The 55,746-nt window shown below is 69.1% G+C and carries 53 protein-coding genes and 4 pseudogenes (1 of these 57 running past the window's edge); 26 read left to right on the top strand and 31 right to left on the bottom strand.

Features of this window, described 5'->3' with window-relative positions; all coding sequences use genetic code 11:
• Positions 1 to 577, bottom strand: partial view of a helix-turn-helix domain-containing protein gene (locus EF387_RS12280; RefSeq protein ID WP_162467123.1) — the 5' portion only. 362 nt of this gene lie to the left of the window's left edge; only the first 577 of its 939 coding nucleotides appear in the window; the start codon lies at positions 575 to 577; the stop codon falls past the left edge of the window.
• 216 nt (positions 578 to 793) lie between these two features.
• Between EF387_RS12280 and EF387_RS12275 the strand changes: the two genes are divergently transcribed.
• The 4 genes from EF387_RS12275 to EF387_RS12260 all read left to right on the top strand — a co-directional run bounded on the left by EF387_RS12275 (position 794) and on the right by EF387_RS12260 (position 5,307).
• Positions 794 to 1,753 (top strand): cyclase family protein, encoded by a 960-nt coding sequence (locus tag EF387_RS12275; protein ID WP_128376523.1) that lies wholly within the window; start codon positions 794 to 796, stop codon positions 1,751 to 1,753.
• An 8-nt stretch (positions 1,754 to 1,761) separates the two neighbouring features.
• Positions 1,762 to 3,408, top strand: a complete 1,647-nt coding sequence (locus tag EF387_RS12270; protein WP_128376522.1) for an AMP-binding protein — start codon at positions 1,762 to 1,764, stop codon at positions 3,406 to 3,408.
• Between the two features lie 653 nt (positions 3,409 to 4,061).
• The gene (locus tag EF387_RS12265) at positions 4,062 to 4,712 is read left to right on the top strand and encodes a serine/threonine-protein kinase (protein ID WP_420802560.1); all 651 of its coding nucleotides are present in this window, start codon (positions 4,062 to 4,064) and stop codon (positions 4,710 to 4,712) included.
• The gene (locus EF387_RS12260; protein WP_128376521.1) at positions 4,597 to 5,307 is read left to right on the top strand and encodes a GntR family transcriptional regulator; all 711 of its coding nucleotides are present in this window, start codon (positions 4,597 to 4,599) and stop codon (positions 5,305 to 5,307) included. The genes EF387_RS12265 and EF387_RS12260 overlap by 116 nt, the downstream gene beginning before the upstream one ends.
• Before the next feature lie 393 nt (positions 5,308 to 5,700).
• Here EF387_RS12260 and EF387_RS12255 read toward each other — a convergent pair whose 3' ends face one another.
• From EF387_RS12255 to EF387_RS12245, 4 genes are all read right to left on the bottom strand, one after another.
• Entirely contained in the window at positions 5,701 to 6,120 is a 420-nt protein-coding gene (locus EF387_RS12255; RefSeq protein ID WP_128376520.1) for a hypothetical protein, read from the bottom strand.
• A 70-nt stretch (positions 6,121 to 6,190) separates the two neighbouring features.
• Complete coding sequence (locus EF387_RS48245; RefSeq protein WP_238431468.1) at positions 6,191 to 6,415, bottom strand: hypothetical protein; 225 nt, start codon at positions 6,413 to 6,415, stop codon at positions 6,191 to 6,193.
• Complete coding sequence (locus tag EF387_RS48240) at positions 6,415 to 6,672, bottom strand: acyl-CoA dehydrogenase family protein (protein WP_238431467.1); 258 nt, start codon at positions 6,670 to 6,672, stop codon at positions 6,415 to 6,417. Before EF387_RS48240 ends, EF387_RS48245 begins: the two co-directional genes overlap by 1 nt.
• A gap of 209 nt (positions 6,673 to 6,881) precedes the next feature.
• Positions 6,882 to 7,547: a TetR/AcrR family transcriptional regulator gene (locus tag EF387_RS12245; protein WP_128376519.1), complete on the bottom strand. Its 666-nt coding sequence runs from the start codon at positions 7,545 to 7,547 to the stop codon at positions 6,882 to 6,884.
• Here EF387_RS12245 and EF387_RS49970 point away from each other — a divergent pair.
• Both EF387_RS49970 and EF387_RS47420 read left to right on the top strand, forming a co-directional pair.
• Positions 7,431 to 7,874 (top strand): annotated as a pseudogene (locus EF387_RS49970) (hypothetical protein); the annotation flags it as partial. The gene EF387_RS12245 and the pseudogene EF387_RS49970 overlap by 117 nt on opposite strands.
• An 11-nt stretch (positions 7,875 to 7,885) precedes the next feature.
• Entirely contained in the window at positions 7,886 to 8,272 is a 387-nt protein-coding gene (locus tag EF387_RS47420; RefSeq protein ID WP_274388934.1) for a CoA transferase, read from the top strand.
• Between the two features lie 25 nt (positions 8,273 to 8,297).
• Here the strand turns inward: EF387_RS47420 and EF387_RS12235 are convergent, their stop codons facing one another.
• The gene (locus tag EF387_RS12235; RefSeq protein ID WP_128376619.1) at positions 8,298 to 9,338 is read right to left on the bottom strand and encodes an LLM class F420-dependent oxidoreductase; all 1,041 of its coding nucleotides are present in this window, start codon (positions 9,336 to 9,338) and stop codon (positions 8,298 to 8,300) included.
• A 130-nt stretch (positions 9,339 to 9,468) separates the two neighbouring features.
• On the opposite strand from EF387_RS12235, the gene EF387_RS12230 reads away from it, so the two are divergent.
• From EF387_RS12230 to EF387_RS12215, 4 genes and pseudogenes are all read left to right on the top strand, one after another.
• Positions 9,469 to 9,831: a P-loop NTPase family protein gene (locus tag EF387_RS12230; RefSeq protein WP_128376518.1), complete on the top strand. Its 363-nt coding sequence runs from the start codon at positions 9,469 to 9,471 to the stop codon at positions 9,829 to 9,831.
• A gap of 413 nt (positions 9,832 to 10,244) precedes the next feature.
• On the top strand, positions 10,245 to 10,526 hold the full coding sequence (locus tag EF387_RS12225) for an alpha/beta fold hydrolase (protein WP_128376517.1): 282 nt from the start codon (positions 10,245 to 10,247) through the stop codon (positions 10,524 to 10,526).
• Between the two features lie 17 nt (positions 10,527 to 10,543).
• Positions 10,544 to 10,663, top strand: a pseudogene (locus tag EF387_RS49965) (alpha/beta fold hydrolase); the annotation flags it as partial.
• A 13-nt stretch (positions 10,664 to 10,676) separates the two neighbouring features.
• A complete protein-coding gene (locus tag EF387_RS12215; protein WP_128376515.1) occupies positions 10,677 to 10,910 on the top strand; it encodes a hypothetical protein in 234 nt (77 codons plus the stop codon).
• Here EF387_RS12215 and EF387_RS12210 read toward each other — a convergent pair.
• Together EF387_RS12210 and EF387_RS12200 are read right to left on the bottom strand one after the other, a co-directional pair.
• On the bottom strand, positions 10,904 to 11,752 hold the full coding sequence (locus EF387_RS12210) for a pentapeptide repeat-containing protein (protein ID WP_128376514.1): 849 nt from the start codon (positions 11,750 to 11,752) through the stop codon (positions 10,904 to 10,906). The genes EF387_RS12215 and EF387_RS12210 overlap by 7 nt on opposite strands.
• An 856-nt stretch (positions 11,753 to 12,608) precedes the next feature.
• The gene (locus EF387_RS12200) at positions 12,609 to 12,851 is read right to left on the bottom strand and encodes a DUF5302 domain-containing protein (protein ID WP_128376512.1); all 243 of its coding nucleotides are present in this window, start codon (positions 12,849 to 12,851) and stop codon (positions 12,609 to 12,611) included.
• Between the two features lie 116 nt (positions 12,852 to 12,967).
• Here EF387_RS12200 and EF387_RS48235 point away from each other — a divergent pair, with 116 nt between their 5' ends.
• Entirely contained in the window at positions 12,968 to 13,612 is a 645-nt protein-coding gene (locus EF387_RS48235) for an aldehyde dehydrogenase family protein (RefSeq protein ID WP_338058106.1), read from the top strand.
• A gap of 146 nt (positions 13,613 to 13,758) precedes the next feature.
• On the opposite strand, the gene EF387_RS12185 is transcribed toward EF387_RS48235, so the two are convergent.
• Together EF387_RS12185 and mhpA are read right to left on the bottom strand one after the other, a co-directional pair.
• Positions 13,759 to 14,853, bottom strand: coding sequence for an alpha/beta hydrolase family protein (locus EF387_RS12185; protein ID WP_128376511.1), 1,095 nt, complete (start codon positions 14,851 to 14,853; stop codon positions 13,759 to 13,761).
• Positions 14,850 to 16,406, bottom strand: coding sequence for a bifunctional 3-(3-hydroxy-phenyl)propionate/3-hydroxycinnamic acid hydroxylase MhpA (gene mhpA, locus EF387_RS12180; RefSeq protein WP_128376510.1), 1,557 nt, complete (start codon positions 16,404 to 16,406; stop codon positions 14,850 to 14,852). The genes EF387_RS12185 and mhpA overlap by 4 nt, the downstream gene beginning before the upstream one ends.
• Positions 16,407 to 16,586: 180 nt before the next feature.
• On the opposite strand from mhpA, the gene EF387_RS12175 reads away from it, so the two are divergent.
• From EF387_RS12175 to EF387_RS12145, 7 genes and pseudogenes are all read left to right on the top strand, one after another.
• Positions 16,587 to 17,234, top strand: coding sequence for a TetR/AcrR family transcriptional regulator (locus EF387_RS12175; RefSeq protein ID WP_128376509.1), 648 nt, complete (start codon positions 16,587 to 16,589; stop codon positions 17,232 to 17,234).
• 204 nt (positions 17,235 to 17,438) lie between these two features.
• On the top strand, positions 17,439 to 17,702 hold the full coding sequence (locus EF387_RS12170; RefSeq protein ID WP_238431466.1) for a hypothetical protein: 264 nt from the start codon (positions 17,439 to 17,441) through the stop codon (positions 17,700 to 17,702).
• Position 17,703: 1 nt separating this feature from the next.
• Positions 17,704 to 17,898 carry a ferredoxin gene (locus EF387_RS12165; RefSeq protein ID WP_128376508.1) on the top strand — a complete coding sequence of 65 codons (195 nt, stop codon included), beginning with the start codon at positions 17,704 to 17,706 and terminating at the stop codon, positions 17,896 to 17,898.
• A complete protein-coding gene (locus tag EF387_RS12160; protein ID WP_128376507.1) occupies positions 17,895 to 19,025 on the top strand; it encodes an NAD(P)/FAD-dependent oxidoreductase in 1,131 nt (376 codons plus the stop codon). The genes EF387_RS12165 and EF387_RS12160 overlap by 4 nt, the downstream gene beginning before the upstream one ends.
• Positions 19,026 to 19,035: 10 nt before the next feature.
• On the top strand, positions 19,036 to 20,226 hold the full coding sequence (locus EF387_RS12155; RefSeq protein WP_238431465.1) for a cytochrome P450: 1,191 nt from the start codon (positions 19,036 to 19,038) through the stop codon (positions 20,224 to 20,226).
• Between the two features lie 311 nt (positions 20,227 to 20,537).
• Positions 20,538 to 20,730 (top strand): annotated as a pseudogene (locus tag EF387_RS12150) (dienelactone hydrolase family protein); the annotation flags it as partial.
• Between the two features lie 178 nt (positions 20,731 to 20,908).
• Positions 20,909 to 21,418 (top strand): NUDIX domain-containing protein, encoded by a 510-nt coding sequence (locus EF387_RS12145; RefSeq protein ID WP_202918224.1) that lies wholly within the window; start codon positions 20,909 to 20,911, stop codon positions 21,416 to 21,418.
• Between the two features lie 336 nt (positions 21,419 to 21,754).
• Here EF387_RS12145 and EF387_RS12135 read toward each other — a convergent pair whose 3' ends face one another.
• Positions 21,755 to 22,063, bottom strand: coding sequence for a hypothetical protein (locus EF387_RS12135; RefSeq protein WP_128376504.1), 309 nt, complete (start codon positions 22,061 to 22,063; stop codon positions 21,755 to 21,757).
• A gap of 271 nt (positions 22,064 to 22,334) precedes the next feature.
• The gene (locus EF387_RS12130) at positions 22,335 to 22,736 is read right to left on the bottom strand and encodes a winged helix-turn-helix transcriptional regulator (protein ID WP_128376617.1); all 402 of its coding nucleotides are present in this window, start codon (positions 22,734 to 22,736) and stop codon (positions 22,335 to 22,337) included.
• Between the two features lie 55 nt (positions 22,737 to 22,791).
• Here EF387_RS12130 and EF387_RS12125 point away from each other — a divergent pair, with 55 nt between their 5' ends.
• Positions 22,792 to 23,727 carry an alpha/beta hydrolase family protein gene (locus EF387_RS12125; RefSeq protein WP_128376503.1) on the top strand — a complete coding sequence of 312 codons (936 nt, stop codon included), beginning with the start codon at positions 22,792 to 22,794 and terminating at the stop codon, positions 23,725 to 23,727.
• A 100-nt stretch (positions 23,728 to 23,827) separates the two neighbouring features.
• Here EF387_RS12125 and EF387_RS12120 read toward each other — a convergent pair whose 3' ends face one another.
• A complete protein-coding gene (locus tag EF387_RS12120) occupies positions 23,828 to 24,265 on the bottom strand; it encodes a glutaredoxin domain-containing protein (protein WP_128376502.1) in 438 nt (145 codons plus the stop codon).
• A gap of 333 nt (positions 24,266 to 24,598) precedes the next feature.
• Between EF387_RS12120 and EF387_RS49720 the strand changes: the two are divergent.
• Positions 24,599 to 24,739, top strand: a pseudogene (locus EF387_RS49720) (NF041680 family putative transposase); the annotation flags it as partial.
• A 43-nt stretch (positions 24,740 to 24,782) separates the two neighbouring features.
• On the opposite strand, the gene EF387_RS12105 reads toward EF387_RS49720, so the two are convergent.
• A complete protein-coding gene (locus tag EF387_RS12105; RefSeq protein WP_238431464.1) occupies positions 24,783 to 25,514 on the bottom strand; it encodes a TetR/AcrR family transcriptional regulator in 732 nt (243 codons plus the stop codon).
• 92 nt (positions 25,515 to 25,606) lie between these two features.
• Here EF387_RS12105 and EF387_RS12100 point away from each other — a divergent pair, with 92 nt between their 5' ends.
• Positions 25,607 to 26,539 (top strand): zinc-binding dehydrogenase, encoded by a 933-nt coding sequence (locus EF387_RS12100; protein WP_128376500.1) that lies wholly within the window; start codon positions 25,607 to 25,609, stop codon positions 26,537 to 26,539.
• A 67-nt stretch (positions 26,540 to 26,606) separates the two neighbouring features.
• Here EF387_RS12100 and EF387_RS12095 read toward each other — a convergent pair whose 3' ends face one another.
• The 4 genes from EF387_RS12095 to EF387_RS12070 form a co-directional block, all read right to left on the bottom strand.
• Positions 26,607 to 27,218 (bottom strand): protein-tyrosine phosphatase family protein, encoded by a 612-nt coding sequence (locus tag EF387_RS12095; protein WP_338058105.1) that lies wholly within the window; start codon positions 27,216 to 27,218, stop codon positions 26,607 to 26,609.
• Between the two features lie 185 nt (positions 27,219 to 27,403).
• Entirely contained in the window at positions 27,404 to 28,657 is a 1,254-nt protein-coding gene (locus tag EF387_RS48230; protein WP_238431463.1) for a hypothetical protein, read from the bottom strand.
• Positions 28,654 to 30,972: a PEP/pyruvate-binding domain-containing protein gene (locus tag EF387_RS12075; RefSeq protein ID WP_238431462.1), complete on the bottom strand. Its 2,319-nt coding sequence runs from the start codon at positions 30,970 to 30,972 to the stop codon at positions 28,654 to 28,656. Before EF387_RS12075 ends, EF387_RS48230 begins: the two co-directional genes overlap by 4 nt.
• A gap of 765 nt (positions 30,973 to 31,737) precedes the next feature.
• The gene (locus tag EF387_RS12070; protein WP_128376498.1) at positions 31,738 to 33,135 is read right to left on the bottom strand and encodes a M1 family metallopeptidase; all 1,398 of its coding nucleotides are present in this window, start codon (positions 33,133 to 33,135) and stop codon (positions 31,738 to 31,740) included.
• 161 nt (positions 33,136 to 33,296) lie between these two features.
• On the opposite strand from EF387_RS12070, the gene EF387_RS12065 reads away from it, so the two are divergent.
• The gene (locus EF387_RS12065) at positions 33,297 to 33,737 is read left to right on the top strand and encodes a GNAT family N-acetyltransferase (RefSeq protein WP_128376497.1); all 441 of its coding nucleotides are present in this window, start codon (positions 33,297 to 33,299) and stop codon (positions 33,735 to 33,737) included.
• 294 nt (positions 33,738 to 34,031) lie between these two features.
• Here the strand turns inward: EF387_RS12065 and EF387_RS12060 are convergent, their stop codons facing one another.
• The gene (locus EF387_RS12060; protein ID WP_128376496.1) at positions 34,032 to 34,325 is read right to left on the bottom strand and encodes a GlsB/YeaQ/YmgE family stress response membrane protein; all 294 of its coding nucleotides are present in this window, start codon (positions 34,323 to 34,325) and stop codon (positions 34,032 to 34,034) included.
• Positions 34,326 to 34,797: 472 nt separating this feature from the next.
• On the opposite strand from EF387_RS12060, the gene EF387_RS12055 reads away from it, so the two are divergent.
• Together EF387_RS12055 and EF387_RS12045 are read left to right on the top strand one after the other, a co-directional pair.
• Positions 34,798 to 35,070 (top strand): hypothetical protein, encoded by a 273-nt coding sequence (locus tag EF387_RS12055; protein ID WP_202918212.1) that lies wholly within the window; start codon positions 34,798 to 34,800, stop codon positions 35,068 to 35,070.
• Between the two features lie 842 nt (positions 35,071 to 35,912).
• Positions 35,913 to 36,953 (top strand): vWA domain-containing protein, encoded by a 1,041-nt coding sequence (locus EF387_RS12045; RefSeq protein ID WP_128376495.1) that lies wholly within the window; start codon positions 35,913 to 35,915, stop codon positions 36,951 to 36,953.
• A 158-nt stretch (positions 36,954 to 37,111) separates the two neighbouring features.
• On the opposite strand, the gene EF387_RS12040 is transcribed toward EF387_RS12045, so the two are convergent.
• Positions 37,112 to 38,071 (bottom strand): CehA/McbA family metallohydrolase, encoded by a 960-nt coding sequence (locus EF387_RS12040; RefSeq protein ID WP_128376613.1) that lies wholly within the window; start codon positions 38,069 to 38,071, stop codon positions 37,112 to 37,114.
• Between the two features lie 415 nt (positions 38,072 to 38,486).
• Between EF387_RS12040 and EF387_RS12035 the strand changes: the two genes are divergently transcribed.
• A complete protein-coding gene (locus tag EF387_RS12035; protein WP_128376494.1) occupies positions 38,487 to 38,888 on the top strand; it encodes a peptidoglycan-binding domain-containing protein in 402 nt (133 codons plus the stop codon).
• A gap of 191 nt (positions 38,889 to 39,079) precedes the next feature.
• Here EF387_RS12035 and EF387_RS12030 read toward each other — a convergent pair whose 3' ends face one another.
• From EF387_RS12030 to EF387_RS11995, 8 genes are all read right to left on the bottom strand, one after another.
• Positions 39,080 to 39,568, bottom strand: a complete 489-nt coding sequence (locus EF387_RS12030) for a hypothetical protein (protein WP_128376493.1) — start codon at positions 39,566 to 39,568, stop codon at positions 39,080 to 39,082.
• A gap of 280 nt (positions 39,569 to 39,848) precedes the next feature.
• The gene (locus EF387_RS12025; RefSeq protein WP_128376492.1) at positions 39,849 to 40,316 is read right to left on the bottom strand and encodes a MarR family winged helix-turn-helix transcriptional regulator; all 468 of its coding nucleotides are present in this window, start codon (positions 40,314 to 40,316) and stop codon (positions 39,849 to 39,851) included.
• 282 nt (positions 40,317 to 40,598) lie between these two features.
• Positions 40,599 to 42,470, bottom strand: coding sequence for an RICIN domain-containing protein (locus EF387_RS12020; RefSeq protein ID WP_128376491.1), 1,872 nt, complete (start codon positions 42,468 to 42,470; stop codon positions 40,599 to 40,601).
• 549 nt (positions 42,471 to 43,019) lie between these two features.
• Positions 43,020 to 44,783 (bottom strand): amylo-alpha-1,6-glucosidase, encoded by a 1,764-nt coding sequence (locus EF387_RS12015; RefSeq protein ID WP_128376490.1) that lies wholly within the window; start codon positions 44,781 to 44,783, stop codon positions 43,020 to 43,022.
• Between the two features lie 82 nt (positions 44,784 to 44,865).
• A complete protein-coding gene (locus EF387_RS12010; RefSeq protein WP_128376489.1) occupies positions 44,866 to 45,687 on the bottom strand; it encodes a carbohydrate ABC transporter permease in 822 nt (273 codons plus the stop codon).
• A gap of 11 nt (positions 45,688 to 45,698) precedes the next feature.
• Positions 45,699 to 46,685 (bottom strand): carbohydrate ABC transporter permease, encoded by a 987-nt coding sequence (locus EF387_RS12005; protein ID WP_128376612.1) that lies wholly within the window; start codon positions 46,683 to 46,685, stop codon positions 45,699 to 45,701.
• A gap of 31 nt (positions 46,686 to 46,716) precedes the next feature.
• A complete protein-coding gene (locus EF387_RS12000; protein ID WP_128376488.1) occupies positions 46,717 to 47,961 on the bottom strand; it encodes a sugar ABC transporter substrate-binding protein in 1,245 nt (414 codons plus the stop codon).
• Between the two features lie 261 nt (positions 47,962 to 48,222).
• Positions 48,223 to 49,260 (bottom strand): LacI family DNA-binding transcriptional regulator, encoded by a 1,038-nt coding sequence (locus tag EF387_RS11995; RefSeq protein ID WP_128376487.1) that lies wholly within the window; start codon positions 49,258 to 49,260, stop codon positions 48,223 to 48,225.
• A 563-nt stretch (positions 49,261 to 49,823) separates the two neighbouring features.
• Between EF387_RS11995 and EF387_RS11990 the strand changes: the two genes are divergently transcribed.
• Complete coding sequence (locus tag EF387_RS11990) at positions 49,824 to 52,460, top strand: carbohydrate-binding protein (protein ID WP_128376486.1); 2,637 nt, start codon at positions 49,824 to 49,826, stop codon at positions 52,458 to 52,460.
• Between the two features lie 216 nt (positions 52,461 to 52,676).
• Here EF387_RS11990 and EF387_RS11985 read toward each other — a convergent pair whose 3' ends face one another.
• From EF387_RS11985 to EF387_RS11970, 3 genes are all read right to left on the bottom strand, one after another.
• Positions 52,677 to 53,075, bottom strand: coding sequence for a hypothetical protein (locus EF387_RS11985; protein WP_128376485.1), 399 nt, complete (start codon positions 53,073 to 53,075; stop codon positions 52,677 to 52,679).
• Positions 53,076 to 53,550: 475 nt separating this feature from the next.
• Positions 53,551 to 53,928 (bottom strand): peptidase inhibitor family I36 protein, encoded by a 378-nt coding sequence (locus EF387_RS11980; protein ID WP_128376484.1) that lies wholly within the window; start codon positions 53,926 to 53,928, stop codon positions 53,551 to 53,553.
• Between the two features lie 643 nt (positions 53,929 to 54,571).
• Positions 54,572 to 55,522, bottom strand: coding sequence for a LysR family transcriptional regulator (locus EF387_RS11970; protein ID WP_128376483.1), 951 nt, complete (start codon positions 55,520 to 55,522; stop codon positions 54,572 to 54,574).
• Between the last annotated feature and the right edge of the window lie 224 nt (positions 55,523 to 55,746).

Below are 55,746 nucleotides of genomic sequence, written 5' to 3'. Positions count from 1 at the left end.
GGCAGAACAGGTCGACGATCCGGTCGCACACCGAGTCGAAGTCGGCGCCGGAGAGATTGTCGCGCTCCCGGATGAGGCTGACCAGCAGATCACGGGTCACCCCCGGCAGGCCCTTGTGCCCGACGATCCGCTGCCCACGCGGCGAGATGAGACCGAGACGCTGATCGACCCGCTCGAACGGGATGAGAAGCGTGAGCGCGGCTGCTCCATCGGCGTGCGCGACATGGAACGGCGCGTCGATCGGCACCAGCGCCATTTCCCCGACCTGGAGTGCTCGGTCCACGGAGTCGCTGCCGACGTGCAACTGGTCTCGCAGCGGGACGAAGAGCTCGTAGTGCCCGCGCGGATCGCGGCGGATCCCGCGCGCCTCGCGACGTACGTACTCGGACTCACCGGTCCACGACACGAGCTGGTACGTCGACGTGCGCTGTCGCATCACGCGACCCCGGTAGGACTCGGCGTAGAAGTCGATGCCGAATTCACCGTGCACGTCGCTGCACCAGTCCCGCCACGCATCCTGCGCGGTGACACCTGCGCTCGCCTGGTCGCCGGTGACCAGGCCATCGATCTGATACATCGAGGCTCGCCCTCTCTCGCGCCCGAGCATAGGGCCGGCAAACGGCAGTCGGCGAGGGGCCGGTTTGTGCGGATTGACGACACAACTGTGCGCCTCGGCGCGCGACCTGGACCAGTTGGGCGGGTTTCACTTCCGATGTGACGCCGTTCACTCGCGCAGGGAAGTGTCGCGGAGGCGTCGCACATCCCGGCAACGCCTGTGTGACCAGGAGGAACCATGTCCCAGAACGCCGTCCCCAGCCTGGACGAGTTGCTGGCCAAAGCGCCCAGCAACTGGGGCAAGTGGGGTCCCGACGACGAGGTGGGTGGCCTGAACTACCTCGGCCCCGAGCAGGTCGTCGCTGCCGCGGCGCTGATCCGCTCGGGCAAGGTCTTCACGATCCAGCGGCTGATCGGTGACCCGAAGGGCGACCCTGTGTGGCCGGGCCGGACCCCCGCGGTCCGCACCCAGATCATGGACGAGGCCACCTGGGACAGAGAGGACGCGCCGCAGTACCCGGGCGGGTTGCACTACGCCGATGACAAGATCGACGCCTTCCTGCAGGGCTCGACGCAGTACGACGCCCTGGGTCACGTCTGGTACGGCGGCAAGATCTGGAACGGGTACGACGCCCGTACCACTGTGGGGGGCATGGACAAGGCCAGCGTCGAGCCGATCGCCCAGCGCGGTGTCGTCGGCCGCGGCGTGCTTCTCGACATGGCGCGGCTTCGTGGCAAGAAGAACCTCGAAACCGCCGAGACCTTCACCCACGAGGACCTGCTCGCCTGCGCGGACCACCAGGGCGTCGAGCTCCGCAAACGCGACATCCTGCTGATCCGCACCAACTACCTTCAGCTGTTCTTCGAGTTGGGCGACAGGTTCTACGACGGCTTCTGCGAGCCCGGCCTCGTCTACAGCCCCGAACTCGTCGAGTGGTTCGCCGAGATGGAGATCCCGAACCTGGTCACCGACACGATCGCCAACGAGGTGACCGCCGACCCGAACAACGGCGTGGTGCTGCCGCTGCACAGCGCCTTGATGCGCAATCTGGGGGTGACCTTCACCGAGATCACCGACCTCGAGGCGCTCGCCGCGGACTGCGCCGAGGACCGCACGTATGAGTTCTTCTACGCCGCGGCTCCGCTGAAGATAGCCAAGGGCAGTGGCGCGCCGGTCAACCCCATCGTCGTGAAGTAGGGCCGACGATGTCTGTCTACGATCAGCGCCCCTGGCTCGCCCTGTACGGGGACCAGCCCGAGGAGTTCTCCCTCGAGCACACCAATGCGTTGGAGATGTTCCGGGCCGGCTTGGCGGCCGACCCGGACGGCGTCGCGATCCGCTACTTCGACGGCGTCGTGACCCGGGCGGAGCTGGATGCCCAGAGCGATGCGCTCGCCGGCGGACTGCGTGAACTCGGGTTCGGCCGCGGTGACCGGCTCGCGGTCTACCTGCAGAACGTGCCCCAGTTCCTGGTCTGCATGCTCGCGGCGTGGAAGGCCGGCGGGATGCTGGTCTCCATCAACCCGATGAGCCGGGCTCGCGAACTCACCTATCTCCTCGAGGACTCCGGGGCCAAGGTCCTGGTGTGTTCGGAGAGCCTGTACGGCGAGGTGGGTCGGGACGTCGTACCGGCCAGTCCGGTCGAGGTCGTGTTGACCACCAGCGAGCTGGAGTATCAAACCCGCGACGACGCCCGGCTGTTCTCCGGCGTGACCCGGCAGCGCCACGAGGGGACCCGGGACCTGATGGAGTTCATCGCCGGGCACCGGGGGAACACCCCGCCTCCGGTGGAGCTCGGGCCGGACGACGTCGCGTTCCTCACCTACACCTCCGGCACAACCGGGGTTCCGAAGGGTGCGGTGAACGTGCACCGGAATGTGGTGTTCACCGCCACGGTGTACCGGGACTTCATCCGCTTCCGACCGGGTGGTGAGGTGTTCGGGATCGCGCCGCTGTTCCACATCACCGGGTTGATCGGGCACGTCGCGATCAGCTTCCTGGCTCCGATGCCACTCGTGCTCGCCTACCGCTTCGAACCTGGCGTGGTGCTCGATGCGTTCGTCGAGCACCGGCCGACTTACACGATCGGGGCGATCGCGGCGCTGAACGCGCTGCTCAGTCACCCGGACTTCGCCCGGGAGAAGTTCAGCTCGTTCACCTCGGTCTACTCCGGCGGAGCCGCGATCTCACCCAGCGCGGAGAAGGCGTTCCGGGCCGCGACCGGGCTCCAGGTGCACAACGCCTACGGCCTCACCGAGACGACCAGCCCGATGACCGCGACCCCTTTCGGCGCCGGTCCCCCGGTCGACCCGAGCTCGGGCGCGCTCTCGGTAGGCGTCCCCGTGCCATCGACGATCGTGCGGATCCAGGACGACGAGGGCAACGACCTCCCGCTCGGCGAGATCGGCGAGATCGTTGCCGAAGGGCCGCAGGTCGTCGCCGGCTACTGGGGCAAGCCCGAGGAGACCGCGGCAGGTCTGCCCGGTGGCACGCTCAAGAGCGGCGATGTCGGCTTCATGAACGAGCAGGGCTGGATCTTCATCGTCGACCGCAAGAAGGACATGATCAACGCCTCGGGCTACAAGGTATGGCCTCGTGAGGTCGAGGACGTGCTTGCCGAGCACCCCGCGGTGCGGGAGGCGGCCGTCGTCGGCGTCCCTGACGACAAGCGCGGCGAGACGGTAAAGGCGTACGTCAGCCTCAAGGCCGGCCACTCCTGCACGTCGGACGAACTCATCCGGCACTGCAAGGAGCGGATGGCGGCGTACAAGTACCCGCGCCAGGTCGAGTTCCTCGACGACCTGCCGAAAACGGTGACCGGCAAGATCCTGCGTCGCGAGTTGCGGGGCTGACATGCCCTTGGTTCCGGCCGGGCGCGCCACCGGACGCCCGACCGGTACCGGGCATTCAAGCAACGCATGCCACGGATCCCGGAGTTACAGCCTCACGCAAGCACCGCGGCGAGCACCGCAGAGACGCAGACCGGGAGCGACACGCACGGTTCTTCTCACGCACTGGTTCAGACGGCACCGCGATCGCCCATTTGGACACCACCCGAACCCGGCTGCTCGCCGCCGAGGCCGCAGACAGCAGACAACGCGTGACATCACGGTGACCTGCTGCTGAACCACTTGGCGGGGACGGGGCAGAAAGCATGCGTCGTGGGCACGTTCGGCGACTCCGTGCAGAAGACCACGCGTTCAACTGCTCATTGAGCCGAGGACGGCCTGGCCATGGTCTTCCTCGATGATCTGTCTGTAGAGGCGGGGACCACTGCACACGGCTGGTTCACTTCCGATGCCATCCATCCGTAGAGACGACGGGCAGGCCCCTACTGATAGAGACGCAGGACAGATGCCAACCTTCCTCACACGCCTCCCCGCACTGATCGACCGGACAATCTGTGAGCACTGCTGGTTCCGGCGGGGGGATCCATCCCGCTCACCCCGGTGACCCTTCCCGCATCGGCCCCTACCGCGGGGTGGGCCGGCTCGGTGCCGGCGGCATGGGAATCGTGTACGCCGCGCTCACCGACAGCGGGCAACGGGTAGCGGTGACGGTGATCCATCCCATTCAGGCCGGCGACCCGGAATTCCGGGCCCGCTTTCGCCGCGAGGTTCGTCTCTCAGCCCGAGTACGGGGACCGTTCCTGCTGCTGCTCCTGGCGGCGGACGCCGATGCCGACGCCCCCTGGCTGGCGACCGAGTACGCCCTGGGCCTCACCCTGGCCGAGCATCTGGCAGCCTGTGGCCCATTGACCGGCGGCACCCTGTACGCCTTCGCCACCGGCACTGCGCAAGCCCTTGCGGCAATCCGTCCCGCCGGCGTGGTGCACCGGGACGTCAAACCGCAGAACGTGCTGCTGACTCCTGCCGGCCCCCGGGTGCTGGACTTCGGCATCGCGCACGCCGCCGACGGCACCAGCATCACACGCACCGGCGTTCTGACCGGCACCCCTGGCTGGATCGGCCCCGAGCACTACCACAGCGGCATCGCCGCAGCAGAGGGCGATCTCTTCGCCTGGGGCGCGCTCGTGGCCTATGCGGCGACCGGCCGCCTGCCCTTCGGCAGCGGTGCTCCCGAATCAGTGGCTCTCCGAGCAGGTGTACGCGCACCTGCGGGACGCAATCATGCGCGGGAAGCACGCCCCCAGTGACCCCCTCAAACCGCAGGACCTCGCCAAGGAACAGGGCGTCAGCCTGGCCGTCGTACGTGAGGCGCTCGTGCGGCTGGTCGGCGAGGGCCTCGCCGACCGGCTGCCCAACCGCGGCTTCGCCGTCCCGGCCTTCTCCGACCGCCGCTGGCAGGACATCGCGGAGGCCCGCAGGACCATCGAACCGGTCGTGCTGCGCCTTTCCATCGAGCGCGGCGACGTCGACTGGGAGGCCCGCGTACGAGCCGCCCACCACCGTCTGGCCCGCACCCCGGCGTACGTGCCGGAGGAGGGCGCGTACTACAGCGGCGCATGGTCCGAAGCCCACCGGGGTTTCCACCGCACACTGCTGGAGGGCTGCGGCAACCCCATCCTCCTGGAGACCTTCGACCGGACGTGGACCGCGAGCGAACTGGCTCGCCGCTGGTCGGCGCACCACAACCCTGACCGGGACGCCGTTGGCGAGCACCGCCGGCTGGAGGAGGCGGCGCTGGCCCGTGACGCCGACACCGCGGCCGAGGTACTGACCCAGCACCTCACCCAGACCGCGGCCGACTTGACCGGCTGCACCCACCAGGAACCCGCAAACGACGCCTGATGCGCCTCGCCGACCTGGCTGGACGTCTGCACCTGAGCACCAGCGCAGGGCGGACGACGTGTTGGGGCCCAACGAGTAGAACGACCATCATCAGCCGGTGACCGGTGCCTTCCGTGGCCGGTGCCTTCCGTGGCCACTGGCTCGTCCGGGGGTTCTTGTGGGTCAGGCGCCGGGTCATCATGGTGATAAGTGCCCAGTTCGGGTGTGCTTCGCATTCTCGAACCAGGGAGGTGTTTGAAACCCTTGGCCGTGACGTCCGGCCGGGCGGGTGATCGAGAGTGGGGCGACTGGTGGCATGGGCCGGCGGTACTGCCGGGAGCGGCAGTGATCTGCTGCCGGTGTCGAAGGCAGCGAAGGTGGCGTACTGCTCGAATCCAGTGCCGGGTGCGGCTGTTACGGACCCCAGTCGAGTTGGTGCTCCGGTGTTCCAGCAGTTCGGCCCCATGCGACTGCCTCGGCTCTGCCTGCTTCGTCGCCTATGCCGTAGCGGAAGTAGCGTCCGGCGAACACGATCACGTGGTCAGTGTCGTTGACGGTGAAGTCGGCCCACCAGCCAAGGTTTGTTTCGAGGGCATCCGCGAGGGCCTGAGCAAGGTCGTCGGCGAGGTAGTCCGGGCCTTCGAAGTCGACGAATGTCCAGGTGGGTGGCTGATCGTCGACAGCGCCGTGCTGGTCATTGCGACCGGAGCGTTCGTCTGCCGGCAGAGTCGACGCGGACACGTCGTGGCGGCCGACACGGACAAGTCTGAGCTCCGCCATCTGAATGTCCGCGCCGGCTCGCAGGCTTTCAGCGATGATGCGTCCTCGAATCATGAACTGATCGTCGCAAAGACTTCTGGCTGACGGAATCGGCGACTTGATCGCCTTCGAGTGAGTCCTGGCATCACACGCTCCCCCATCCACTACTTGTGACGGTGCGGCCGGTGACACGGCCGAGGTCGGGCATGCCGAGGGCGACGGTGGTCCGCTTGGTCTTGTCGACGGGATCCGACACCACTTGTCGCTCAGGGCCGGGAACACCTCGTTTGTCGCGATCGTGCACCGCGGTGGTGGCGTTACCCGCGAGGTCCGATCCTGTGCCGGGTTCGGTCATCGCGATCGCGGTCATCAGCTCGCCGGTGGCCACGCCGGCAGCCACCGCCGCCGCGGCGGCTCGTCCGCGTAGCGGATCAGGTATGGCAGGACGACGTCGTCGTGCACGCGCACCGTGCCCAACCCGAGTCCCGCACGCGCCAACTCCTCGTTGAGCACGGCGTTGAACCTGCAGTCGGCCTGCCCACCGCCGCCGTATACCTCGGGCACCTGCAGGCCGAGCATGCCCGCGGACCGGTAGAACTCGCGCGGCGGTGCTCGGCCTTTTCCCACTCGGGAATGACCTGGACGACCGCACGGGCGAGGAAGTCACGGACGGTCGAACGGAACGCGGCGTGACCCTCGTTGAGGACCGTGCGTCGCATGGCGCCCTCATTCGTCGAGGCCGCCAGCGCGGCGGCAACTTGTCGAGCGATCGTTAAGTTCAGGGCGGATGAGTGGCGGCGGTCCAGTGCGTGAATGGCCGCCCCCGCGGGCGCCGTCTACCGGGAGCCGGACCGCCGGGCCCGGGTCGCAGGCGCCGCCGGCTGGTGCCCGACGACGGCGAGCGCGAGCTGGACGTAGCGCTCCACGAGCTCGTCGACGCCCAGCGGCCCGGACGGCTGGTACCACTGCGCGATCGCGTTGCACATCGCCAGGATGGCGCGCTGCGCCTCGTCCGGGTACGGCGTGCCGAAGACGCCTCGGGCCACGCCGTCGTCGATGACCTGCCGCAGCAGCCGCGGTACCGCGTCGCGTTGCTCGACGAACTGCTCCAGCAGCTCCGGGTCGAGGTGTCGGATCTCGCGCAGGGAGAGGTTGCTCTCCACCTGGCGGCGGACCCGGTAGTCCACGGTGGCGCGGACGAAGGCGGACAGCCGCGCCACGGGATCGTCACCGGCCTTCGCCAGCTCCTGCTCGCAGCCGCGCAGGTAGTCCGCCAAGGCGTCCTCGAGCAGCGCGTGGAGCAGTTCCTGCTTGCCCGAGTGGTAGTAGTACAGGACCGACAGGCTCAGCCCGGCACCCTTGGCGATGTCACGGATCGACGCGCCGTGGTAGCCGCGCTCTGCGAAGATGTCCCGGGCCGACTGCATGATCGCTGTCAGCCCGTTGCCGCGGGTGGCGCTGGACCGGTCGGCTGTCGCCTTCGTCGTATTGCGTTTCGCCATTCCATCAGCCTACGCCAGCTCAACGAACGTTCGATAACCGTGCTGGAGCGGGAGCGGACCCACTGCAACCCACTGCCTCTGTCCGCCCTACCGCTCCAGGAGCTCCTACGACCTGCTGGTGCAGTGCGAGACCGGACTGGTGATGTCCACCGGAACCGCGGAGGCCCCCGCGAAGGCCGGGTTCTCCAGACCGGAGCGCGGCAGCCCTCGACAGCGCGCTACGGCCCCTACCGGATCGGTGACGGCACCGTCTTTCTCGGCGTGCAGAGCGACCGCGAGTGGAGCGTGCTGTGCTGTGAGGTGCTGCGGCGTCCCGAACTCGTCAACGACCCGCGCTGTTGCGCTCCAACACCGACCGTGTGGACAACAACGACGCGCTCACCCCGATCGTCGAGGACGCCTTCGTCACGCTCACCGCCGAGAAGGTCATGGACCTGCTCGAGCGGGCCGGTATCGCCAACGCCCGGCTGCGCACCCCCGAGGAGTTCACCCGGCTCCCGCGACTGCGTGCGCGGGATCGCTGGCGTGAGGTCGAAACACCCGCGGGCCCCATCCGCGCTGCTCGCACCGGTCGAGGTGGCCGGCCGGGAACCGGTGATGGGACCGGTACCCGCACTCGGCCGGCACAACGCGACGATCAGGGCGGAGTTCACCACCGGCGACGAGGCTCCGGCGTGAACGGCGTGGTCGATTGCACCGAGAGCCCTTTGTCCGGACCGGCTTGAGCGCTGGGGGCGTTGCTCGGACGCGTCACGGCATCAGGTCACGCAGTTGCTCGACAATGGCGACCCGTTCCGCATGGGTGTCCGCCAGCGGCTTGACGCTGACCGTGGTGACCCCGCAGGCGGCCAGCTCTGCCAGCCGCTCGACCACGTAGCCCTTGGGCCCGACCAGCGAGGTGGCGCGCAACAGATCCGCCGGCACAGCGGCTTCCGCCTCCTGCTTCCGTCCGGAGAGGTAGAGATCCTGGATCAGCTCGGCCTCGCGCTCGTAGCCATACCGCCGGGCCAGGTTGTTGTAAAAGTTCTTTCCCCGGGCACCCATCCCGCCGATGTACAGCGCGAGTTGCCGGCGGCCCCGGTCGAGCAGGTGATCCACGTCGTCACCGATGGCCAGGTTCATGGTGACCACGATGTCCAGCGGGCCGAGGCTCGGGGAGCGGCGGGCCTTGCCGGCAGCGAGCGAGGGGCCCCACACCTCGCCCAGCATCGCGGGGTGCACGAAGATCGGCAGCCACCCCTCGGCTACCTCGGCGGCGAGTTCCACGTTCTTGGGGCCTATGGCGGCGAGCATGATCGGGATGCGGTCGCGCACCGGGTGGTTGATGAGCTTCAGTGGCTTGCCGAGCCCGGTGCCCTGCTCGGCGGGCAACGGGAGCCGGTAGTGGCGGCCGGAGTGCACGACCGACTCGCGGCTCCACACCCGGCGGCAGATCTCCACGACCTCGCGGGTGCGGGCGATCGGCGCGTCGTACGGCACGCCGTGGAACCCTTCAACCACCTGCGGCCCGGAGGCGCCAAGTCCGAGGGTGAACCGGCCGCCCGACACGTAGTCCAAACCGGCCGCGGTCATCGCGATCAGCGACGGTGTGCGCGTGTAGATGGGCAGGATGGCCGAGGCGAGGTGCATCCGATCGGTCACCGCGGCCAGATACCCCAGCTGACTCACAGCGTCGAACGAATACGCTTCCGCCACGAACGCGATCTCGACTCCGGCGGCCTCGAGGTCCCTCAGACCGGCCGCCGCCTCCATGAAACTGCCGCTGTAACTCAGCGTCGTGCCGATCCGCATGCCGACCTCCGATGTCTTGACGCTCGTGACGACGGTCACCCAGATAGATTACCGCCACTTAACGAACGATCGATAACGGATTCGGCAACATAGCAGAGACGTTTACCGGACGGCACTGTCGGGAGGCTGGATGTACGGCAACGAAGGGCTCGTCGCCCGGTACGGCACGCGGGAGCCGGCCCTGCGCAGGACGGACCTCTTGGCCACCGAGTCGGGTGCGGTGGCGCTCCTGGGCACCAGCGGTGCGGGCAGGACACCGCAGTGCGCTGTTTCCGGCGGCCATCCACTGCACGGCGTTGCGATCGGCGCAGGGTCGATCAATTTCCTGGGCCGGCGGATCGATGGGGCCGATCCGGCGGCGGCCTTGGCCTGCGGGCCGACACAGGTGCCCAATGGGCGGCACGTGTTCGGCGACCCGACCGTCGATCATCTGCGAAGAGGAGGACTCACCCCCACCGCAAGCGGTCAGTACGAGAGCCATTTACGCCCTTGAACTCGGCCGGGTGGCAATGGGCGGCCCGACGGAGGGGCTGTCGCACAGCTATGGAATCCGCGAGAGCCGCAGGGCCCGCGGGACCGTGCCCGGCTGACACCGTGCCCGGACTGACCCGGGCACGGACGAGCGCGCCCCGCCTCGTTGTCGACGGGGGCACCGTGGCGTTCGGGAGCCTGCGGGCGCGGTAGCTCGATCCTCGTTCACCGTGGCCCCGGCGCGGTGCACTCGGCCTGCCCCTTGGCCGAGGGCCACATCATCGGTCGCGGTCGGGCACCACCGGCACTTCGGCGGCCTGCCCTCGCGGCCCGACACCCCGGCCGGGCCGCTGCCCACGGTGACCTCCAGCGCATCACAAAACGCCGTCGCGAACGGCGCGTTCCGTCAGCACACTATTAGCCACAAGGGCCCCCATGAGTACGTCCACGCCCCTCCTCTTCCTGCATGGTTACTGGCACGGCTCCTGGTGCTGGAGCGAAGTCATCGCCCACATTGCGAGTACCGGCCGCGCCACTGCCGCTGTCGACATGGTCGGGCACGGTCTACGGGCTCAGCGCCCCCAGTCGGTCAACGCACGGCCGTTCGTCCCGCAAGCGATCGCCGCCGAGGCCTCGCCCGTGGCCGGAGTCGACCTCGGCCAAGCTGCTGACCTGCTGGTCTCGCAGATCAAACAGGTCGGTGTGGTGGCCCTGTGACCGTGGTGGCCCACAGCATGGGCGGCACGGTCCTTACCCGAGTCGCCCAACAAGCGCCGCAGTTGGTCGCCCATGCTGTGTACGTGACCGCGTTCATGCCCGCCTCGGGAGTACCTGCGCTCGCTTATGTCCGCGTGCCCGAGGACGCCGGTGACCTCGTCGCACCTCGCTCCGAGCGGACCCGCCGCCATCGGTGCGCTGAGGCTCGACATCGCCTCCGCGGAGCCCGGGTATCGCGAGCAACTCAGGAACGCGTTCTACGGTGACGTCGACCTCGTCGTCGCCGATGCCGCGATCGCACTGCTGACGCCCGACGTGCCGGACGGCGGCGAGGTGCTGTTACTTCGGATATCGCCTCAGCACCTCAAGCCCGACGCCTACTGACAGGAGAACTCGGTCTCGTCGAACTCGATGCCGCTGGAGATCTCCGCTTCGTCGAAGTCGGGGTCGCTCGCGAACTCCGCTTTGCCGAAGTCGGGCTCGCTGGACAACCGCGCTCTACCGAAGATCACCTCGCGGGAGAACCGCACTTCGTCGAACCGGGCGGTACCGCGGAACCAGCTCTCGCCGAACAAAGCGTCGCAGGAGAACCGCGCCCCGCTGAAATCGGCATCGCCGCCGAACCGCGCGCCGCCGAACCAGGCGTCGCAAGTGAACCGCGTCCCGCTGAACTTGGCGGTGCCGAAGATCCGCACATCCTCGAACGAGGCATCACCCGAGAACAGCGCCTCCTCGAACGATGCATCACAGGAGAACCGCGCCCTGTCGAACCACGCGTCGCCGGTGAACGTCGCCCCGTCGAACCAGGCGCCCCCTCCGGTGAACTTGGCGTCGACGAAGGTGGCGTCTTCGGGAAAGCGTGCCCCGTCGAACCGGGCGGGGCCGGAGAACCGTATCTCACCAAAGTCGGCGTCCCCGGAGAACCGCGCCCCATCGAACCGGACGGCACCGAAGTTGACCTCCCCGGCGTCGAAGTCGACCGCGGCGTTGCGGAGGTCGGCGAGGAGTTCTCCCGTCACGGGCGTCCCGCGAAGGTCGATGTCGGCACCGGGGCCCACACTGGCGAGGTAGGCGTCGCGGGCGGTGCCGCTCAGGTGCGCCAGGCACACGGCGTGGCCGGGAACCAGGATGCCGGGGCAGCCCAGGGGGCCCGTCGCGGTATCGGCGCCGTGCCCGCAGCGGGGCCAGGAAGGCACGACTGACGACGAAGGCTGCCAAGTGTTCACCTGTATCTCCTGACTCTGGTCGCGTATCCCTGTGAAGACGACATGCCTCGGTACGGATGCGCGCGGCAGTTCACGGCCCGCGCGGGCAGCCCGTCTCGCGCAGGACCGGGAAGCACGTGTCCGGGTCGTGGTTCACCGATCGCGCAAGCCACCAGCGACATGTCGGCGGCGCCTGCGCCTGCGATGTCACACGCCAATACCTCGGCGGCCCGGGCCACAGAACCTGCTGAACCTCCATGCGGCTCGACGCCCACCGTGAGAGGGGAAGGGCGCAACGAATCAGTCGAGCGTACGCATCACCAGCCGGACAACTCCCGTGACTCCTCGCCTGATCCACCCAAGCAGTCCGTACTCCACAGCCACGTCGGCGGCGGCCACGGCCACGTCGGAGGACGCCCGGCCCGACTCCGAACGGCACCGGGTGCAGGAACGGGACCAACGGCGCTTTCGCACACCGCATTTCTTGCACATGGTCATGACCCCGTCCTCCCTGCCGCCGCACCCCGCGGACCGCCTCGTACACGATACGGGCGGAGCCGACCGTGGAGACGTCCACCCTCCTACGAGCCCGCCGCCCACTCCCCAGCGTCCGGCTGTCCGCCAGGCGAAGCCCCTGGCGGCTTCGCCACCGGCGGGCACCTGGAGCTGAACCGCCCGCCAAGGGCGCGTTCGCGGGCGCTCATCGCCTGTGGTACCCAAACAGCTCGCAGCGGTTGAACAGGCATCCCGGTATGTCCAGCCGCTGGGCACCGCCTGAACGAAACCTTTTCCTCGTCGCCCGGCAGAACCGGCCCAAGTCATTGGCATGGCTGCCGGGCCGTGTCCTGCCGCATCCCATCAAGCGGCCGTCTTGGGCTCAACCGCCGCTCTTACGTCGGAACGACCGCTGGTTCGCAGCCGGACCGTGCGCGCCGCGGACCTTTGACGCATCGGTGCTCGCAGCGATCTCGGCGGCGTCCGCCTGCATACCGCGCTTGCGCGCCAGGGCCTCGCGAAACTTGCGCTTCAGGTCGTACCGGCCGTCATCGTCGGGCGAAATGACAGGGCTCTCGACGTCAGCGGACTCCGAACCTTCCTGTGATGCGGATTCTGCGGCCATGGTGACCTCCTGGGTTCGGCAGTGGAAAGCACAGCTTGTCACGCCGGGGAACCGCATGAGGCCCACGACCGTCGTGCTTACCGCATCGCTCCCGCGGACGATGGCTTAGCCGACGCGTGGCAGCCGAGACGCATGTGGCCGAGAAGTGTGGGAGCGTTCCGTTCCGGGCGATCTGCCATGCGTTGCCCGGTGGTCGCGCGCTGTGGCGACGGGCCCCGGCTTGCGGAGGCCCCTCGGGGACAAGCTCCGGGCGCCGGCCTGCCTCAGCGCCAACCGCGTCACGTAACGTCCTGAAGGGCGGCAGGCGCCACGCACGCGGTGGTCTCTTCTACGAGCCGACCGTCCTGACCGGCGTCACCGCCGAGATGGCCGTCACTCGCGAGGAGACCTGCGGCCCGGTGACCCCACTGGTCCGGTTCACCGACGAGACCGATGCGACCCGCATGGTCAACGACACGGAATGCGGCCTCGCCGCCTACCTGTTCGCCAAGGACGCCGAGCGCGTCTGGCGCGTCGTCGCCGCCCTGGAGGCAGGCATGGTCGGCATCAACACCGGTCTGATCTCCAACGAGACGCCCCCTTCGGAGGCGTCGAGCAGTCGGCATAAGGGGTCCTTGCACTATGAGCGTCCGATGAGGTCGCGTGGTCTGGTGCCGTGCATCGCAAGGCGCCGGAGAGCCCTGGATGGGGGTGCCCCCTGCTCGAGCGCAGCCGAGAGCTTGGGGGAGCGGTGCCAGGCCGCGCGACCCGGGCGGGCATAGTGCAAGGACCCCTGAGCCGCGAAGGCTCCATCCACGGCCTCGACGAATTCCTGGAGCTCAAGTGGCGCGTGTCGTCGCACATGTGGCCGACGGCGGTGAGGAAACCGATCGCGGCCTCCCACTCCTGGATCGTGGGTTCGATGTTCCTAGCCTTTCGCGGTGCCCTGGCCGGTGAGGTGGTCGGTGAACCAGTCGCCGGTGAGCGCGTCGCGTTCGGCCGCGTGGTTGTAGAGGGTGTGCTCGCCGTCGGGCCAGATGCGGACGGTCGCGGCGGCGGGGTCGGCGGCACGCAGGAAGGGCTCCTGGTCCTCGTAGCGGGCCAGGGGGTCCTGGCCGCCGTGCAGCAGGAGCAGCGGGCAGGCGATGCGGTGCTTGTCCGGGTCGAAGCGCAGGACGTCCATGACCTCGGCCACCCGGTCCGGATCGTCGGTGCCGACCACGGCGGCCATCTGCTCGCGGGCGGTGCGGAATTCGGGGACCGTGGGCGCGGCCGGTGCGCCGTTGACCACCACCGCGCCGACGCGCGGATCGGCGGCGGCCAGGTGGGCGGCGAACAGGCCGCCGAAGCTGACGCCCTGCACCCCGATCGCGCCGCCGAGGCGGGGGTCACACTCGACCAGGTCGACGAAGCGGGCGAAGCCCTCGGTGACCCGCTCGTCGACGTACAGTCCGTGACGCAGCCGCGACTCGCCCTGCCCCGGACCTTCCGCGAGCAGGCAGGCCAGACCACGTGCGGTATAGGCGTCGGCGACGGGCAGGTATGCGGCGCCCCAGCCGCTGAGCCCGCCCCAGACGATGACGGTGGCCTGAGCCTCGTCGGTCGGCGGCAGGCACAGCCAGCCGCGGAGCCGCCCGTCGTGATGCGGGATCTCCACGCGCTCCACGGCGGGTGCGAGGGCGGCGGTCGCGGCGGTGTGCCGGGCGTACAAACCCCGCTTCTCCGCGGTGTCGGTCTGGTAAGCCATCTGCGCGAACATCCACGCCGCGGAGGCGTATCGGTACGCCTGCCGGGCGGTCGTGCGGTGCCCCGACTCCTCCGCCACGCGGGCCCGTTCCAGTTGCGTCTGTGCGATGGCCGCGGCGGCGTCCTGCCACGGTGTCCCGGCCGCGGTGTCGGCAAGCAGGCGGCGGGCGTCGGCCGGGTCCATGCCGCAGTCGGTGAGCCGTGTGAAGGGCATGGCCCGGTGCTGGGCCGCCACCAGCGGCGGCATGGAGGCCGTCCCGGGGACCGCGGCCGTCATACGACCGCCTTGGCCGTGCCGGACAGTGCGTCGTCCAGGTCGTCCACGAGCGCGCCGAGGTCCGCGGCGTCGGCCGCCGCGCCGAACAGCACGAAGTCCGGGCGCGCCAGATAGGCGACCGCGCCGAGCCGCTGGAGGTACTCCCGGTGCCGCCCGTCGAGGTCGTCGACGGTGTCGAGGGCGACCACGGTGCAGCCCAGGCGCGTCAGCCTGGCGAGCCGGTCGGGGCCGAGGGCGGCGGTGGGATCTTCGGCGGTGACCAGGGCGAAGCCGTATCCGGTCAGGTCGTCGAAGCGTCCCGTGCGGCCGTCGGCGAGGCGGAGGCGACCCTGGGGGGTGAGGGTGCCGATGGGCGCGTCCGCGTCCGGTCTGAGCACCCCGTCGGCAAGGGGCGGGAACGGTGGCGGCGGGGGCACCTTGCCCGCGAAGAAGGCGGCGTCCCGGGCTGCCGCGGCCTCGACGTCGTGGGTGTTGGCGACCCTGCCGAGGCCGATCGCCATGTGGGTGAGGGCGGTGACGTGCGGTCGGCGCTCGCTCTCGTAGGTGTCCAGCAGAGCCTCGGGCGCCAGGCCACCGAGGACGAGGTGGAGTTTCCAGGCGAGGTTGGTGGCGTCGCGGATGCCGCTGCACGCGCCCTGGCCGAGGTAAGGGGGCATGGTGTGGGCGGCGTCGCCGGCCAGGAAGACCCTGCCGGTGCGCCAGCGGGTGGCGATGCGGGCCTCGAAGACGTAGACGAGCTGACGGGTGATCCGTACGTCGTCCGGGCCCAGGTCGTGGTAGTCGCGCAGCAGCCGCCAGCCCGTCTCCGGCGCGGTCATCTCCTCGCGGGTCTCCCCCGGCAGCACGGCGAACTCGAAGCGCTGGCGGGTTGTGCCGATGTTGATGGTCATGTGCCCGCGCGCGGGATCGCAGTACTGGGTGCCGTAGGCGAACTCCGGTGGCTGGGGGCGCAGCCACTCGGTGTCGATGTTGACCCAACTCTCGTTGAACCCGAAGTCCTCACGCTCAACCCCGAGCAGTTCCCGCACCCAGCTGCGGCTGCCGTCGGCGGCGATCACATAGCGGGCCCGGACCTCGTCGCGCGGACCATCCGCACAGTGTGTCTCGGCGTTCCAGCCGCACAGGCGCAGGGTGACACCGTCGGCGTCCTGGTCGAGGTCGGTGACCGCCCAGCCCTGGCGGACGTCGACCGTGCCGTAACCCCGCAAACGCTTGTCGATCGCGCTCTCCACGTCCGGCTGGTACATGGCCATGTGGTCCGGATATCCCATCGGACCGTCCGGGTTCGCCGGGATGCGCACCAGCGTCTCGCCCTTGCCGTTGACCCACAGGTACTCGCACAGGGACGAGTCCCGCAGCGCCTCCTCGACATCGCCCGCCGCCTGGACGGTACGCGCGGTCTCGTCGTCGATGTGGGTGAGCCTGGGCAGCCCGTAAAGCGCCGCCCAGCGCTCGCAGACCACCACCCGATGACCGAGCCGACCGAGCAGAGAGGCCGCGGCGAGTCCGGTCGGACCGTAGCCGACGACGGCGATGTCGTAGTGCGGAGCCATCAGACACCTCCAGAGGCAGCCCCGCGCCATCGCGAGGGGTGGTGGTGGGAACGGAGAGGGGGCGGCTCGACCGCGCGATGCACGCCACACTTCGTGTGAATTTAGATTCACATTTTGTGTGAAGCGAGATTCACATGCCGGCAACACGGACGTCAAGAGCCTGGTCTGTAAACTGCGCAGATGACCGAGTCCCCCACCCGCAGGCCTGCCGCCCTCCGGGAAGGCAGTCGCCGTTCGCAGCAGGACCTCATGCGGGCCGGGTACGCACTGCTCGAAGAGGGCGGAGCGGACGCGCTGACCGTGGCCGCGGTCGCCGAGCGGGCCGGCATGGCGGTCGGCAGCATCTACCGCCGGTTCGGCGACAAGGAAGGACTCCTGCTGGCCATCCAGCATGCCTTCACCGAGAACCTCCAAGCCGAGATCACGCAGCGCATGTCCCCGGAGCGATTGCGGCTCCTGCGCGATCCGGCCGTGGCGATCGCCGAGGCGGTCGGCGCGATCACCGACGCCTTCCACGCCCACGAGGGCCTGCTCCGTGTCTTCCTGCTGCTCGGCACCCGGCACGAAGCGGTACGGGTCGAGGGCTCGCGCGTCAGCGTCGAGGGCAACCGCAACTTCGCCGAGGCTCTGCGTCACATCCCCGTCGCGCACCGGGATCCCGCGGCCGCGCTGGACTTCGCCTTCCGCCTGGTCTACGCCGCGATTGCGCACCGCGTCACCCAGGGCGAGTTCCTCGAGTCCGACCGCCCGCTGCCCTGGAACGAACTGCGCAGTCACCTCCAGACCGCGGTCATCTCCTACCTCCTCGCCACCCCGGACGGCCGCTGACATCCTGGCTCGCCGTTGCGCGCAAGTGCGCGCGGGGGCTTGACGCGACACGAATGGTTGTGAGCTCATGCTCCCCACAGTGTGAGTGTTGGTTCACACGCCCGTTCGCTCTCTTCTCTTCCCACACCCTCGTGCCGACGGCTCAGGCCCTCTCCCGACTCCGGATCCCCGTCGTGGCCCGAGCAACTCGAAGGAGAGTTGTCGATGCATGCGACCTTGCCTCTGCCCACCTCCGACGTCGACCTGTTCGCCTCCGACGTGAACCTGTTCACCTCCGACGTGCTGCACGACCGCCACCCCGCGCTCCCCCAACTCCGGGAAGCCGACCGCGCGGTACGGCTGACCGCCTACGGCGCCTGGGGCCTTCCCCGATACGACCACGGCCGCGCGGCTCTGGCCGACCGGCTCAACAACGCCGTCCGGGGCATGGCTTCGCTGCCCGTCACGGTACGCACGGAAGGGCAGTGAGATGTCCAGGATCCTGGTGGACTTCGACCGTTGCGAGGGACACGGCCTGTGTGAGCAGACCGCGCCCGAGGTCTTCCGGCTCGACGACGAAGGCGAGCTGCACCTCACCCACGAGGAGGTGACCCCGAAGGACGAGAGGGCCGTCGCCGCCGCCGTGCGGGTGTGCCCCGTCGCGGCGCTGAAGGTTGAGCCGTGAGGCGGATCGTTGTCGTCGGCGGATCCATCGCCGCGCTGACGGCGTCGGAGAGCCTGCGGGCCGGGGGCTTCGACGGACGAGTGACCGTCCTGTCCGAAGAACCTCACCAGCCCTACTCTCGCGTCCCGCTGTCCAAGGGAGTCCTCGCCGGCCGGGAACCCGCGGAATCCGCCCTGCTTCCCGCGCCGGGCGAGGACATCGAGCTCCGTACCGGGACACGGGCCGTACGGCTGGACGCCCGCGGCCGTGCGGTGACGCTGGCCGATGGCACCGAGGTGCCGTACGACGGGCTGGTCGTCGCCAGCGGGGCCCGGGCACGCCGCCTGACCGGCGACGCCGACCTGGTGGTGCGCACTCTGGACGACGCCGAGGCCCTCGCCGACCGGCTGGCCACCGCCCGCAGCGCGATCGTGCTGGGCGGCGGCTTCCTCGGCATGGAGGTCGCCTCGACCTGCCGCGCACTTGGCCTGGAGGTCACCGTGGTCGACGTCGTCCCGCCGCTGCTCAGGCTGCTCGGGCCGTGGCTGGCCGATCTCGCCGTCGCGGCCGCGCGTGACCACGGCATACGGATCCGCGTCGCGCCGGACGGCGTCACCGTGATGGGCGACCACCGCGTGCGCTGCGGCGAGTCGGTCCTGGAGGCCGACGTGATCGTGTGCGCGGTGGGCGATGTACCGAACACCGACTGGCTCAGGGACTCGGGCCTGCCCCTGGACGCCGGTGGCGGCCTGATCGCCGACGCTTGCTGCCGCGTCGCTCCCGGCGTGGTCGCCGCCGGGGACGTCGTGTCACGGCAGGGACGCCGAACCCCTCACTGGACCAACGCTGTCGAGCAGGGCCGGGCGGCCGCGGCCGGCCTGTTGCAGGGCGCGTCGGCGCGGCCCTACCGACCGGACCCGTACTTCTGGACCGAGCAGTGCGGACTCGACATCAAGATCAGCGGCGAACTGCCGCTCACGGGGACCCCCGACATCCTCGCCGGATCGGTGAACGACCGCAGCATGCTCCTTCGATGGCACGACGAAGGGGGCTCAGCCACAGCCGTCGCCGTCAATCACCGCCTCCCCGTCATCAAACTCAAGCGGCTCGGCGCCGGAATACCCGCCCCTGCCCCAGCCCGCACGTAAGGACGTCACCATGGCTCACCCGCACCCTGCCCCCTACGATCCGATCGATCCCGCCCACCACGCCGATCCCGCGGCCCGGCTCGCCGAAGCCCGTGATCACTGCCCGGTGTCCCAACCTCGCCCCGGTGTGCACTTCCTCGCCCGCCACGAGGACGTACGAGGCGTGCTCACCGACCACGAGACGTACTCGTCCGTCGACAACTTCTCCCTGGAAGGCGGCACCAGGACGGCCGACCTCCCCGCCATCCCGATCACCATGGCGGACCCGCCCTACCACACGGCGCTACGCGGGCGCCTCAGGCGCTGGTTCGCTCCGGCCAAGCTCCGCGCGCAGGAACCGCGCGTCCGCGAGATCGTGGCCGGCGTCCTGGATACCTGGCAGCCCGGCCAGAAGGCCGAGATCTACACCGACCTGGCCCGTCAGATCCCGACCCGGGTGGTGTACGCCTTCCTCGGCCTGCCGGAGCAGGACTGGGAGCGTCTGCACCAGTGGGCCGACGCGATCGACGACATCCTCCCCGAACTGCGGACCGACATGCCGGAGTTCGGGGCCCTCACCGGCTACCTCGGAGAGCAGCTCGCCGCCCGCGCCGCCGCCCCGTCCACCGGGGCGGACGTCCTGGACGGTCTCGCGCACCCCGCCGACGGCGAGCCACCGCTCACCCCGGTAGAAGCCGTCATCCACTCCTTCCAGCTGATCCTGGCCGGCACGGACACCACCGCGAGCCTGATCACCAACCTGCTCCACGAACTGCTCGTCGACCACACCCGCTGGGAACGCCTCCTCGCCGACCGGTCGCTCGTCCCCGCCGCGATCGAGGAGTCACTGCGCCACGACGCGCCCCTGCAGTACGTGTTGCGTACGGTCACGCAGGAACGGGAGATCTCCGGCTGTCCCGTCAAGCCCGGCGACCGCCTCGCCGTCAGCCTCCAGTCCGCCAACTGGGACGAACAGGCCTGGGGCACCGACGCCGCGGACTACTCGCTCGACCGGCCCACCGGACAGGCCACCACCATGACCTTCGGCTACGGCATCCACACCTGCCTCGGCGCACCACTGGCCCGACTTCAGGCCCGCGTCGTCCTGGAGCAGTTGCTGGACCGCTTCCCCAACCTGCGTCTCGCTCCCGGCTACCAACGCGAGCCACCTGAGGGCCTCGTCATGATCCGCCGTCCGGCGCGACTCGACGTCGTGCTCTGAGACTCGGCAGGCAAGTGTCCCTCCCGGACGCCGGCCACCACGAAGGCAGGCATCGCCCGCGAACGTCCTCACCAGGGCCGTCAGACGGGCCGAGGCAGCTGCTCAAGGGCGTGTCGTCTGCGAAACCCGGAGAATCGCCCAAGGCCCCATGCCCTTCCTCGGCCGACCGGACGGACGGTGGCCGGACGGTCCACTCCCGGGGCTGGGCACGTTTCCATGTACGCCGACGAGGCGGGGTACGAGATCGCGTGGACGACGGCCGATGGGAGGAGAGACGCCGGCTCCTGGCCGAGCCAGGAATGTCGCGCCGCACTGTGACTGGGCTCGGCGAGCTCAACCGGGCCCTGGACGCCGCGAAGGTCGACCACACCGCCGAGATCTACCCCTGGCACCGTCCACGGATTCACCATGTCCGACACCGATGCCTTCGACCCCGCCGGACTACAGCGCCACTGGGACCGCCTGCTGCCCCTCCTCGACCGCACACTGGCCAGCAGTTACTGACCGAGTAGCGGCCTGACCAGCGTAGAAGGCTGCTGGACAAGTTATTGAGAACCGAGACAGGAGCGTGACCTTTCCTTCGGTGTAGTGGAGGTCGCCCGACGGAGCCAAGGCCTGACCCTCTGGGCATTTCGGTCAGGTGTCAGTGGTGTCTGGGACCGTGTGCGTCGTGCATGAACTCGTGGAGCGTGTCGATGCTCAGGACCGAGTGCTGGGAGTGGTCAGCCGGAGGGAGGCAGTCCGGGAGGGCTGGCTGCACCGGGTTGGCGTGCTCGTGTGCCGCGATGGGCAAGGTCGCTTTCTCGTCCATCGGCGTGCCGAGCAGCTGTCCCGTTTCCCAGGGCACTACGAACTCGGTGTCGGGGGCGCTGCGGGAGTCGGCGAGTCCTATGAGCAGGCGGCTGCCCGCGAGCTCAGTGAGGAGCTGGGGACGCGGGCGGCAGTGTGTTTTCGGTTCAAGTTCCTCAACCGGGGTGGGCTCAGCCCTCACTGGCTTGGGGTGTGCGATGCCGTGCTTGCGGAGACCGTCACCCCCGACCCGGGAGAGGTGGCCTGGCACGGGTGGCTGACCGAGTCCGAGCTGCGGCGGACTCTGCGGCAGTGGACCTTCACTCCTGATAGTCAGGAGATTTTCGATCGGTATCTTGCATGTCGCGCTGACCCGGTGTCTTCGCAGAGAGGGTGTTCGTGAGCTGGGTCAGAGGGATGAAGCCGCTGGTCGTTCCGAGCTCTCTGGGAGTTGGGCCGGCGGGTGTGTGTTGGGGAGCGGCGAGGCGTTCTGCAAGGGCGGTCACATCAGTGCTCTGTGTGAGAGACAAGCGTTGGTCCGGAATCGCACCCCGCCAACGCCACGCCGCTGAATGGCGCCGCAGGGTGCCACAGACGGCCCGCCCGGTTTTGTCACCGCCGGAGACGCGGGTGGTGCCTTGCCGGGCTCGAGCGACCGTGCGCCCCCGCATACCCCTCCCCGGACCACCCGCCCTGACGGACCGTCACAGTCATGGGGAATGGTGGGGGACACGAATGCTCAGGCCTGAACAGCGACCAGTGCCGAGCCGACGGGGAGTACGAAGTGCGGCCCGGGCACTGGTTGTGCGAAAACTGCCACGACCGCTCGGAGCTGGACCACCTGGTCCCGGAACGCCGCCCTCGCGGAGACGACGAGGGCGGACACGGCCATGCGGCGTAAGCACTGAGCGCCGTTCAGGACCTCCAGCGGCAGCTTCCAGGACGGGCCATCGGGATCGCCGACCCACACGCCGACCCACACCCGCTGGGCGTCCGCGGTGACGTCATACCGAATGCTGAAAGGTCGGGGGAGCCGGCTGCCCGCCATCGTGTGAGACGCTTCGCAGGACGCCGTCCGCCCCATTCTTCTTCTCCCAGGCCGCCAGCCGCTTGGCGAAATCGGGCGTCAGGTAGTGCATGCGGGGCTGTGCTGTGGCCCTCGGTGCCGGGCGCCCTCCCGACCCCGTGGCGGGAGGGCGGCCCGGGGCGGCCCTGTCAGTGGAGCTTTGGACATCCGTATGCCCGGCGCGGACGGCCTCCCGCGAACGCCGAACTGTGCGCCGACCCGGCGCAAGGCCAAGCCCGCCGAAAGTTTCCTCTCAGTCGATCGACCTGGCGGCTGCCGACTCCCGGAAGTCGACGACAGCTTCGCCGTTGGTTCGCGCCCACTCGGTCAGCATCGCGATCGGCTCCTGGAGTGTCTGGCCGAGCGTGGTCAGGCTGTACTCGACCCGCGGCGGCGCTTCGGCGTACACCTGCCGGTCGACCAGGCCGTTGCTCTGCAGGCGGCGAAGGGTCTGCGTCAGTACCTTGCGCGAGATCCCGCCGGACAGCGTGACGAGTTCCCTGTGTCTCTTGGGTCCGCCGGTGAGAGCGAACAGGACAACGACGGACCACTTGTTGGCGATGATCTCGATCGCCAGCCGTGCGGGACAGTCGGCGAGGAACACCGTGCCCGCTGCCAGGTCCTTTGCCGCGCTCGCCAGGTCGTCTGCGGTCATGTTCACGAGCCGAAGGTTACCATTTGGTACCTATCGGCTTCCTAACGTCGACGCCATGGAACTTCACTCCGGCCAGAGCCGCCCCACGGCCACGCTCAACCGTCAGGTCATCGCCGTCAAGCCCATCACCGTTCCCACCACCGACCGCGGCATCGACCTGCAGGTCAAGGTCACCGCACCGGTCGACGGGAGCGACCTGCCCGTCATCGTCTTCTCCCACGGCAACGCCTGGTCGATGGACGGCTACGAGCCCCTCGTCGACCGCTGGGCCGCTGCCGGGTTCGTCGTGGTGCAGCCCACCCATCTGGACTCCCGCCGCCACGGCATCGGCTTCGACGATCCCCGTTTCGCCACCATCTGGCGCGTGCGCATAGCCGATCTGCACAGAGTCCTGGACGGCCTCGGGGACATCCTCGACCAGGTCAGCGGTCTGGCCGCGCGCGTCGACCGCGATCTCGTCGCTGTCGTCGGGCACTCCTGGGGAGCACAGACCGCCGGAGCCCTCCTGGGCGCCCGCGTCCTCGACACCGAGGGCAACCCGGGCGAGGACTTCTCCCACCCCGCCGTCAAGGCGGGCGCGCTCATCGCGGCGGCCGGTGCCGGGGACGCCCTGACGCCCTTCGCGCTCAAGTATCTCCCGTTCGCGCGCCCGGACTTCTCCGGCATGACCGCCCCCGCCCTGGTCATCGCCGGCGGAAAGGACCAGTCGGTGATGACTACCCGCGGACCGGAATGGTTCACCGATGCCTACCACCTCAGCCCGGGCCCGAAGCGACTGCTCACCATCGCCGAGGGCGAGCACCTCTTCGGCGGAATCTCCGGCGAGGCCGCCAAGGACACCACCGACGAGGACCCCGCCCGCGTCGTCCTCGTCGCCGACGCCGTCTCCGCCTACCTGCACGACGTCCTCAGCGCCGACGCACGAAGCTGGCAGGCCCTGCAGGACCGAATCAGCCACAGCACCGGCACCTTCAGCACCGAGAGCAAGTAGGTGTTTCGCGGCCTGGCTCGCGATCTGACAGGTCGTTCCCGAGCCCCGGCCTCTGTGTGCTTGTGTCTGCGGGTGTCTCACCGTAGGGCGCGGTTCCTGATCATGCGGAAGGGGAGAGCTGTTCGCGCACCCAATCGGGGTCGGGGTTGGTGTGCGGCTGGCCCGCCACGACGACGGTCGGCACGGTCTCGTTGCCCTCGTTGGCTGCTCTCACCGCTGCGGCTCCTGCCGGGTCGCGCCAGATGTTGACCCAATGCAGCTGGCGGGCGCTGCGGCCCAGCCGGATTCGCAGTCGTATGCAGTACTTGCAGCCCGGCCGCCAGAAGACGACCGGTCGGCCGTCGACCGCGCTGCGGCGTTGTGCCTCCTGCTCACCGATCGACCTCGGGAAGATCAGGGGTGAGCTCACGCCGGCGAGCGCCAGGAACGCCGGCAGGAGTGCTGCGGCTGTGCCGGGGCTCCCCTGGAAGATCTGCCCAGTCGCGACGGCTGAGCCGCTGAGCACAAGCAGCATCGGCAGGATCCAAGCGCGCATCATGGTGATGCAGGCTACCGATGAGTCGAAATGCTCCTCGAACTAGTGCCGCGGCAGGCAACGCTTGCCCGTCAATCAGCGGCGTCCGGGGCGTCCTCTGGGGGTACCCCCTGCTCGAAGAGCTTGGGGGAGGGCCGGCCGGAAGTCCTCGTACTGGACGTACTTGGGCTTTCGGCCGGTGCGGTGAGAGGGCGTCCCCGGCGTCGCGACGGGGCGAACGTTGCCTGTTGCGGCACTAGGCCGCTCACCTGGGCTGTTCGCCGGACGCTGAGGCGGCCTTCGTCTGATCATGTGCTCCGACCAAGGGCGCACGTGACCACGACGAAGGCCGTGAAGGTGAGTCGGCTGCCTGATCATGTTCCGGGGGAAGCGTTCGCGAAAGCGTCACGCTTCCGGGAGGACGTATTCGACTGTCTGACCGCTTGCGGGGACGAACTGTTCGACCCCACGGATGCGTTGCTGTGTGCGGACGGGCCGGGCGGCAACCGCGAGAGTGCGCGCACCATTTGGACCGTCGCGGTCAGCTGTTGGTTCGACGGGGAGCGACGGTCATCGTGAGGGTGGCCGGGAGTGCGACGACAGCTTCACGGAAGCGGGTCGCGAGTTCCTGTTTGGCCGGTGGCCGGGCCGAGGTCGGTTCGCTGGTGCGCGCGGCTTGGACTGCCCAGCCGGTGAGGGCGTAGCGGAACGCTGCGACCAGCATGTCCGCGGCCAGGCGGGGGCGAGGGTCGCCGCGGTTGTCGAGGTTGAATCTGCGGTGCAGGATCTCCAGCGCCGCCTGGGTGGTGCGATCGCAGAAGTGCAGGCTGTGCGCGTGCATCGAGGGGGTCTGCTCGGCCAGCCGGAGGCTGAGCAGGGTCCGGTGTGCCCATTCCTCGTCGGCCACGCGGTCCACTGCGGAGAGGAGGGCGTCCCGCGCCAGCTCCAGCAGCGGACCGCCGTCGGGTCGGCTGATCTGCAGTTCCTCCAGGAAGGCCGTCCAGAAGTCCTGGAGGGGAGCCATCGCGACGTCTTCCTTGCTGGTGAAGTTCCGGAAGAAGGTGCGTTTGGACACCTCCACCTCGTCGCAGAGCTCGTCCAGCGTCACGCCGCCGAATCCGCGCTGGGTGAACTGTTCGAGCGCGGCATCGATCAGTGCCTGCCGAGTGCGGCGCTTCTTGCGTTCCCTCAGCGGCGCGTCGGCGGGCGCCTGTTTCAGGGACCCGTCCCGTCGGCGGTCGGCAGCGGGCGAGGTGGAGGGGCTGGCGGTCACGAGCCGAGTGTAGCGCGGAGGCAAACGCCACTTGCAGGCATGTGCCACTGAGTGGCATAAATGCTCGTGTCACTCCTGGAAAGGCGAACCACATGCGTGCCCTGCTCGTCGACCACTCTGCTGCCTCAGGTCTCCGCCTCGGCGAGACCACCGACCCCGAACCCGCCCCGCACCAGGCCCTGATCCGGGTAACCGCCACCTCGCTCAACTTCGGAGAGGTCACTCACGCCGTCTCCCGAGCGCCAGAGGGCACCGTCCTGGGCTGGGACGCCGCCGGAGTGGTCGAACGTGCGGCCGCCGACGGTTCCGGGCCGGCTGCCGGAACCGCAGTACTCACCCTGGGCGATGGCGGAGGCTGGGCCGAGTTCAGGGCGGTTGACACCGGTCTGCTCGGCGTCGCACCCGCCGACGCCGACCCCGGAGCACTCAGCACCCTGCCGGTCACCGGAACCAGCGCCCTACGCGCACTGCGCCGAATCGGCTCCCTGCCGGGCAAACGCATCCTCATCACCGGCTCCACCGGCGGCGTCGGACAGTACGCAGTACAGCTCGCTCACCGCGGCGGCGCACACGTGATCGCCTCCACCGGCGACCCCGACACCCACGGCGACCACCTGCGCGCCCTGGGCGCCGATGACGTGATCCCGGGCCCGGAACACGCCGACGCCCTCATGGACGCCGTCGTGGACTGCGTCGGAGGCCCTCAGTTGGTGAAGGCGTTCGAGAAACTGGCACCGCACGGCACGCTGGTCGCTGTCGGCGATGTCACACTGCAGCCCGTGCAGTTTCCGCCCGGCGCTTTCCTGGGCAACGACGGACGCCACGGACGCTCCATCGTCACCTTCCACATCCAGGACGGCCCACTCCCCGGCCCGGACCTGACCTGGCTCGCGGACCGCCTCGCCGCCCAGGACCTCACCCCACACATCTCGTGGCGTGGCAGCTGGAACGAAGTCCACGAAGGCATCGCCGCCCTCCTGGGCCGCAGCCTCCACGGCAAGGCAGTCCTGGACCTCACCCTGTAGGCGCCGCCCCACGCCGGGCCTGTATCCATGTCCGGGATCACGCGTCACGGCTCGAGGAATCTCGGGATCACAGCCAGGACCACATCCTGCGTGGGGCGTCCACCAGTCGGCTCACCGCGACCACCGCGAGGGGCGGCTGGTTCGCATGGGTCTTGGTCAGGTTCAGCCCGTAGTAGATCTGCTCGATCGACGGAGGGCCGACCGCGAGGTTGAGCCGCACCGCCGCCGCCGGCGACTCCTGCCCGGTCCGCACCAGGTAGGCCGCCGCTATCGAACCAGTTCGGCCGACTCCCGCACCGCAGTGCACGAAGACCGGTCCGGGCGCGGTGTTCACCACCTGCAGCAGCCGTCGCACCTGGCCGGGTTCCGGCGTCTGGCCGTCCCTGATCGGCAGCCGGACGACCTTCAGCCCCGCCTCGCGCGGCTTGGCGAGCTGGGTCGCGCTCAGGTCCTCGGCGCGCAGGTCCACCACGGTGGTGAACCGCAGTCGGGCCAGTTCCGCATAGCCTCGCTCGGAGGGGGCGGCGCCGCGCCAGAGTTTGCCGTCGACCGGCTGGAAGTGATTGATGCCCTGGACGGTGCGGGTTCCTGCGGGCGGCGGGGTCTCCTCATTGACCCAATGCGACAGGGCGAGGATGCCCAACGCTCCAGTCGCCCAGAGGGCGAGATAGCCGAACACGAGTCCAGCGAGAACGCGGAGTGTGACACGGCGGAAACGCCGGGTGGTAACGGATGGGCGGGGAACGGTTGCTGAGATGACTGCCATAACGGCCCGGATCGGAGGGAGACGGAAGCGTCCCCGGAAGAGTACCCCTCAATACGGACAAAACGCTGTGAGGTATGCCATTCCTCTCGTTTCCGGTCTCAGCCCTCGTGCGTCTCCACGTCGCCTATGCCCAGGACCGTGAGATGGGTGCGCTCCAGGCCGGCGTCCTCCAGACAGCCGCGCAGCCGCACACGGTCGTGATCGGTGAGCGCCGGCCGCACCACGCCGGCGTAGAGACCGTCGTCGAGCCGGCCCAGGGTGGCGTGGCCCAGCGGCACGGACGTGGAGTCACGGCAGCGCTCCCAGGCCTGCCGCGCCGCGAGCGCCTCCCGCTGCGACGACGTGTCGCCGCGCATGTCGACACGGAGCACCACCGAGGTCGCCGCGCTGTCGTTGTCCTCCTCCTGCCGGGTCTGCGTGAGCTCGGCCAGCCCGCCTACCAGTCCGGCGAGCAGTGCGGCCCCGACGGTGCCGACCGCGAGGGTGCGTGCCGTACGGCGGCGGTGCCGCGGAACGCCGAACGGCGGCAGGTCGTCGTCCGCGGCCGGTGCGGCGAGTACGGCGAGACGCCCGGCAAGCTGTCGCTCCGCCCTGGGGCGTGCCGTCGCGGAGGCGATGCGCTGCACCAGCCAGGCCAGCGCCGACAGCAGTACACCCGTGACCATCAGCACCGGTACGAAGACATACGTACGGTTCGGCGGATCGTCGAGCCAGCGGAACCGGTCGCCGGGGGCGCCGTGACCGTCGTGATCGTCGTGGCCGTCGTGATCGTCGTGGCCGTCGTGGCCGTCGTGGCGATCGTGATCGCCGTGATCGCCAGGGCCGGGGGCGCCGCGGAAACTGCGGATGCCGAGGGATTCACGGCTTCCGAAGGACTCATGGCTTCGGAAGGACTCAGCGCTTCTGAGGGATTCAGGGCTTCCGAGGGATTCAGGGCTTCCGAGGGCATCGCGGTGGCCGCGAGGATCACGGCTGTGCACGGCATCGCGGCTGTGCACGGCATCGCGGCTGCCGAAGGAGTCGCGGCGTTCGAGGGCATCGCGGATACCGAAGGCGTCGCGGCGTTCGAGGGCATCCCGGCCGTCGCCCGGCCGCAGCCGGGCGAGTACGTCCTGTACGTCTCGCTGCTGTGCCGGCGGTCCGACTCGGTCGCGGTCGGCGTCCCGGACGCGTTCCTCGAGCCGTGCCACCCGGCCGAGCAGCATCACGCCGAGCAGCAGGATCTCGACGATGATCAGCACCACCCCGCACAGCATGGCGCGCTGCCACTGCCAGCGATACAGGTAAACGACGAAGTAGATCATGGCCCCGGCCGCCGCGGCCCCGCCGAAGAGATAGGTGAGACGCCTCATGGGACGGCCTCCGCTCGTGCGCCGGGAGCGGGATGGCTGTCGTCGGTGACGGGGGGCAGGTCATCCGTGGCCGGACGCACCTCACCGGTGGTGCCGTCGACCGTGAGCAGCGAGCCCGACGGGAAACGGCGCGCCGCGTCGGTGACACCGACCACCGTGGGGAGGCCGAACTCCCTTGCCAGCAGGGCGAGATGGGACAGCGGGCTGCCCGTCTGGGCGACGAGGGCGGTGAGAGCGGGCAGCAGCGGCGCCAACGCGGGGTCGAGGCTCCGCACCACCAGCACGGGGTCGTCCGGACGCGGACCATTGCCGTCCCAGACGGTGCCGGCGGCCCGCCCGCCGGACACTCCCCGTCCGGCGTCGGGCCCCTTGGGCCGCTGGGCCACGACGACACCGTCCTCGGTGACCCGGAAGACGTCCGGCAGCGGTGCCGACGCGGTGTGCGATGCCCGCCGCCCCAGTCCTTCCGGGAGCCCTTCGCCGCCCAGCCCCGCGACCAGCTCCGGCCAGCGCAGCAGTCCGACGTGTTCGGTGTCCGCCAGGGCGCCCCGCGCCGCCAGCCGCCGCCCGGCCTCCCCCACCAACCTCACCTGTAGCTCCTGCACCCAGCGGATGCGCAGTCGCAGCGTCTCGCGGGTGGGCAGGGCGGCGACGGGCGCGGTCAGTTCCGGGGCCCCGGTGTGCGGCCCGCGACCGCGGGGTGTGCCGGGCAGCCCCGCACCACCCCGCAGGTTCGGCGGAACCAGGGCCAGCACCACCGGCTCCGCCACCACCGTGCGATGGTCCGGCATGCCCAGGGCGCGAGCCCGGGCAAGGGTGGTCAGTGCGGTGCCCGCGGCGGTCTTCGTGCCCGTCTCGGGCAGGAGCGCGCCGGCCAGGGCCTCCTGTGCGTGCAGGGACACCAGGACGCCGCGGGTCCAGCGCAGTGTGGAGACGAGAGAGGGGGTGGGAAGGCCGGCCGGGTGCGGCGTCTCGGTGAGGCGGCGGTCGACGTCCGCCACCAGGTCGACCGCAAGCCCGGGCAGGGCTGAGGTCAGCCGCCCCACCCGCCATGCGGCGGCGAGCCGACGGCCGCTCGGCGCCGGGTTGAGCAGCGCCAGCCAACGGTGCCGGGGCGGTAGCGCGCCGATCAGCCGCAGATCGGCCGCCGCACGGCCGTCGACCGACGTCACGACGGGCAACCGGCGCAGCCACCGGCGCGGCGCGCTGCCGGCGATGTCCAGGGCGGCGGCCAGACCGCGGGACATGGGCACCACCCACAGGTCCTCCTCCAGCGGCTGCAACTGATCCGGCAGGGTCTCCATGACCGGCCCCGGCCCCAGCAGCCGTGCCCGCCGCGAGGGCCGCGCCGCCATCGCCGTGATCGGCCTGCACTGGAACAGCCACAGCCGCCCATCGGTGTCGAAGCCGAACTCGATGTCCTGGGCTTCTCCGAACACACGACGGGCCCGCCGCGCCAGCTGCGCCAGGCGTCGTAGCTCGCCGGGAGTGAGTACGGACGCATGCGCGGTCCCGTCCGCTGGACCTGTGCCTTCGTGGAGGGCGCCTCGTCGCGGGACACCGGACTCGCCGATCTCCCCTGTTTCATCTGTCTCGGGCACACCAGGCACCTCGGAACCAGGCACCTCGGTGTGCAACACCCGCCCCCGGCGGCCCAGTCGGTAGGTGGTCCCGGATCGTTCCCCGCCGACCAGGGTGTGCGGGCCACCCGCTACGGCGCTCACCAGCATCCGGTCCGCCCGGCCCGCCAGGGGATCCGCTCCGAAGAGCACGCCCCCGGCCCGGGCCGCCAGCATCGGCTGCACGAGCACCGCCATCGGCGCCGTCGTGGCGTCCGGCCCGCGGGCCGAGTCGAGCACCGCGCGCACGGCCCCGCGGAACTCCGTCCAGTTGCGCACATCGAGTACCGAGGTGAACTGTCCGGCCTGGGACGACTCCCGTGTGTCCTCGTTCGGGGACGAGGAGCGTACGGCCAGTGGCCGTGTGCCACCGTCGGACAGTTCGTTCCAGGCGCGGCGCAGGGCGGGTTCCGGCTCGGGCGGCTCCGGGTCGGGCGAGCCGGCGCCGCACGGTTCCGGGTCGGACGGTTCGGGGTCGGACGATTCCGGCGAGGGCGGTGCGGAACCGGGCACTTCGTAGCGGCCGGAGGGTTCCGGAGCGGTCGGCTCAGGATCGGGGTGCCGCAGCTCTTCGGACGCGTAGGCCATCACAAACCCGGGCAGGACGGGCAGCCCCGCCGCGGCCGCCCGGGCGAGGCGTGCGGCCTTGGAACCCGTCAGTTCCGGGATCACGGCACGGGGATCATCGAGGCGCATGACCTCGAGGCCGCCCGAGCGGGGCGGGCTCGCGCCGCGCCTCGATCCCGTGACGCGGGCCGCGGTCGACGCTCCACTCGGCCGACCAACCGGGCGTTCGCAGTGCCTCTGGCGCACGCCCCGCGCGTCCCCGTCGTCATGACGTTCGTCGATCATTGTCATCCGGCACCCTCCAGACCGACCGCCAACAGGGGGACACGCGGGGTGGCTCTGCGCCTGACGGCGGAACGAAGGATGGGGCGAGCCTCCACAGGGATCCGGGCGCCCCCGGCGCAGGTGCGCCTCCCGATCCATGGTGGCACCGCCGTTATGCGCAAACCACCCTTATATGCAACTTATGCGAGTCTTTGGTGAGGTGTGAAGCCCCATCCGGTTCACCCTGTGTCCATGGACAACTCCCGTGCGTGGACACCCTCCTGCGGTCACCGTGCGTCCCCGGCCAGCTGCCTTGGGTGCGCGCCCGGTCGCCCGCTCAAACCGGTGGCGGCAGCAGCTCGCACACGCGTCACGGCTGCGGTGCAGGCGTGTTCGGCCGGTGTCGCGTATCCCGCGACCAGCCCGTTCCAGCCCTGGCATCGTCGCTGCGGGTGCCGTAACGCGGCGAGTCCGTCCAGCGCGATCCCCCGTCCAGGAGTTCTTCACTGCACGCGAGGCCGACTGGCCCGTCCCACCTCCGCCGCGACCCCCGAGTTCGGTCCCGCGCGGGACCCGCAGGGCCGCGTGCAGCCCGGCCGTGAACGCGGCGCCCCAGAAGACGACGTGCTCTCAGCGGATGTAGTGCTGTTTCCAGAAGGGCCCGAGGTCTTTGCCAGTGGCCGATTGGGCGGCCTTCTTGAACGCGCTGGTGGTGGAGACGCCGTACCAGTGGTCCTGTGCATACCGCTTGAGGAGTCGCGCCATGGCCTCGGCCCCGATGGTGCGTTCCAGGTCCGCGAGCGCGCAGGAACCGGCCGTGTAGACGAGATGGTACTGGTCACGGTGCGCGGACCAGTAGGCCATCGAGTCGGTCAACGCGGTTCGGTCGTTCGGCCAGTCGACGTCGGACCAGCACCCGCGGGTGTCCCACCCGTAGAACCGCGCGTTGGCGTACTGGGCGAAACTTTCGTCCAACCATGGCGCGCCGTACTGGTCGTTGCCCACGATGTTGTACCACCACTGGTGCGCCACCTCGTGGACGACGGCGCTGCCCTCGTCGGTGGTGCCGAGGAGGACCAGGCCGGGGTACTCCATTCCGCCGCCGAACTTCTCGGTCATCACGAGGTCGATCTCGCCATAGGGATAGCGACCGAACTCCTTGCTGAACCGGTCGACGGCGCTGACGCCGTCCTTGCGGGTCAGGCGTACTCCAGCGGCGGGCGTGCTCGGTGCCCAGTACGACTTCACGCGCACGCCCCCGGGGGAGGTCTCACTCACCGTGCGAAACGGGCCGGCCGCCCAGGCGAAGTCCCGTACCCGGTACGCGATGCTGTGTGTGATGGCGCGACCCGGTTCTCCGGACTCGGTCCAACTGCGGCCGGTCGCAGGGACCTTGAGGGTCGACGGGTGGTCGATGCGCACCTTGAAGTCACTGGCCAGGCTGTAGAAGCTCTCGCCGATCCGCACATAAGGATCGAGGTGCCACCCCTTCGCGTCGTGCACAGCGAGTACGGGTAGGGCGTTGCCCAGGAAGCGGAACGCTCCCTCGCGGCCGAAGCGGTCGTTGCGCTCGGGCACAGTGATGGATACGTCGAAGGCGATGCTCGCCCGCTCCCCGCGCGCCAGCGGTTTCCGCAGGGTGATGCGCAGTGCCGTGCACTCCACGGTCAGTCGGCCCGGGTTGCCGCCGCGCACGTTGAACACTCTGACAGGAGACGGTCTTCCCGGCGTACCGCAACCGTCGTCGCCGTTTCCCCACAACCGCAAGTACACCTCGCGCAGGGGCCGTTCGGCGGAGTTCCGGAACGACACCCGCTGCCGGCCACTCCAGTTGGAGCCGTCGGCGTCGCCGCGCACGGTGACGTCGTAACGCAGGCGATCGGGGGTCGCGGCCTCGGAGGGCCGCGCCTCGCCCCGGGGCTCTGTGACGACCCCGGCCGCCGTGGCGCCCGCCGTCACGAGCACTACCAGAAGAACAACCAGCAGACGGCGTACGGCCGTTGAGGACCACACAGGCAAGGACGACATGTGAGCCGATCGTGCCACATCGCATGGACAGCACGCCCCCGTCTGCTGGAACCGAGGGCACACGCTCCGCTTCGGCGGCGTGCACCCTTGGCGGCCATGGCGTCTCGCCGGCGCGGCAAAACGGAGTTGACGTCCAAGGCGTACTCGGGTCTTCTGCTGCGATGTCTGACCTTCGCATCCAACAGCCGGACGATGACGCCACCTTCAGAGACTGGCAGTACGTCCACAACGTGATCATCCCTACGCACCTCCTGTCCATGGAGGAGGTACAGGAGCGCGCACAGCGCCATCACCTGGAAGTCGCGTACAACGGTGACATTCTCGTGGGCTGCAGCACGGTGCGTCCTCCGTCGGACGACACGCTGACGGCCACCGTGATCGCCCGTGTGCTCGCTCCTCACCGTCGGCAGGGGTTCGGCGAGGATCTCTATGCTCGCGGGCTCAACCGCGCACGGGCATTGGGCGCCAAGGTGATCGAAACGGTGGTCCTGTCCTCCAACGAGGACGGCCTGCGGTTCGCATACAAGCACGGATTCGCCGAGATCGAGCGGTACGTGCTGCCAGGGGAAACCATTCCTTGGATCGATCTACGCCTTTCGTGATCCGAGTCGGCCGGGACTTGTTGCATCTCGCGTGTCGCGGTGAATAAGTTCCAGCGCCGCAGGAGATCTCCGTACGGATGCGCGCAGCCAGTTGGCGAGAGCCGAACTGCGGCAGGTCCTCGATGAGGCCTCTCCGCCGGAGCCGGTGCCGTTGGTGACGTAGAAAGGCGTGGTCCGCCGCCACGGGGGTGGCGGACCACGCCTGCCTCCACGGCGCCACACCCGCTCGCGGCGCGCCGGTCTGCGAGAGAGGTCTCCGCACAGAAGGCGGCTTCGTCGAGCGGAGCGGCGTTGTCAGGCGTGGGCGTGCCCGCGGTGTCCGCGCCCATGTCCACGGCCGGTGAACAGGCGGTACAGCGCGAGGAGGATGACGGACCCGACGATGGCTGCGATCCAGGTGGAAATCTCGAAGAACCCGTCGATCGAGTCGACTCCGAAGATCACCTTGCCGAGGAAGCCTCCGAGGAGACCTCCGGCGATTCCGATGAGCATGGTGACTATGATTCCGCCCGGGTCCCTGCCCGGCATGAGTGCCTTGGCAATAGCTCCGGCGAGCAGACCGATGACAATCCACGCGATAATGCCCATGGCTTCTCCTTGCTTTGGGTTCGCCGGACGGGTCTCCAAGGAGCACGCCGCCAAACTCCGTCGCGAGTCCATCGGCGGCCGGGCCACGCTGTCCGATGTCGCCGTCGCAGATCGCCGCGTCGATCATGGCTTCGCCATCCGCTGTCGTCCTCGACGAGTGACTGCCACGGCCGGGTGTTCGTGGGGCAACCAGAGTGACCCGGCGGTACTCAGGGGGAGTTACCCGCCTGTCCCCCGCAGCCGCTCGGCGGTACGGGCCGGAGGAAAGGCTCGATCAACTGCCATTGCACGTCGGTGAGTTACCTGCGCTTCAAGATCGCTTCCCTGCCGGATCCGCCCGCCAGACGGTTCCGGATAGGCAGGATTGATCACGAAACCGCACAAGCCCTGGTCGAATCACCACGAAAGGAACCGATTCAGCCCTCGAGGCGTCTGTACCGGATAAACCGCACGCGTACGGGGGGAACCGAGCATGCGACGGAAAAACATAGTGCAGTGCGCCGCCGTCCTGGCCCTGGTGGCGGGTGGCCTGCTCACCGGGTGTTCTCAGAACTACGCAGATGAGCGAGGCAAGGGCGACGCCCCGGTGAAGGGGAAGAAGGGCGACGACACCGCCGCCGAGGTCTACAACATGCCGGACGACTTCAGCAACCTCGCCACCAAATGCGTCGGGCACGGCTTTCGCGCCTACGTCACCACGCAAGGCTGGGTGGAGATCGTCAAGGACGAGTCATGCGCGAGCTGACGCCGGGCTATCCGTAACACTTCCGGTGCGTACGGCACTGCGGGAGGGCAGTGCTCACCGGGCCGTGGCCGCGGCCCGGTGAGCAGCTCCTGCATCGGCCGCACCTGTGACAGGCCAGGCCGGCCTCCGTGCGGCGCCCGGCCGTGTGCTCTGCAACTTCCAGCTTCCTGCGGTGTTTGCGGCCGCGCCGGAGGCTGCGGTCCGTGACGAACCGGTGTGGTTGCCAGGGAGTCAGCGGTTCCTCGGCGCGCATGGCGTCGGCGATCCATGCACAGGGGACGGAGTCGTGGTCCTCCTCGGTCGCGGTCCGTTGATCAACGCCACCAGGGACACGTACCGGCACGTGGGTGTCGTCGTAGACGGGGCTCTGGAGCCGGCTTCCTCTTCGGGCGATCCGGCGCAGGATGTCGGGCACCTGCCGGTATCCGTCGGCCATCCGGTTTCCGACTTCGGGGGTGAGCGGTGTGGTGTGCCGGACAGCGCGGTGGCCGCTTCCATCAAGCGTGTGACGGCCTGCTGGGACCGGGGGGACCGGGGGGACTCTCCGGCACGGTACGCGGCGGCTCCGATGAGGTACAGCTCGTGGCCGTTCATGGGGGCCACTGTGGTATCTCAGGCCGCTTGAGGCGCAAGTCGATTGCCGCTGAGGCCCGTAGGGGCGTACGCGGTGCGCCCGGAAGGGGCAGAGGCCCCGGGCCGTGACCGTGACCTTGACCGGGGGTCCGTGCGGCGTTTCGGATCCGTCCCTCCGGGTGGGCTCTTCGTCCGGTCCGGGAGCCAAGATCGATTGTCAGTGGTGGGTGAGATGGTGGAAGCATCGAGCCGGAAGAGGGGGAGCTGTCTTGTCCGGAAACCAGAACTACATCAACCACGTTGCTCTCGTGTTGGATGCCAGTTCGTCCATGTCGCACCTGAGCGGCAAGGTCGTCGAAGTCGCCGACCAGCAGATTGCGTACCTTGCCCGCCGGTCGAGGGAACTGGACCAGGAAACCCGCGTCACGGTGTACGTCTTCGCAGACAAGGTGGAGTGCGTCATCTACGACAAGGACGTGCTGCGGATGCCGTCGCTGAAGCAGCTGTACCGGGTCGGTGGCATGACGGCTCTGCTGGCGGCAGCGCTGAAGTCACAGCGGGAGCTGGCGCAGACGGCACAACTGTACGGCGACCACAGCTTCCTGACGTTCGTACTGACCGATGGGCAGGAGAACGCAAGTCATCGCTGCCCGGATGCTCCTGCCCGGGATCCGCGTGCACTCGTCGCTGCCGTGGCCGAGATGATCGAGAGGCAGGAGGACAACTGGACGCTGGCTGTTCTGGTGCCGGACCAGATGGGCAAGCGCGAGGCCATGCAGTGCGGTTTCCCGAAGGACAACATCGCCATCTGGGACGCCACGAGCACACAGGGTCTGGAAGAGGCCGGGCAGGTCATCCGGCAGGCCACCGAGAAATTCATGGTGGGCCGCACCCAGGGCATCCGGGGATCGCGGGCGGTGTTCTCCACCGGTGCGGAGGCGGTCAACAAGGACACCATCAAAGCGGCCGGCCTCACCCCGGTGAATCCGTCGCAGTACCAGCTGATCCCGGTGGCCCGTGACGCGGCGATACGGGACTGGGTGATCGAATGCGGACACACCTACCGTACCGGTGGTGCGTTCTACCAGCTGAGTAAGTCGGAGAAGATTCAGGCGCGGAAACAGATTGCGGTGCTGGAGAAGAAGACGGACCGGGTGTACACGGGTCCCGAGGCCCGCGCCCTGCTCGGCCTGCCGGACGTGGAGGTGCGCGTCAAGCCGGACCACAACGACGACTTCACGATCTTCGTGCAGAGCACCAGCGTGAACCGCAAGCTCGTACCGAACACGCGGTTGCTCCTTATGCTCTGACCCCTCGTAACCCCGTCGGTTGAACCGAAGGCTTCGTCGTCCCGGCACCTCACCAGCCACAGAGCGGCGGCTGCCGGCGCGGCGTGCCGATACTGCTCGAACTGGCCTGCAGCCTTATCTGTCCACGTCGCCTGCGCACCGCACGTGGAAGCGATCAGTCAGAGCAGGATGATGGGATTGGTGAGCGCGGCGACGGTCCCGTCGGGATGGCGCACCTCGATGCGGACGAATACCGAGTCCTCCGCCGTCGTGTGCCACCGCACCGCACCCGCTCCGTCACCGGGAAGGGCCGCGCGGTCGACCTTTCGATCGGTGTGGAAGCTGACGGTTGCCGACGGCACACCCTGTACCGCTGCACGCACTTCAACTTGCCCACCATGAGCTACGAGCCGTTCTCCCACTCCCGCGATGCGACCCTCAACACTGGCCGTCAACGACACCTTCACGGCCGCCGACTCGGCGATCCAGCTCCGGCCCAAGCGGATCCCGGCGAGGATTGCATCGGTACTCAACTCCTCGGCGAAGACCACAGTGTGGGGGATGCCGATCTGCCCCTCCAAGTGCGTGTCGCTGTTGCCCATCGCCGGCCGCCACGAACCCGTCTGGATGTCGGCTGCGAGGCTCCGCCCCCATTCGGCCAGGGCGGCTTCGTTGTCGGCGTTCCAGGGCCGGTCCGAAGTCCATAGCCCGTTCCACACCTCCACCACGTCGAAGCCCTGGAAGGAGTACATGAAGTCGCCCGTCGGATAGGGCGCATGTGGGTGCGCCGCCACACACAGGCCTCCCACTCGATGGACCTGGTCCAGACACTGATCGATCAGTCCGTCTCCGGCCCCGTAGTTCCAGTCGACGACCTGGCCGGGGCTGAGGCCGAGCGCGAGCCAGTGCCCGGCCTTCGTGGTCACTTCCTCACCGAGAACAATCAGGAAGTCATCGGCGGCCAGATGCCCCCATGCACCGGGTTCCGCAGCAGATCTGTGCTCTGTCGTCGCGATGAAGTCGAGACCGGCGGCGCGGGCTCGGAGCGCCAACTCTGCAGGGGTGAGTTCTCCGCCACCCGATCGCACGGAGTGGACATGGCAATCACCGCGGTACCAGGCCGCCCCGCGTCCGACCACCCGCACCGGCGGGAAGCTCAAGCTCGACAATGTTCTCCCCTCACAGGCCTGTCGAGGCAACGCACAAGCAGAGCAACCGGTTCCGTGGCATCACCGAGATCCGTCGCCACACGTGATCAGCCGAGTCAGACGGCTCTGGCTGTGGCTGTGGCTTTGACGGGCGGCGATCGCGCGACGCGTCGGGTTTCGGCTCACCGGGCATTGGCCGTTGGTCGAGTCCGTGGTCGCGGCCAGAAGGACCTGTTTCGCTCGATCGCGGCCACTACGTAGAGCGTCGGCCCCCCGCCGCAAGATTTCCGCAAGGCGTGCCGCGGAACATCGGGTCACTCGCCGCAACCGGGCGGAGCGGGCACCCCGCCGCCCGGCCACCAAGGCCGCACACCCGTGAGGCCCGTCCTCGTCGAAGGGAAGACATATGAAATCGGTCCGCCTGTTGCAGAGCCTGGGTTGTACCGTCGCGCTCGCCGCCGGCTTGGTGGTCGTACCCGCGACCACCGCGAGCGCCGTCCCGCACTGTTCCAAGGAGGTGTACCGGTCCGGCATCTTCCTCCCTGCGGCGTCGAACAACGCGCTGGACTGCAACATGGGGCGCGGCTCCAACAGCAATGCCGTCCGCGCTCTGCAGTTCAATCTGAACATGTGCTACAACGCGGGTCTGGCCCAGGACGGTGACTTCGGAGGCGCGACGGAGCGGGCCCTCAAAGCAGCGCAGCGCAAGGAAAAGGTTGCTGCTGACGGTGTGTACGGACCCAACACGCGCAGGGCGATGACCTGGCTCCGCGACAGCGCCGGCTGCGTGGACGACTTCTTCTCCTGACGACACCCGCGGCAGGCCACCTCAGCACGCTCGCCTGCCGCGAACGGGGGTCTGGGAGCTGATGTCTGTTTCCGGGTGCGGCCGAGACACGCCTGATCAGCAAGAACAGCGGAGTCCGTGGACGAGGCCTTTCTTGTCCATCAGATCGGCCAGGCGGCGGCATGTGCGTGCCGCCGCCTTTCAGGGCTGTCTCAGACCTGCACGAGCACGGTGCACCAGACCTCGTTGTTGTCGCCGATGCCGCAGTCGGCGATCTCCCCGCTCCGGATCTTCGTCCACACGCCCTTCGCCCGCCAGTGCCACGTACCGACCCGCGAGAACCGCTCGTGGTAGCCGTGGGTGGCGAACGTGAAGGCGTCGACGTCCTTGCCGGTGCCGTTACCGCCCCGCGTTCCATTGCCGAACGACTCCTGCTTGCACTTGTCGTGCTTGAACTTGCTCGTCGTGCCGCCGTCGATGTTCCACACGTCGCAGAAGTGCGGGCCCGAGCCGAGACTCATCGTGTAGTGCATCGTGCGGCCGGTCCGGTTCTTCACCGCGCCGCAGAGGTAGTCACGGGGGCCTCCGCACTCGTCCGCGGAGGCGGTCGTCGCCCCCGCGACGACCACTCCGGAGGCCATGAAGACGGCGGCCACGGTGGCGACGGCCGTCCGGTTTGCTCGGAACATCATCTTGCGCATGGCAGTTCCATTCTCTTGTTGCGTCGGCTCGGCCACGCCTCGCGCGACTGCCGGCAGGGCGGGTGGCACGTCGCTCCCCGGGAGCCCTGCGCGCGCCGGCATCGGCGTTCTCTGCGGCATGCACCGCCTGCCGCGATCCGCCTGTCGGCACGCGAGGTGAGGATCTACTGTGAACCTTGCGAGAACCTTGTGACGGCTGTCCTGGCCCAACACCGACTCAAGAAGCGAGACATCCGGCTCCGGGCAGCTCGGCACACAGACGTCCGCGTCCCTCGGTCTGTCAGGCGACCGTCCCGCCCGCGTTGCGGATCAGCTGCTGGAGCACCTTCACCGTGGTGACGTAGTCCGCGTCGTCGATCCCCTCGTGGAGGGCGGCGCGGATCGCGGGGGCGTTGCGCGCGAGGTCGACGCGGGCCTGTTCCCCCTCCTCGGTGAGCCGCAGCCGGCCGTCGGCGCCCCAGCTCAGCCAGCCGCGTTCCACGAGCACCTCGGCCTCCGCCGCCAGATCGTCCTCGGGCCGGATATAGGAGGCCATGGCCGCTCGCAGCTCGGGCAGGGTCATCCCCTCGCCGTCGGGCGAAATGTCGTTGACCGAAAGGTTGCGCAGCAGCCAGAACTGGGGCTGGGTGTAGCCCTTTTCAGCCTGCCGGGCCCGGGTGTACGCGATGAGCGCCTCGTAGGCGACACCGGTCCAGTGTGCGGCGGGCTGTCCGGCGAGTTCCGCGTCGGAGACCTGCTGAGCCGTCATGGGAATTCCCCCTCTGGTGTTTCGGGTGCGGAGCCTGCACGCCGTGCGGATCACGTGAAGACCGTAGGACCTCAAGTGCGGTTGAGGACAAGCGGGTGATCTTCCGGACGTCGTCGGCGCGAAAACCCGGAATGAGAAGGGGGACCACGGTCCAGGGCACCGGCCTGGCGGAGGGCATGCCCCGGCAGCCCACGGGGCTCCCTGCCGTGGTCGGGAGCCCCGTGGGAAGGGACGCAGGTCAGCTTGCCCTGGACGCCGGTCAGCTCATGCCATGGACGCAGGTCAGCTCATGCCATGGAGGCGCCAGATCTGGTTCCTCTTGTTGTTCAGTGCGCTCGCCGGATCGCAGGTCCACTGGTGGACCTTCGCGCCGGGTGCGGTCGAGATCTGGCTGACGTCGACGCACTTGCCGCTGTGGACGGCGACCAGTTGGTAGTCCTTGCTGTTGCCGAGCGCGGTGACGGGGTTGAGGGTGAACATCTGGTTCGTGCCACCGTTGCAGGTGTACTGGACCACGGTGGCACCGTCGGCCACGGAGGCGCCCGAGACGTCCAGGCACTTGCCGCTGTGCTGGTTGACCACGGTGTAGGTGTTCGCGCGGCCGGCGACGGGCTTGAAGTCGAGCATCTGCTGGTAGCCGCCCTCGCAGTGGTACTGCTGGTACTGCGTGCCGCTGGCCGTGGACAGGTTGGTGTCGTCCAGGCACTGGCCGCTGTGCTGAGCTACCGCGACGGTGGAGACGGTGGTGTTGGACGGCGGCAGCAGTGTGACCGTGTAGCCGTCGGCGGCGTCCGTCCACGGCACGTTCACCGAGGCCGAGTTGTTGCCGACCGTCAGAAGCTGGTCGGAGACGGTGACAGGTCCGCTCACCGCTCCGCCGCCGTTGTTGGGTATGCGCTGGACGACCGCGCGGACCCGGCCGTTCTCCACCACCGAGGTGGTGTCAAGGCGGTTGAGGTTGACGGTGACCGTGCCGGTGTTTCCGTTGCTGCCCAGCAGGATCTTGGCGTTGCGGGCGCTGTTGTCCTTGGTCGCCAGGCCGTCGGTGTTCGTACCGGGCGTGAAGTTCACGATGTTGCCGGTCTGCGAGCCGTAGTAGCGGTACAGGAACCACTCCCCCAGCGGCACGTACTGGCTGCCGGTCTTCGTCAGCAACTTCGCCTGGAAGTCGTGCAGGTTGGCACCCGAGGCCCAGTTGGCGCGCAGACCGTCCGCGCCCGCCCGCTCCAGGCGCGAGATGTACCAGCCGCCACGGCCGGGGTTCTGCTCGTTGGTGCCCGCGTATTCGTTGACCTGGAAGGAGCGGTTCGTCGTCATCGACCGCGCCGACAGCTTGGAGCGCAGGGAGTTGCTGTCGGCGACCGGGTCACCGGGGAGGTCGTGCCAGCTGTAGACGTCCGGCTCGACGTTGTTCGCCTTCACGTAGTCGAGGTACGTGTTCCACCAGGTGTTGGAGCTCGTGGGTCTGCCGCAGGTGCTCGCGCCGACGATGACGGCCCCGGGGATGGCGGCCCGGATCTTCTGGTGGGCGCGCTTCCACATCTCCAGGTACTGGGGCTGGCCGGAGCCCCAGAACTGGCCGCAGTCGGGCTCGTTCCAGATGTCCCACTGGATGTCGGTCATGCCCGCGGCCCGAACGTCGGCGAGCAGGCGGTCGTAGAAGGCGTCGAAGCGGGACCAGTCGCCGTTGTCACCGGGGAAGGTGGGGGTCGTGGTGCCGTCGGCGCCCCACAGGTCGTGCGGCAGGATGACGAAGGTTCCGCCCAGCGCCTTGGTGCGCTGGTACTGGGCGCGGGTGGAGTTCCACCGCCGGTCGTACTTGCCGGCGACCCATCCGCCCGGGTTGTCCAGCTGGGCGCCGCCGGCCCGCATGAACTTCCACTTGATGTCCTTGTAGAAGTGGTCCTGGGGCAGCGAGCCGTTCTCGGTCATCCCGTAGATGGTGCCCGAGGCCCGGTAGGTGGGGGCTCCGCCGGCCGTGGCGAAGTCGACGGCCACGGTGGTGTCCGCGGCCTGGGCGGAGGTGCCGGGGAGGACGACGACGGCCGCGACCGACGCGAACAGCGCGGTGAGCGCGGTGGTCGTGCGCGGGCGGCGGCCTCCTGGGGAGCCGGGTCTGCCGTCGCGTCTGGGCGGGACGAGAATGCGGGACATGTGCATGTGATCTCCCGAGAGGGTGTGTGGTACCCGGTCCCCCGGTGGGCCCGGGTGGCCTTCGGCAGCCGCCGTTCTGGCGGGTTCGGTGTGCCGGTTCATGGGGTCGCCGAGGAGAGGAGAGCGGTCGGCGGTCCGGGTGGGGCGGTTCAGGTGGCACGTGGGCGGTGGCCCGCACCCGGCCGGGGGCACGGCGAAGGCAGGTCAGGCCTGGGGCGAGACCCGCCGGAAAGACCTGTCCTGGCGGAAGAGGCTGGTGGCCTCATAACGGTCCGCCCGGAGCTTGTGGGTTGCGGTGAGTACCGGATCCAGCGGCCGGGGAAGTCGCGTGCGGCGAACGGGGTGACCAGGGACCTCCCCGCGCGACGGCGGCCCGGTGCGGGCGGGGCGCATCGATTCCTCCTGAGGCCGGGAGGGCGGATGACGGAGGTCAGGTGGCCGGGACCGGCCGCCACTGCCGGCAGGCAGTGTTCTCCAGCCGGTCGGGGACGTGCATGGCGACTCCCGAGGTGGGTGGCAGCCGGAGAGGGGTGGTGGTCGAGGGTCGGCTCATCCGCCGGTGCGGGCGGCGGATTCGGGCGCGGTGTGCCGGAGTTCGTGGGCCTCGGCCAGGAGAAGGTAGGCGGCCGCGGTCCAGGTGTAGGCGCGGTCGCGCAGGCCCGTGCCGGTGAGTGCGTCGAAGTTCTCGGCGAAGCCGTGGGTTTCGCACAGGGTCCGGAAGCGGTCGCTGATCTCGTCCGCCAGACGGTGGTGACCGCTGCGGCGCAAGCCGTCCTCGATGAGGACGGTGGCGGGGGCCCAGATCGGGCCGCGCCAGTAGCCGTCGGGGAGGTAGTGGGGTGAGGCGGGGAGTTCGGTGGCCAGTCCGTGCGGGGTCAGGTGGGCCTCGATACCGGCCGCCAGTACGGTGGAGACGTTCTCGGGCAGGTGCTCGCCCAGCACCATCGGCATGAGGTCCAGCAGACTGGACGTGCTCCAGGTCTGCGCACTGTCGACGCCCCGCGCCACGAATCGCTCTCCCGTCCACAGTTCGTCGAGCATCGCCGCCTGGGTGGTCTCCGCGGTGCGGGTCCAGCGGCCGGCCTCGTCGGGACGGTCCAGTTCGGTGGCCAGGGCGGCGAGTTCACGGAGTTGCAGGACGAGGAACGCGGCCAGGTCGGCGGTGACGACCACGCGCTCGGGGTCGAAGGTCGTGGCGTTGTCCCAGCCGCTGTCGTTGCCGTGTTGGTAGTGGGGCAGGGCGGAGCCCGGTGCGCGGCGCGAGGTGAGCCAGAACTCCGTCCAGCGTCCCAACCGGCGGTAGGTCTCGGTGAGTTCGGTCCGGCCAAGGGGGTCGGGGAGTCTGCGGCGCAGGCGGCCAAGGGTCCAGCCGTGGATGGGTGGTTTGACGAAGTTGTAGAGGACCTCCGAGTGGGTCACCGAGTCGGGCAGGGCCCCGCTCTCGTCCTGGTGGTCGAAGGGCAGCGAGAACTGGTCCCAGGCCAGCGCGGGTGCTCCGGGCGCCAGGGCGAGGGCGTTGAAGCAGTGGTCCCAGCTCCAGACCTTGTCCATCCAGTGCTTGGACATCAGCACGGCGGGCCGGGTGACGAGCGCGGCCGGGCGGACCGTCGCCGACCACAGGACGTAGGCGGCGAGTTCGGCGGCCGGGGTGCCGGGCGAGCGCCAGGGGGCCACCGCGTCGGCGAAGGAGGTGAAGGCCTGCTCCGCGGCCGCCACGACCTGGTCGAACGTCTGCGAGGAGGTGAAGGGGCGGCGTGCGCTGTCCAGTTCCTCGACGGCCGCTTCCCAGACTCCGCCGTTGTCCGCGGTGATGGTGACGCCTCGGTCGCCGCTGCCCAGGGCCTGGCTGCCGGCCACCTCGGTGACGGAGCCGGACCGCACCGTGATCCGGTATCGGCGCCCCGTCTCGTACGACGTGAACACGTGCGAGCCGTCCACCGGGTCGCGGTGGAAGTACGTGCCCGTGAAGGGGGTCAGGGCCTCTGCGGCCGCGGTCACGCGCAGCCCCAACCCCTTTCCCCGGAGGCGGACGGTGTCCGGTGACTCGTAGGCACAGGCGATGCTCCCTGCCTGGTGAACCCAACTGAGCAGGCTCGGCGTCGACTCGACGCGAGTCTCGGCCCGGTCGCCGTTCTTCGTGTCGAGGGGCATGAGACGCAGGACGGCGTGCATGCCGTTCTGGTGGGAGACCAGGTGCAGGTCCTCGGCGTACGTCTTCTCCGCCACCACGGGCGAGAGGTCGAACCAGGCGCCGTGCGTGCTGAAGGGAATGTCGTGGACGGAGAAGGCCGGGCCGGAGCGGGCGGCGGTCATGAGGCGTTACTCGTTTCTTCGGCGGTGGGCGCGGCTGTCTGCCGGGAGGTGGACTGGCCGGACGGGGACTGACCGGAAGAGGTCAGTCCTTGACGGCTCCGGCGGTCACGCCGGCGGCGACGTAGCGCTGGGCGAGGACGAGGATGACCGCAGCGGGCAGCGAGGCCACGACGGCGGTGGCCATGATGGCGTTCCACTCCTGGTTGTTGTTGCCGATGTAGTGGTAGATGCCGAGGGTGATCGGTTCGTGGGTGCCGCCGTTGGCGAGGGTGCTGGCGAACACGAAGTCGGACCAGGACCACAGGAACGTGAACAGGGAGACCGTGACGACGGCGTTGCGGCTCATCGGCAGCACAACGGACCAAAAGGTGCGCAGGGCTGTTGCTCCGTCCATCTGCGCGGCCTGGATCAGCTCGCTGGGGATGCCGGTCATGAAGGCGGTGAAGATCAGGACCGCGAAGGGGACGGCCAGTGTGGAGTCCGCGACGATCAGACCGGGTACCGACTGCAGCAGGCCGAGGCTGAGATAGATGGCGTAGAAGCCCATCGCCATGATGATGCCGGGGATCATCTGGGCCACCAGGAGGAGGAAGCTGAGCACTCCGCCGCCGCGTGGCCGTAGCTTCGCCAGCGCGTAGCCGGCGGGCGCGGCCAGCGCCACGGTCAGCACGACCGTGCCGAGGCCGATGACCAGGCTCGTGGCGAGGTAGGGCAGCTGCTGGTCGAGGACGGCGCGGTAGCCGTCCAGAGTGCCGCGGACGGGGAAGAGGTCGGGCGGGGACTTGCGCATGTCCTGGTCGCGGGTGAAGGACACGTTGAGCATCCAGTAGACCGGGAAGAGCATGATCGCCGTGAGCAGCAGGCCCGTGGCGGTCTTCCACCACGTACGGTTGCGTCGGTTCATAGCGGTCCCGGTCACGACAGTGCCTGCTTTCGCTGGACCCTCAGGTACACCAGGCCGAAGACCAGCGCCGCGACGACGAGCAGGTTCCCGACGGCCGCGCCGGGGCCGAAGGCGGGGAGCAGGTTGCCGAAGCCGAGCCGGTAGGACCAGGTGGCGAAGGTGGTGGACGAATCGGCCGGGCCGCCCTTGGTCATGATCCAGATGATGTCGAAGACCTTGAGTGTGTAGACCAGGCCCAGCAGCAGAGTGATGGCGGACACTGGGCGCAGCAGCGGGAAGGTGATGCTCCAGAAGCGCCGCCAGGCACCCGCACCGTCGAGGGCGGCCGCCTCGTAGAGGCTGCTGGGGATCGACTGCAGACCGCTGTGCAGCACGACCAGGTTGAACGGGACACCGATCCAGATGTTGGCGATGATCACCGAGGTCAGTGACCAGGACGGCGAAGTCAGCCAGTGCACCGGATCGATGCCGACGGTGCTCAACAGGGCGTTGACGATGCCCGAGTCGCTGTTGAGCATCCACGACCAGGAGGAGGCCGACACGATCAGCGGCAGCAGCCACGGCACCAGGAACAGGGCCCGCAGGGTGGCGGAGAGCCGGAAGTGCTGGTTGAAGAAGACCGCGAGGGCCAGGCCGATGGCGTACTGGAAGAACAGGCACACGGCGGTGAACACCACGGTGTGGGTGAGGGCCGGGCCGAAGGTCGGGTCGTCGAGGACGGTTCGGTAGTTCGCGAGGCCGGTGAACGGCGCGTCGCCCTGGACGAACGAGCGCACGGTGTAGTTGCGCAGGCTCAGATCGAGGTTGCGGTAGAGGGGGTAGGCGTAGAAGAGGCCGAGGTAGAGGGTCACCGGCGCGAGGAATGCCCAGGCGGCCCACTGCTGGGAGCTGGGCCGACGGCTCCGGGAAGCGGTGGCGGCCGGGGGCGGGGCGGCGGTGGCCGCCCCGTTCCGGTCGCGCACCGGCCGGCGGTCCGGCGGGTGTGTCGTGCGGTTCATCATTGAGCCCCGAATGCGGTTGCTCGACGGTTTACTTGACGGCGTCCTGCGCTGCGACCAGCGCGTCCTTCGGCGACTGCGACCCGCTGAGGGCGGACTGGACGGCCTTCCACATCTGCTCGGAGATCTTGGGGTACTTGGTGCCGAGGTCGTCGCTCGTGCGTCCCTTGGCGGCCTTGACCGCCTCGACCCAGGGCTTCAGCTTGGCGTCGGCCGCCACCTGCTTGTCCTGCACCTCGCTGGTGGGGGCCACGTAGGACAGGGTGGTGTCGGTGGCGTTGAGGTTCTCGGTGCTGGTCAGGCAGGAGACCAGCTTCTGAGTGGTGGTGTAGCGGCCGGTGTCGCCCTGGACGGGGATGGTGACGAACTCGCCGCCGGTCGGGGCCGCCGCGTTGCCGCCGTCGGACGCGGGGATGGGCAGGACGCCATAGTCGAAGCCGGCCTTCTCGGCGTTCGCGAGCTGCCAGGTGCCGTTCTCGGCGAAGGCGTAGTCGCCGCTCGCGAACTCCTGCCAGCTGGTGGTCTGGGTGTTGTTGATCACCGAGTTCGGGGCGTACCCCTTCTTCATCCAGTCGCTCCACAGGGACAGCGCCGACACGCCCTGGGCGGAGTCGAGTTCGGTGAGCTTCGCGCCGGAGCCCCAGAACCACGGCAGGAACTGGAAGCTGCCCTCCTCGGTGCCGATCGCGGAGAAGGTGATGCCCTTCTTGCCCGCCTTCTTGACCTTGGCCAGCGCCGCGGTCAGTGACTTCCAGTCCGTGATCGAGGCGATGTCCACGCCTGCGGTCTTGAGGACGTCCTTGTTGTAGTAGAGGGCCAGGGTGTTGGCGCCGATGGGCGTGCCGTAGGTCTTGCCGCCCGACTGGCCGGCCGCGAGCAGGTTGGGGTCCACCTTGGAGGTGTCGACCTTGTTCTCGTCGGTCGTGGTGAGGACCCCCGCCTCGGCGAGCGTCGAGACCACCGGGTTGTCGAGGATGAGGACGTCCGGGGAGTTGTCCTGCTGAGCCGCCAGCAGCGCCTTGTTCGTCAGATCGCTGGTGTCGAAGGCCGTCCGCTTGATCTTGACTCCGGCCTCGCTGCCGCAGCCTTCCAGCAGCTTCACCCAGTCCGAGTCCTTGGCGAACTGCGGGTACGGGTCCCAGATGGTGTAGGTGCCGCTGTCGGCCGCCTTGGCGGACGTGTTGCCGTCACCGGATGAGCATGCGGTGGTGGCGGCCGTGAGGGCGGCTACGGTCATGGCAGCGGCGCTGAGACGGCGTCTGCTGGATCTGTTCATGGGTGTTCCTCTGATCTCCGAGGTTGACATACGCATGCCAGAGAGGGCCGGGGGGCACGGCGGGACGCCGGCCCCTCCGGCGGTTTGCGGAGCGCGCGTCCGGGGCCGTCCCCCGGACAGGGGTTTGGGGTGCGGGGGACGGAGCCCACTGGTCGGGTCGAAGGGGCGGAGACCCCGGGCGAGGACGGGTAGGGGCAGCGGGAGCGACTCACGCAACCGCCGGGCGGTTGTGGTCCCGACAGGCGGCAGCCGGTCAGGCGTTCAGGCGGAGCCGGGACTTGCGGGCCCAACGGCGTAGGCGGGCCCGGTGCTTCCACGCAGCGAGATCGGCGGGGCGAGCAGTTGCTGGCGAGGCGGCGCGTCGGGGTGGTCGAGTCGCTCGACGAGCAGTTCGACGGCCAGACGCCCCATCTGCGCGGCCGGCACGTCTGCCGCTGTGAGCTGCGGAGTCACTGTCTCGGCCCACCGGGCGGCGACCACTCCCGTCACGGAGAAGTCGCGCGGCACATGGCGGCCCGCGTGGGCCAGGCCCCGGTAGAGGCCGCCCAGCGCTGCCTCGTTCAGGGTGACGAGGGCCGTGGTGTCGGGGTCGTCATGCAGGATCCGCTCCACACAGGCCTGCCCCGAGGGGGCGTCGTCCCCGCAGTCGTACGTACGGGCGGTGAGCCCGCGCTCCGCAGCGGCCTTGGTGAAGCCGTCGAGTCCTCGGTGTGCGGACTCGTACCCGGCGCGCAGGAGCCGCTCCGGCCGGTTGACGAAGGCGATCCTGCGGTGGCCCAGGTCCGCGAGGTAGTGGACACAGGCCGCCGCCAGCGCGGTGTGGTCCAGGCCGACCCACCAGTCGCCCTCCGGCTGCGCGGTGCGGCCGATGCAGACGGCGGGAAAGTTCTCGGCGATGAGGTGGTCGACCCGGTCGTCCTGCAGTCTGATCTCCATCAGGATCGCGCCGTCGACGCGCCGCTCGCCCAGCAGTCGCTGGAAGGAGCGGTCGCTGTCCACCCCGCTCGGGGACAGCAGCACGTCGTAGTCGTAGGCGGCAGCGGCCTCCACCACGCTGCCGATGAAATCGAGCTGCATTCCGGTGTAGTGATCCCCGGCCGGCGGGAAGACCAGGCCGATGGTGCTGGTCCGGCCGTTGGCCAGGGCGCGTGCGCTGGCGTTGGGGCGGTAGCCCAGGTCGTCGATGACCCGCTGGATCTTCTCGCGGGTCTCGTCCGACACCGGACGTTTACCGCTCAGTGCGTACGACACGGTGCTCCGCGAGACACCGGCCCGCTTGGCAATCTCACCGATGTTCACGGGGCTCCTTCATAGAAGATCGAACCGGTTCGCGACTCTCGAGAGAGAGGGATCGTACCGCCGGGGCGCAGAAGAGTGGGCGAATGCGGCGCTTCCGGTCGTCGAACCGGTTCGCGTGATGGGAAGGTAAGAGCTGCCCGTGCGGGTGTCAATGCCTTGCGCGCGCTTTCGGAAACGCACCGGAAACAGCAACGCGGACCGCGAAACATCACCCCGCCCCACCGTTGTCGCCCTCACCAGGCACATCGGCCTGTCGTCCGCCGCGGCACAGCCGCTGCCACTCCGTGTCAGGCGAGACAATCGCGTCGGGAGTATTGCTGGCCCGGTTCGCCGGTGCTAACTTCCGGCGAACCGGTTCGACGGATGCGTGTGACGCCAGTTCGCGATCCAGATTCCCTCCCCGTGACGGCGAGCCAGGCGACCTCGCACAAGTCGAACCGGTTCGACATGGCTGGCGGTCACGGCAGCCCGTAACCGCCGTCTCTACCCTTCTTTGCGCCCTCACGGACACCACGGAGACATCAGTGCGACGCAGGAGAACATCTGGAACAGGCGCCGCGGCGATGACGGTCATCGCCACCATGCTCGCCAGCTCCGGCACGGCCGGAGCGGCCGAGCCGGAACGGCTCGTCGTGGACCTCTCCACTGACACGGGTCCCTTCCACGGCGGCGCCTCGGGCTCGCTGTACGGCGTCTACGGCGACGGGGTGCCCAGCCGCAACCTCCTGGAGGGCATGCATGTCCGTACGGTGTCGACGAAGGCGCAGGACGGGCCGCAGCATCCGGGGGCGGACGCCCTGGAGGTCCTGCCGCCGTTCGTGGACTCGGGCGGCAAGGACGTCTACATCTACATGACCGACATCTACCGCGGGTTCCCCTACCAGTGGCCGGGTGCCGACGGTCCCGCGCGGCTCGATGACTTCAAGGAGAAGATCAAGAAGCAGGTCAAGCAGGTCCTGACCATGGGTGAGTACAAGGACCATGTCGTGTACGTGCCCTTCAACGAACCCGAAGGGAACATGTTCGGCACCGGCGACTGGAGCTACAACAAGGTCTCGTGGCTGAACGACCCGCAGCACTTCTTCGCGGCGTGGAAAGAGGTCTACCAGCTCATCAGGAGCCTCGACCCTCGGGCGCGGATCGCGGGCCCCAACACCAGCGTGCTCTACGACCAGGTCAAGGGCTTCCTGCAGTACGCCAAGGCCAACGGCGTGGTGCCCGACGTGGTGACCTGGCACGAACTGTCGTCGCCCGCCGCGGTCCGGACGAGCGTCGCCAGGTACCGGCAGTGGGAGAAGGAGGTCGGCATCAACCCGCTGCCGATCAACGTCAACGAGTACGGCCACAACTACCATCTGTCCGTGCCCGGCCAGGTGATCCAGTGGGTCTCCGCGATCGAGGAGTCGAAGATCGACGCCGACCTGGCGTACTGGAACATAGACGGCAACCTCAACGACTCCGCCGTCGAAGCCAACAAGGGCAACGGCCAGTGGTGGCTGTTCAACGCCTACGGCCAGATGTCCGGCCACACGGTGCAGGTGACCGCCCCGCACCCCAACCAGCAGTACACCCTCCAGGGGGTGGCAACCCTCGACGAGGACAAGAAGCAGTCCCGGGTGATCTTCGGTGGCAAGAGCGGTGACGCGGACGTCGTCTTCAAGAACATCGACCCCGAGCTCTTCGGCACGACCGTGCACGCCACCGTGCAGGAGATCCCCTGGAGTGGACAGGTCGGCGACTCCGCCCAGCCGCTCAGACTGGCCGACCTCGAGCTCGAGGTCGACGCGGACGGCACGGTCACCCTCCCCATGACCGGCATGAACGAGATGTCGGCGTACCAGGTCATCCTCTCCCCAGGCGGGAACGGCGGAGTCCCGGCCGAACCCTCTGTGAGCTGGCGCAAGACGTACGAGGCGGAGAGCGCCACCTATACCGGCAAGGGCTACTCCAAGAACGGCCCCGAGGGATCGCCCTCAGATGTCGGGAAGTTCGCGACGTCGGGCACCTACAACGTGGGCGGCCTGCGCACCGGCTCCGACGGAGTGCTCGCCTTCGACGTGGAGGTCCCGCAGGACGGCACGTACGACCTGAGTGTCTTCGCCAACTCCTACAACCTGTACGACCTGGTGAAGGAGCAGGGCCCCACCAACGTCTTCCTGCGCGTCGACGGCAAGGACCCGCAGGAACTGCGACTGCCGCTCGGCTACAAGTGGGTGGTCTGGGGCCACACCGACACCACGGTGAAACTGACCGCCGGCAAGCACCGCATCACGCTCTCCGCCAAGGACCCCGACCTGGGCGTCACCAAGGGCGACGCCATCATCGACAAGATCGACCTGTCACTGCGGAACGAGCGTGTGACCGCGCCTGCGGTCTACGAGGCCGAGTACGCCACTCTCACCGGAGCGCGGCCCAGTTACGACCACCCGGGTGCCTCGGGCCCCGGCGCCGTACCGCTGGCCAAGGGGGACTCCGCGACCTTCTGGGTCTACTCCCCCGCCGACGGCGAATCGACCGTCTCCGTCGACCACTTGGGCGGCGGCCGGGCAAGCATCTCCTTCAACGGCGAGAAGCTCGACATGCCCAAGGTCGGAGGCAGCAGCAAGGGCACCGACAGCGTCCGGGTCTTCCTGTCCGGCGGCATCAACAAGATCACCGTCACCGGCACCTCGGGCGCGCCGGCGCTCGACCGGCTGCGGGTCGCCCCGTCCAGCGGCGCGCTGACGACCAACGTGTACCAGGCGGAAGACGGCATATTGACGGGTGCTGCCACGGTGACCGACACCTACACCTTCGCCTCCGGCGGCAAGGCGGTCACCGGCATCGGCGACGGCAAGGCCAACGCCCTCACCGTCGACGTCGTCGCCCAGCGGTCCGGTCGGCACGCGCTGACCATCCGCTACTCCAACGCCGAGCAGGCCCCGGCCACCCACTACAACCCCGACCCGATCGCCCGTCACGCCGACCTTTCGGTCAACGGAGGACCGGCCCGTCGCGTGCTCTTCCCGACGACCTTCCACTTCAACGACTTCCGGGACCTGACCGTCCCGGTCACCCTGAAGAAGGGCACGAACCGGCTCACGTTCACCGCGGAGGAACTGCCCGACTTCGACGGCGACACCTACAACCAGTACGACCAGCGATCCCCGTACGCACCGGTCATCGATCGGATCGCCGTCACACCACTCAGCCAGAAGTAGCCCGCGGACGTTCAGGGCGCGCCGGTGGATCTCCGGCGCGCCGGCACCGCTCGGCGGACCGGCCGATCATGCGCGCTCCCATCATGAGGCTGATCGGCGCCCCGAGCGGCCCAGCAGTGGGGCGCCGCCGCGGTCCTCGCGGATACCGCATCCGGCGGTCCGTGCCGGGCAACCACCTTGCGGGAGAGCGGCAGCTTCTCACGGGACCCCGGTCGCTCAGGGGCAGAGCGTCTCCTTGAGCGCGGCGTTGATGGCCTTGGCCTCAGCGTCCGAGACTTGGTGGTCGCTGGTGGAGAAGCGGGCCTGTGCTGCGGCGTCGGCGTCACCGCCGCCGCTGATGACGGAGCACTGGTTGCGCGCGTTGTCGATGGCCTTGTCCTGGTCGGCGATGAGGGCGGGGTTGATTTCTTGGAGTGCTCTGAGGATGACCATGGTCTTGCCGGCGTCGGGTTCGTCGGGGAGATTGGCGGCCGTCTCGGCGGGGCCGTTCTCGACGACGGGTGTGCTGCTCTCAGTGGCCTTGACATTGGCGTCGTTGGCGTCGCTGCTGCCGCACCCGGCGAGGGTGATGGCGAGCGCGGCCATGGCGGCTGTGATGGCTTTGCGGGTGCGCATGGTCCCCCCTGGGGCTGTGTGACTGAGGGCATCATGTCGTCACGCGGAGCCGCTGCGCGCTTCTGTGTCCGTCCTGTAACACTCTGTGGTCCGCCGCCCGGTCGCTACGCTCACCGCGTCTGTCCGCGCTGAAAGACCATCAAACCCCCGCCGAGTGGCGGCCGGTGACACGACGAAGCCCCAGTCAGGGAGTGACCAGGGCTTCAATCCGGCTTCTGTGGATGCCCGGTTGCGGGCACCGTAGTTCAGTGAGAACGTGACGCGGTTCTGATCTGCCGTCAAGTCACGCTGTGTCGCGTCGATCGGCGTCGATCGGCGCCGAGCGAGGCGACGTGTCGAAGGTGCCGGGCAGGCCGGCGACGGCGCGGTGTGCCTTGCCCATCTCGCGTATCCTCAGCACGACACCGCGCGCGGCTGTCACGCGGCACGGGCCCGGCTCCGCCGCCATCTCCCGCCACCTCTGAGGCTGATCACCTCACGAGCATTCGCCCCGCCATGTCACCTTCCCGATCGTGGCGTAGATGATGTTCGCCTTGTACTCTCCCGGACCAGGGTTGTAGTGCAGACAGATGACGCGGGTGAAAGTGGTGTAGCCGTAGGTCAGCTCGACGTGGTCAGCGCCGGGGAACACGTACCCGTTGTTGAATACGGAACCGACGCTGTGTATCTCGCCCGACCAGTCACCGGCGGTCCTCATCAGCAGTGTTCCGCGTTGGTCCGGCTCGGAGTAGGCGCAGAAGTAACCCTTCGGGCAGTCGGGCAGGTTGGGTTCAGCGGTGGCCGCGGGAGCTGTGGCAATCACTCCCGCGAAGGCAGCGGCTCCGGCCAGTGTGCTCACGACGCGCTTGCGCACAGCGGTTTCCTTCCTGTCATGACAGAGGTCTGCGTACCTGGGGGTGTTTCGAAAGTCCCGTGCGGTGCCCGCGGAGTCCGGTGCGTGACCTCGGCATGCCGGACAAGGGCCATCGCAGCGGGGCTACTTGGGTCTTCGGCCGGTGCGGCGAGGGCGCGTGCCGGTCGCGGCACTGGGATGCCGCGCACACCGTCGCGGCGTCTGTCTGTCGGTCGGGACCACCGCACCGGTCACCGGTCACTGCCGGTTCGGGCACAGTGGAACGTCCGGCAGCTGACTGGCGGGATTGCTCATGTAGATGTACGACGGTGAGTGCTGTGGCCGCGGCCGGTGCCGGTTGGGCACCGCCGACGTCAGATGCCGGTGGCCGTGGTACAAGGCTGAACGTGGTCGTTGATTCCGCACTGGTGGATCGCGGCGTTCGCCGGTGCCGCCGTTCCCAGCAGTGCGGCCGTGGCGGTCCCAAGTGGCCACGGCGACAAGTGCCTTGCGTCGTCCCGTGCGCATATGGGCTTTCCCTTCACTCCGAACCATGCATGCCACCGCAGCTTGCCGACCCGGAGGGAAATCCGCGCTCCCTTTCGGTCTGGACCGAAACCCCGGTGGTACGGGACCCGCCGGCGCGGCCGTGCGCGGCGGCGAGTCAGCGGGACGGGGCGCGCCCTCGGCCGGATTCGGACATGGCGGCGGTCGCGGCCTCCCGGACGGCCCGCACGGCCGGGCGGTCTCGGTGCTCGACCGGCCAGCCGAGGGCCGCCACCGACGGGGAGAGATCCGCCACGTCGACGTAGCGCACTCCCGGGCGGGGGAAGAGCTCCCGGGCCGCCGCGGGCAGGAAGCCCATCCCCTCCCCCCTGGCGACCGCGAGCAACAGCCCCTCCATGTCGGAGACGACGGGGCCGTAGCGCACGCGCGTGCCGTCCGGGCGCGGGTCCACGGCCCAGAAGTCCCACCACACCCGGGGGACTTCCGGGGGGACGTCCACGAAGACCCGGTCGCCGAGGTCGGTGAGGGAGACCTCGGCCAGGTCCGCCAGCGGGTCGGTGGCCGGCAGGCAGGCGACGCGGGGCTCGGTGGCCAGTTCCAACAGCTCGATGCCGGCGGGCACCGGGGGCCGGAGGAGGGCGACATCGATGTCGCCGGAGAGCAACTGCGCCAGATGTTCGGTGAAGTTGAGACTGCGTATCTCCACCGTGAGCCTGGGGTGGAGGGTGCGGAGGTGCTCGAGGACCGCGTGGGTGTAGGGCATCGCCGCCTCAGCGCCGATCGTCCCGACCACCACATGCCCGGCGAGGGTGCGGGCCCATTGGTCGGCGCGGACACGCAGCCGGCCCATCGCCTCCACCGTTGCCCGTGCTTCCTCCACCAGGGCACGGCCCGCCTCGGTGAGGGACACAGTGCGGCTGTCCCGTGAGAACAGCAGGACGCCCAGCCGTCTCTCCAGATCCCGTATCTGGCGGCTCAGCGCGGGTTGGGTCATGTGCAGCCGCGCGGCAGCCCTGCCGAAGTGCAGCTCCTCCACGAGCGCCAGAAAGAGTCGTAATTGATGGAAGCTCGGCTCCGCCGTTCCTCCCGGATCAGGCACAGCAGACATCCTCCACCTGCGGTCATAGCGACTACTGCATCGATCGGGCCCATATTCTCATCACCCCCCTCCCCCACAGACGCACGGTCCCCGTGCGACGCTGAGGAGGCGCTGCGCCGTCCGGACTGACCACCGGCACGGGCAGGGCGGGTGACAGCCGGCCCCGGGGGGAGACGCGATGCCGACACGCCGCTGTCCGGCGTGGGCAACGTGCTGCCCGCCGGCTTTCTTCC

Origin of the sequence: Streptomyces cavernae (assembly GCF_004023625.1) — a bacterium.
GTDB classification, from domain to species: domain Bacteria; phylum Actinomycetota; class Actinomycetes; order Streptomycetales; family Streptomycetaceae; genus Streptomyces; species Streptomyces cavernae.
Note: the sequence above shows the minus strand (reverse complement) of the source record. Positions and strands in the feature narration are given on the sequence as shown.

Bases quoted from the DNA above. Each gene is read 5' to 3' on its own strand.
- EF387_RS12275 (WP_128376523.1), top strand. From the start codon at position 794: ATGTCCCAGAACGCCGTCCCCAGCCTGGACGAGTTGCTGGCCAAAGCG.
- EF387_RS12270 (WP_128376522.1), top strand. From the start codon at position 1,762: ATGTCTGTCTACGATCAGCGCCCCTGGCTCGCCCTGTACGGGGACCAG.
- EF387_RS12265 (WP_420802560.1), top strand. From the start codon at position 4,062: ATGGGAATCGTGTACGCCGCGCTCACCGACAGCGGGCAACGGGTAGCG.
- EF387_RS12260 (WP_128376521.1), top strand. From the start codon at position 4,597: ATGCGGCGACCGGCCGCCTGCCCTTCGGCAGCGGTGCTCCCGAATCAG.
- EF387_RS12255 (WP_128376520.1), bottom strand. From the start codon at position 6,120: ATGATTCGAGGACGCATCATCGCTGAAAGCCTGCGAGCCGGCGCGGAC.
- EF387_RS48245 (WP_238431468.1), bottom strand. From the start codon at position 6,415: ATGACCGCGATCGCGATGACCGAACCCGGCACAGGATCGGACCTCGCG.
- EF387_RS12245 (WP_128376519.1), bottom strand. From the start codon at position 7,547: ATGGCGAAACGCAATACGACGAAGGCGACAGCCGACCGGTCCAGCGCC.
- EF387_RS12235 (WP_128376619.1), bottom strand. From the start codon at position 9,338: ATGCGGATCGGCACGACGCTGAGTTACAGCGGCAGTTTCATGGAGGCG.
- EF387_RS12230 (WP_128376518.1), top strand. From the start codon at position 9,469: ATGTACGGCAACGAAGGGCTCGTCGCCCGGTACGGCACGCGGGAGCCG.
- EF387_RS12225 (WP_128376517.1), top strand. From the start codon at position 10,245: ATGAGTACGTCCACGCCCCTCCTCTTCCTGCATGGTTACTGGCACGGC.
- EF387_RS12200 (WP_128376512.1), bottom strand. From the start codon at position 12,851: ATGGCCGCAGAATCCGCATCACAGGAAGGTTCGGAGTCCGCTGACGTC.
- EF387_RS12185 (WP_128376511.1), bottom strand. From the start codon at position 14,853: ATGACGGCCGCGGTCCCCGGGACGGCCTCCATGCCGCCGCTGGTGGCG.
- mhpA (WP_128376510.1), bottom strand. From the start codon at position 16,406: ATGGCTCCGCACTACGACATCGCCGTCGTCGGCTACGGTCCGACCGGA.
- EF387_RS12175 (WP_128376509.1), top strand. From the start codon at position 16,587: ATGACCGAGTCCCCCACCCGCAGGCCTGCCGCCCTCCGGGAAGGCAGT.
- EF387_RS12170 (WP_238431466.1), top strand. From the start codon at position 17,439: ATGCATGCGACCTTGCCTCTGCCCACCTCCGACGTCGACCTGTTCGCC.
- EF387_RS12165 (WP_128376508.1), top strand. From the start codon at position 17,704: ATGTCCAGGATCCTGGTGGACTTCGACCGTTGCGAGGGACACGGCCTG.
- EF387_RS12155 (WP_238431465.1), top strand. From the start codon at position 19,036: ATGGCTCACCCGCACCCTGCCCCCTACGATCCGATCGATCCCGCCCAC.
- EF387_RS12135 (WP_128376504.1), bottom strand. From the start codon at position 22,063: ATGGCGGGCAGCCGGCTCCCCCGACCTTTCAGCATTCGGTATGACGTC.
- EF387_RS12130 (WP_128376617.1), bottom strand. From the start codon at position 22,736: ATGACCGCAGACGACCTGGCGAGCGCGGCAAAGGACCTGGCAGCGGGC.
- EF387_RS12125 (WP_128376503.1), top strand. From the start codon at position 22,792: ATGGAACTTCACTCCGGCCAGAGCCGCCCCACGGCCACGCTCAACCGT.
- EF387_RS12120 (WP_128376502.1), bottom strand. From the start codon at position 24,265: ATGATGCGCGCTTGGATCCTGCCGATGCTGCTTGTGCTCAGCGGCTCA.
- EF387_RS12100 (WP_128376500.1), top strand. From the start codon at position 25,607: ATGCGTGCCCTGCTCGTCGACCACTCTGCTGCCTCAGGTCTCCGCCTC.
- EF387_RS48230 (WP_238431463.1), bottom strand. From the start codon at position 28,657: ATGAGGCGTCTCACCTATCTCTTCGGCGGGGCCGCGGCGGCCGGGGCC.
- EF387_RS12075 (WP_238431462.1), bottom strand. From the start codon at position 30,972: ATGCGCCTCGATGATCCCCGTGCCGTGATCCCGGAACTGACGGGTTCC.
- EF387_RS12070 (WP_128376498.1), bottom strand. From the start codon at position 33,135: ATGTCGTCCTTGCCTGTGTGGTCCTCAACGGCCGTACGCCGTCTGCTG.
- EF387_RS12065 (WP_128376497.1), top strand. From the start codon at position 33,297: ATGTCTGACCTTCGCATCCAACAGCCGGACGATGACGCCACCTTCAGA.
- EF387_RS12060 (WP_128376496.1), bottom strand. From the start codon at position 34,325: ATGGGCATTATCGCGTGGATTGTCATCGGTCTGCTCGCCGGAGCTATT.
- EF387_RS12055 (WP_202918212.1), top strand. From the start codon at position 34,798: ATGCGACGGAAAAACATAGTGCAGTGCGCCGCCGTCCTGGCCCTGGTG.
- EF387_RS12035 (WP_128376494.1), top strand. From the start codon at position 38,487: ATGAAATCGGTCCGCCTGTTGCAGAGCCTGGGTTGTACCGTCGCGCTC.
- EF387_RS12030 (WP_128376493.1), bottom strand. From the start codon at position 39,568: ATGCGCAAGATGATGTTCCGAGCAAACCGGACGGCCGTCGCCACCGTG.
- EF387_RS12025 (WP_128376492.1), bottom strand. From the start codon at position 40,316: ATGACGGCTCAGCAGGTCTCCGACGCGGAACTCGCCGGACAGCCCGCC.
- EF387_RS12020 (WP_128376491.1), bottom strand. From the start codon at position 42,470: ATGTCCCGCATTCTCGTCCCGCCCAGACGCGACGGCAGACCCGGCTCC.
- EF387_RS12015 (WP_128376490.1), bottom strand. From the start codon at position 44,783: ATGACCGCCGCCCGCTCCGGCCCGGCCTTCTCCGTCCACGACATTCCC.
- EF387_RS12010 (WP_128376489.1), bottom strand. From the start codon at position 45,687: ATGAACCGACGCAACCGTACGTGGTGGAAGACCGCCACGGGCCTGCTG.
- EF387_RS12005 (WP_128376612.1), bottom strand. From the start codon at position 46,685: ATGAACCGCACGACACACCCGCCGGACCGCCGGCCGGTGCGCGACCGG.
- EF387_RS12000 (WP_128376488.1), bottom strand. From the start codon at position 47,961: ATGAACAGATCCAGCAGACGCCGTCTCAGCGCCGCTGCCATGACCGTA.
- EF387_RS11990 (WP_128376486.1), top strand. From the start codon at position 49,824: ATGACGGTCATCGCCACCATGCTCGCCAGCTCCGGCACGGCCGGAGCG.
- EF387_RS11985 (WP_128376485.1), bottom strand. From the start codon at position 53,075: ATGCGCACCCGCAAAGCCATCACAGCCGCCATGGCCGCGCTCGCCATC.
- EF387_RS11970 (WP_128376483.1), bottom strand. From the start codon at position 55,522: ATGTCTGCTGTGCCTGATCCGGGAGGAACGGCGGAGCCGAGCTTCCAT.